Origin of the sequence: Occultella glacieicola, assembly GCF_004353825.1 — a bacterium.
GTDB lineage: Bacteria > Actinomycetota > Actinomycetes > Actinomycetales > Beutenbergiaceae > Occultella > Occultella glacieicola.
Window position 1 is genome coordinate 57,672 of the sequence record NZ_SMNA01000014.1, and the last position, 57,671, is coordinate 115,342.

A 57,671-nucleotide genomic window follows, 5' to 3' on the forward strand; every position below is an offset into this window, starting at 1 on the left:
GCGACCGGCGCGGTGAACCGGCTGCTCGCGGTGCTGGGTGTCGAGGGCCCGAACTGGTTCGCCGACCCCCGCGGGGTGGTGCACCTGGCCCTCGGGGCGTTCGGGATCCGGGCGCCGTACGAGAGCGGCCCGGTGCTGCTCGGGCTCTCCTGGTGGAACTGGATCTCGGGCCCGAGCGTGGCGATGTGCGTGTTGATCGTGCTCGCGGTGTTCACCACGTCCGGGACGTTCATGCTGCTCTTCCTGGCCGCCCTGCAGCACCTGCCCGGCGAGGTGGAGGAGGCCGCGGTCGTCGACGGCGCCACCCCCTGGCAGCGGCTGCACCGGATCACGGTCCCGATGCTGCGCCCGACGCTGTTCACGGTGATCACGCTGGGCCTGATCGGTACCTGGCAGTTGTTCGATCAGGTCTACACCGGCACCCAGGGCACACCCGGCAAGACCACGCTGACGCCGGCCTACCTGTCCTACCAGACCTCCTTCCAGCAGCAGGAGTGGGGCCAGGGTGCCGCGATCGCGTTCCTGCTCTTCGCGATCATCGTGGTGAGCACCCTGGTCGGCCGGTGGCTGCTGCGCGAACGGGACACAACGGCCCCACACCGGCTCCGGCCGGCGCGCCGTCCCGGAACGGGGTCCGGGTCATGACCGCCACCCACGCGCTGCGGCGGGACCGCGGCCCCGCGTGGCTGCGCCGCTCGCGGTTCGGTTCCGCGGTGGCGCTGGCCGTCCTGATCCTGCTCGCCCTCGCCTACCTGTACCCGTTCGCGATCAGCCTCGCGACGTCGTTCAAGACCGATGCCGGGGCCGCCGCGGACCCGCTCTCGCTGATCCCGGCGACGCCGTCCACGTCCGCGTACACCGAGCTCCTGCGCAACTCCGACTTTCCGCTCTGGGTCCGCAACTCGGTGATCGTCACCCTCACGGTGACCACCGGCCGGGTGCTGTTCGCCTCCCTGGCCGGCTACGCGCTCGCCCGGCTGCGGTTCCCTGGCCGCGGCGTCGTGTTCGCGGCCCTGGTGGCGGTCATGGCCGTGCCCGGGGTGGTGCTGCTGATCCCCCGGTTCCTGGTCATCAACACGTTCGGCATCTACAACAGCTTCGCCGGCCTGATCCTGCCGCTCCTGGTGGATGCGGCCGGCGTCTTCATCATGCGGAACTACTTCACCTCCGTGCCGCCCGGCGTTGAGGAGGCCGCCCGCATCGACGGCGCGGGCCCCCTGAGGATCTTCTGGTCCGTGGCACTGCCGATGGCCGGCCCGGCCCTGATCACGATCATCGTGCTGAGCTTCCAGGGCTCCTGGAACGAGCTGTCCCATTTCATCGTGGCCTCGGACCGCCCCGAGCTGCAGACGCTGACGAAGGGCGTCGCCCAGCTCACCGCAGGGGCCCTCAGCCAGGGCACCCAGTACCCGCTGAAGCTGGCGGCCGCGGTGATCATGTCGATCCCGGTGGCCCTGCTCTTCCTCGTGTTCCAGCGCCGCATCACGTCGACCCACGACGGTGCCATCAGGGGCTAGCCCCAGCGGGAGGCCAGCTCCTCACGCACCTTGCGCCGCTCCACCTTGCCGAGCATCGAGCGCGGCACCTCGTCCACGGCCACGATCCGCTTGGGCACCTTGTACGGCGTGAGGTGCTCCCGGCAGAAGGCGCGCAGCGCCTGCTCGTCCAACTGAGCCCCCTCCACGAGCACCACCGCCGCGACCACCTGCTCCCCGCCGTCGGCCCGCTCGTGACCGACCACCGCCGCCTCGGCGACGTCGGCGTGGGCCACCAGCACCTCCTCCACCTCGGACGGGGACACGTTGAAGCCACCGGTGATGATGATCTCCTTGCGGCGGTCCACCACCGTGGTGAAGTGGTCGGCGTCCACGGTGACGATGTCACCGGTCCGCAACCACCCGCCGTCGAGCAGGGTCTGCGCCGTGGCCTCGGGATCGCCGAAGTACCCGGAGAACACCTGGGGACCGCGCAGCAGCAGTTCGCCGGGCTCACCCTGGGGCACGTCCACGTCGGGGTGGTCGGGGTCCACCACGCGCATGTCCGTGCTCGGGAACGGGACGCCGATGGTGCCGTTGCGCCGGCTCGGCGCGAACGGGTTGCCGAGCGCGACCGGGGAGCTCTCGGTGAGTCCGTACCCCTCGACGAGGAGGCCACCGGCCACGGACTCCCACAACTCGACCACGTGGCCCGGCAGCACCATGGCGCCGGAGATCGCGAACCGGATGGTGGACAGGTCGACGCCACGCGCCTTGCCCTCGGTCGCGACCTTCTCGTAGATCGGCGGCACGGCGCAGAGCACGGTGGGCGGGGACTTGCGCACCGCACCCAGGAGGAGGTCCACGTCGAACTTCGGGAACAGCACCAGCTTGGAGCCGGTGAGCACCGAGAACGTCAGGTAGAGGGTGAGGCCGAACGCGTGGAACATCGGCAGCACGCCGTAGATGGTCTCCGCTCCGGGCACCGCACCGTGCATCCACGCCTGCCCCTGCAACGCGTTCGAGCGCAGGTTGTAGTGGCTGAGCATGGCGCCCTTCGGGCGGCCCGTGGTGCCGCTCGTGTACTGCAGCACGGCCAGGTCGCGCACGTCCGGGAACGGATGGTCGACGGCGAGTGCCGTTCCCGCGAGCAGGTCGCCCCAGGTGCCGGTCGACCCGGTCGAGGGGCCGCTCAGCGCGGCCCGGCCGGCCCTGGCCGCCGGGACCGGCAGCGCGAGCGCGAGCCGCTTGAGGCGCGGCATCGCGGCGATCAGGCTCACCGCGAGCAGGTCCCGCACGCCGGTGTCCGCCGCGAACGACGCGATCCGAGGCACCACCGAGTCCCAGGCGATCACCACCCGGGCCCGATGATCGGCGAACTGATGCGCAAGCTCCTCCGCCGTATACAGCGGGTTGTGGCTGACCACCACCGCGCCCAGCCGCAGCGCGGCATAGAACGCGACCAGGTACTGAGGGCAGTTCGGGAGCACGAGCGCGACCCGGTCGCCGGGCTCCACGCCCAGGCGCCTCAGCCCCTCGGCGGCCCGCGCGACCTGGTCCCCGAGCTCGGCGTAGGTGGTCCGGGCCCCGAAGAACTCGATCGCCACCTTCGGGCCGAACTGCCGGACCGAGTCCTCGAGCATCGACGGCAGCGACTCGGTGGGCGCCTCGATCGTGGCCGGGACCCCCTCCTGGTAGTTCCGGACCCAGGGCGGGGTGGGCTCAGTCATGCCGCCGAGCCTAGTCCGCGCCGCAACCGACCGCCCGGTTAGGCTTGCCGTCATGCGCCTGCTGCCCGGTCACGCGATCACCCACGACCTCACCTACGGGGACGTGTTCCTCGCCCCGTCCTACTCCGATGTCGCCTCCCGGTTCGATGTGGACCTGGCCTCCGCGGACGGGACCGGCACCACGATCCCGGTGGTGGTGGCGAACATGACCGCCATCAGCGGCCGCCGGATGGCCGAGACCGTCGCGCGCCGGGGCGGTCTGGCGATCCTGCCGCAGGACGTGCCGCTGGCCGAGGTGAGCCGCACGATCGCCTCGGTGAAGGCCCGGCACACGGTCCTCGAGACCCCGGTGACGGTCGGCCGCACGGACACGGTGCACACGATCCTCACGCTGATCGACAAGCGCTCCCACGGCGCGGCGGTCGTGGTCGAGGGCGGCCGGCCGATCGGGGTCGTGACCCGCCGCGACTGCCAGGGTGTGGACCAGTTCACCCAGGCCCACGAGGTGATGACGCCGGACCCGACCGTGCTGGACCTGAGGGTCCTCCAGGGCCCGGACGCCCTGCGGGCCGCGTTCGACGCGCAGTACGCGGCCCGGCGCCGGTTCTCACCCGTGGTCGATGCCGAGGGGATGCTGGTCGGAGTCCTCACCCGCACCGGCGCGCTGCGATCCTCGATCTACACCCCCGCCGTCGACGCCGCCGGCAGGCTGCGGGTCGGCGCCGCCATCGGCGTGAACGGGGACGTCGCCGCGCACGCCACCGGCCTGCTCGAGGCGGGCGCGGACGTGCTCGTGGTGGACACCGCGCACGGCCACCAGGCGAAGATGCTCGAGGCGCTTCGCGCGGTGCGGGCGCTCGACCCGCAGGTGCCGGTGGTGGCCGGTAACGTCGTCACGCCCGACGGCGTCGGCGACCTCGTCGAGGCCGGCGCGGACATCATCAAGGTCGGGGTCGGCCCGGGCGCCATGTGCACCACCCGGATGATGACGGCCGTGGGCCGCCCGCAGTTCTCCGCGGTGCTCGAGTGTGCCGCACGCGCCAAGGAGCTCGGCGCCCACGTCTGGGCCGACGGCGGGGTCCGCTACCCCCGTGACGTCGCCCTCGCCCTGGCCGCCGGGGCGTCCCAGGTGATGATCGGATCCTGGTTCGCGGGCACCCATGAGTCCACCGGGGACCTGCACCTCGACGCGGACGGGCGCACCTACAAGGAGAGCTTCGGAATGGCCTCGGCCCGCGCCGTGGCCGCCCGCACCTCCACGACCTCCACCCCGTTCGAACGCGCCCGCAAGGCGCTCTACGAGGAGGGCATCTCGTCCTCGCGGATGTACCTCGACCCGGACCGCCCCGGTGTGGAGGACCTGCTCGACCACATCACCTCGGGGCTGCGCAGTTCCTGCACCTACGCCGGCGCGCGCTCGCTCGCGGAGTTCGCGGACAAGGCGCTGGTGGGTCTGCAGTCCACGGTCGGCTACGACGAGGGCCGCCCGCTCCCCGCGGGCTGGTGATCACGGGGCATCGGCCGGGTCCACCACCTGCCCCATGAACACCGGCAGCCCGGTCGGCAGGTGCACGATCCGGTAGGCGAACGGCCGGTCCGCGCGGAACACCGGCGCCCCCTCGACCACCTCCGCGGACTCGGTGGCGGCGATCCCGGTGACCGCCCCGGCCACCGTGCCCGCGGCGTCCACCGTGATCGTGGCCTGGTGGGCGGCGGCCGAGATCCACAGACCCGGTGCGATCCCGCTCAGGTCGGGTGCCGCGCCGAGGGTCTCGGTCAGGCCGGCCTCCCGCAGGCTCGGGCTCAGGTCGAGGCTGCTGGTGTGCGACCACGTGGGCAGCGTGAGCTCCACGCTCACGGGCGCCGCGGCATCCAGCCCGGCCGCGGCCTCGGGCCAGCCGGCCGGGTCCCAGCGCAGCCCGGGTGCCGGCAGCACCACGTCCATGGCGAAGGCCGCCGTGTACGGGATCCGCACCGCAGCGGTGCCGTTCTGCGTGGTCAGGTACGCCAGCTCGCGGGTGTCCTCGAGGAACGCTGCCGTGGTCGTGGTGCCGTCGGGCCGGTGGAACTGCCCCAGTGCGGTCGCGTCGCTGAACGGCTCCTGCCAGGCCGCCGCGAGCCGGACCGCGTTCAGCAGCGCCAGCCGGGTGGTCCGGTCGAAGGGCATCGGCGCCTCGTCGACCTCTCCCCCGGTGTGCTCGGCGACCCAGTCGTCGACGACCGCGCGCCCCGAGGCGGGTCCCCTGGCGGCGAAGTCCACCCGGAGCACGTCCGCGCCGTAGTGCGTCGCGAGGGCGTCCAGGAACGGCTGCTGCACCTCGAAGCCCTCCTGGACGAAGAGCTGGTCCGCGACGTGCAGCACCGGCTCGGGTGGCACCTGCCCGACCGTGACCTCGCCAGGGTCGCCCTCGTGGAGCTGGAGCTGGCCGAGCAGGGCATTCATGGCCTCCCCGCGGTACTCGGCCGGGAAACCCAGCGCCCGGTCCAGCTCGGCGGCGGTGGTGGTGGCGGCGCCCTCCCGGAGCATGGCGAACGCCACCATCACCGAGATCGGTGACACCACCAGGTTCTGGTCCGGGTCCGCGTTCAGGAGCCGGGCACCCAGGCCCGAGGTCGCGGCGACCACAGTGGCGGCGGCGGCCGGCACGTCGGTGACGGCGACCGCGGCCCGCGGCGACCGCGACTCCAGGACCTCCGATCCGGTGGTCTCCCCGGTGGGGCTGGTGCACCCGGCCAGCAGCAGGAGGGCGGCCCCCAGCCCTGCCACCGCGGCCCGCACCGACCGTGTTGCGCCCGTCGACGCCGACCCGTGTCCCATGCCGACGCAGCCTACCGGGGGTGACCATTGCCCCGATGGTGAAGGATGGGCCCATGAGCGAGACCGACACCCGCACCGTGGCGCCGTTCGGCGCGTGGCCCTCCCCCCTCGGCGTCGCCGAGCTCACCGCGGGCACGGTCCGGCTCGGTGAGATCGCCCTCGACGGCGATGCGACCTATTGGCTCGAGGGCCGGCCGGCCGAGGGTGGCCGTCAGGCGCTGGTCCGGCGGGAGGCCGACGGCACCCTCACCGATGTCGTCGACGCAAGCTTCGACGTGCGCACCCGGGCCCACGAGTACGGCGGGGCGTCCTACGCGGTCACCCCCACCGGCGTGGTGCTCTCCCGGCGTGAGGACGACCTGCTCTACCGGGTGGACCGCCGGGCCGACGGCACCTTCTCCTCACCGGTCCCCCTCGTCCCGGCGGACGGCCGCCGGTACGCCGACCTCGAGGTGGACGCCGAGCGTGGACTGGTCTACGCCGTTGCCGAGGACCACGGCGCCGCCGGCGGCCAGCGCACCGACCCACGCACCACCCTGGTCTCGGTCCCGCTCGACGGCAGCGGCGCGAACACCGGCGGCGCGACCCCGTCCGCGATCGCGGTGCTCGTGGACGGTCCCGACTTCGTCACCTCGCCCCGGCTGAGCCCGGACGGCGCGGTCCTGGCCTGGATCACGTGGAACCACCCGGACATGCCCTGGGATGCGACCACGCTGCACGTCGCCTCCGTGGCCGACGGCGGGGGCCGGCTCCTGCATGAGCGTGCGCTCGCGGGTGGGCCGGGGGTGAGCGCGGCCGAGCCGCAGTGGACGCCGACGGGCGACCTCATCCACGTCGACGACCGCACCGGGTGGTGGAACCTGTACCGCACCGAGTTCGTCGAGGGTGAGGCCCGGACCCGGCACCTGCACCCCGCCGAGGCCGACTTCTCGATGCCCCAGTGGGGGTTCGGCCCGCGCACCCACGACGTCCTCGACGAGGCCCATCTGGTGGTGTCCTGGTCCAGCGGTGGCCACCGCTTCCTCGGTGCCATGCTGACCGCGAACGGACAGCTGGAGCGGTGGGACGGGGACTGGGAGCCGTGGGGCCCGGTCCGCGCGGACGGCGACCGGGTGGTCTTCCTCGGCGAGTCCGAGACCGAGCCGTCCGCCATCGTCGAGCTCGACCTGGCCCACGGGCACGTGAACGTCCTGCGGACCAGTGCGCGCCAGCACCTGGACCCGGCCGACATCTCCCGGCCCGAGGTCGTGCGCTGGCGCTCCGAGCTCGGGATCACGCACGGCTTCTTCTACCCGCCGACCTCGGCGCGCCTCGCCGCTCCGGACGGCGAACTGCCGCCGCTGCTGGTGTTCACCCACGGGGGCCCCACCGGCGCCACGTCCCCCGGATTCCGGCCGGGCGTCCAGTTCTGGACCACCCGTGGGTTCGCCGTCCTGGACGTGAACTACGGCGGCAGCACCGGCTACGGGCGCGCCTACCGGGACCGGCTCCGCGGCGCCTGGGGTCTGGCGGACGTGCGGGACTGCGCCGCCGGGGCACGCTGGCTCGCGGAGTCCGGCCGGGTCGACCCGGAGCGCCTTGCGATCCGCGGGGGCAGCGCCGGTGGCTTCACCACGCTCGCCGCCCTGACCTTCACGGACACGTTCACGGCCGGGGCCAGCCTCTACGGCATCGGGGACCTCGAGGCGCTGGCCCGGGACACCCACAAGTTCGAGAGCCGCTACCTCGACTCCCTGATCGGGCCGTACCCGGCGCAGCGGGACCGGTACCTGGCCCGCTCCCCGATCCACCACACCGACCGGCTCAGCGCTCCGATGATCCTGCTGCAGGGCACGGAGGACCGGGTGGTACCCCGCGACCAGGCCGAGTCGATGGCCCGGGCCGTCCGTGACAAGGGCCTGCACGTGGAACTGGTCATGTTCGACGGCGAGGGCCACGGGTTCCGCCGCGCCGAGAACATCCAGGCCGCCGCGACGGCGGAGCTGGCCTTCTACGGCCAGGCGTTCGGTTTCAGGCCCGCCTGAACGTGTCGAGGCCCGACCGGGCCCTAGCAGCGCGTGGATCCGCGCGCTGCCGGGGGCCCGGACGGGCCTACGGCCGGCTCAGGCAGCGACCAGGGACCGGAGCACGTACTGCAGGATGCCGCCGTTGCGGTAGTAGTCCGCCTCGCCGGGGGTGTCGATACGGACGACGGCGTCGAACTCGACGGCGGTGCCGTCCGCCCTCGTGGCGCTCACGTGCACGGTCGACGGCGTCTCGCCGTCGTTCAGGGCGGTCACCCCGGCGATGTCGAACGTCTCCGTGCCGTCCAGGCCGAGGGAGTCCGCGTTCTCGCCCTCGGGGTACTGCAGCGGCAGCACGCCCATCCCGATCAGGTTCGAGCGGTGGATCCGCTCGAAGCTCTCGGTGATGACGGCCTTGACGCCGAGCAGCACGGTGCCCTTGGCGGCCCAGTCGCGGGAGGACCCGGAGCCGTACTCCTTGCCGCCCAGGATCACCAGCGGCACACCGGCCTCGGCGTAGTCCTGGGCCGCGTCGTAGATGGTGGTCTGCTCACCGGTGAGCAGGTTCTTGGTGAACCCGCCCTCGACGTCGTCCAGCAGCTGGTTGCGCAGCCGGATGTTGGCGAACGTGCCCCGGATCATGACCTCGTGGTTCCCGCGGCGGGAGCCGTAGGAGTTGAAGTCGCGACGGGCGACGCCGTGCTCGGCCAGGTACTTCCCGGCCGGTGAATCCGGCTTGATGGAGCCGGCCGGGGAGATGTGGTCGGTGGTGACCGAGTCACCGAGCTTGGCCAGGACCCGGGCGCCGGTGATGTCGGCGACCGGTTCCGGGGTGGCGCCCATGCCCTCGAAGTACGGAGGCTTGCGCACGTAGGTGGAGTCCGCGTCCCACTCGAAGGTGTCCCCCTCGGGGGTCTGCAGGGCACGCCACTGCTCGTCGCCGCTGAACACGTCGGCGTAGTCCTTCGTGAACATGTCCCGGTTGATCGAGGCGTCGATCGTCTCCTGGACCTCGGCGGCGGACGGCCAGATGTCCCGCAGGAACACCGGTGAGCCGTCCTCGTGGCGGCCGAGCGGCTCGTGCTCGAAGTCGAACTCCATGGTCCCGGCGAGGGCGTAGGCGATCACCAGCGGCGGTGAGGCCAGATAGTTCATCTTCACGTCGGGGTTGATCCGGCCCTCGAAGTTCCGGTTACCGGAGAGCACCGAGACCACGGACAGGTCGTGGTCGTTGACCGCCGCGGAGACCTCGTCGGCGAGCGGGCCGGAGTTGCCGATGCAGGTGGTGCAGCCGTACCCGACCAGGTGGTAGCCGAGCTTCTCGAGGTAGGGCCACAGCCCGGCCTTCTCGTAGTAGTTCGTGACCACCTGCGACCCGGGCGCCATCGAGGTCTTCACCCACGGCTTGACGGTCAGCCCCTTCTCCACCGCCTTCTTCGCGAGCAGGCCGGCGGCCAGCATCACGGACGGGTTCGAGGTGTTCGTGCAGGACGTGATCGAGGCGATCGCGACGGCCCCGTGGAACAGGTCGTAGGACGCGCCCTCCGGCGTGGTCACCTGCACGGTGCGCCGGGCCTGCTGGGAGATCGCCGGGGAGTCGGAGGCCGGGAAGGACTCCTTCTCCGCCTCGTCGACGCCGTTGACGACATCGGACGCGTAGTTCGGCAGGTCCCGCTGGAACGCCGACTTGGCGTGGGTCAGCTCGATGCGGTCCTGGGGCCGCTTCGGTCCGGCGATGGAGGGCACCACGGTGCTCAGGTCGAGGGTCAGGTACTCGGAGAACTTCGGCTCCGCGTACCCCTGCGCCTCGGGGTCGAGCCACATGCCCTGTTCCTTGGCGTAGGCCTCGACGAGCGCGACCTGCTGGTCGGAGCGGCCGGTCAGGCGCAGGTAGTCCAGGGTGACGTCGTCGATCGGGAAGATCGCGGCGGTGGAACCGAACTCGGGGCTCATGTTGCCGATGGTGGCGCGGTTGGCGAGCGGGACCTGGGCCACACCCGCGCCGTAGAACTCCACGAACTTGCCCACCACACCGTGCTGGCGGAGCATCTCGGTGATCGTGAGCACCACGTCGGTCGCGGTCACGCCGGACGGGATCTGGCCGCTGAGCTCGAAGCCGACGACCCGCGGGATCAGCATCGAGACCGGCTGGCCGAGCATCGCGGCCTCGGCCTCGATGCCGCCGACTCCCCAACCGAGGACGCCGAGCCCGTTGACCATGGTGGTGTGCGAGTCGGTGCCGACGCAGGTGTCCGGGTAGGCACGCAGGACCTTCTCGCCGCCCGCCTCGACCTCACGGGTCATCACCACGCGAGCCAGATACTCGATGTTGACCTGGTGCACGATGCCGGTGCCCGGCGGCACCACCTTGAAGTCGTCGAACGCGGTCTGGCCCCAGCGCAGGAACTGGTAGCGCTCGTGGTTGCGCTGGTACTCGATGTCCACGTTCCGCTGGAAGGCGTCCGGGCGGCCGGCCACGTCGATCTGCACCGAGTGGTCGATGACCAGCTCGGCCGGGGATAGCGGGTTGATGCTGGCCGGGTCCCCACCGAGGTCGGCGACGGCCTCGCGCATGGTGGCCAGGTCAACGACGCACGGCACGCCGGTGAAGTCCTGCATCACCACGCGGGCGGGCGTGAACTGGATCTCGGTGTCCGGCTGGGCGTCCGGGTCCCAGTTCGCCAGAGCCCGCACATGGTCGGCGGTGATGTTCGCGCCGTCCTCGGTGCGGAGCAGGTTCTCGGCGAGCACCTTCAGGCTGTACGGGAGCCGCTCGAGGCCCTCGACGGCGCTCAGTCGGTAGATCTCGTAGCCGGTCCCACCGACGTCCAGGGTCCCCCTGGCGGAAAACGTGTTGACGCTGCTCACAACCACTCCTCGGCTGGGTCTCGCGGGTCGTCATCGCATCCTCGCACTTAACGCGACGACCGCATGAGGTAATTTATCTCGATGTCGAGATATCGTATCGCACTTCCGCCGCCGGGTGCACCTCGGCCGCCCCCGGGTGCAGCGCCCGACGGCGGTACGCCAGCTCGATCACGAGGCACCCCAGGCCGGCCGTGACGGCCACGAGCACGGCCGTGAACGGCTCCGGGAGCTCGAGGGCGAAGAACGTCCGGACCGGCGGCACGGCGAGCGCCAGGACGGCGCCGCCGGCCATGGCCGCGAACAGCAGGATCCTCCACCAGTTCCAGGGCCGGGCCAGGGCGCCGAGCAGCCAGAGCCCCATGATGACCAGGGTCAGGGTGGCGCCGGTGTTCGCCTGCAGGCCGGCGTCCCGGGCATGGAGGGTGCCGTAGACGACGAGCACCGCGACGGCGGAGGCGATGCCGCACGGGATGGACAGGGACAGCACCCGGGGCAGGAAGCCGGGCACGTAGCGCTGCCGGGTCGGGGCCAGGGCAAGGAAGAACGCCGGGGTGCCGATGGTCAGGGCCCCGACCAGGGTCAGGTGCCGGGGCAGGAACGGGTAGGGCCACGCGGTGATGGCCACCACGATCGCGAGCAGCACCGCGTAGGTGGTCTTGTTCAGGAACAGGGAGGCGACCCGTTCCATGTTCGCGATCACCCGGCGGCCCTCGTCGACCACGCCGGGCAGGGTGGCGAACCGGCCGTCCAGGAGCACCAGCCGGGCCACGGCCTTCGTGGCCGCCGCCCCCGAGCCCATCGCGATCCCGAGGTCCGCGTCCTTCAGGGCGAGGGCGTCGTTGACGCCGTCACCGGTCATCGCGACCGTGTGCCCGCGGGACTGGAGCGCGTGCACGAACGCCCGCTTCTGCTCCGGGGTGACTCGCCCGAACACCTGCTCCCGGGTGACCTGATCGGCCAGTTCCTCCCCGTCGGCGGGCAGGGTGCGGGCATCCACGCCGGTGACTGCGCCGTCGCTGCCATCGGTGCCACTGCGGCCGAGCCCGACGAGGCCCGCGATCGCCGCGACCGTGGCCGGGTTGTCCCCCGAGATCACCTTCACGGTGACCCCCTGCGCCGCGAAGTAGGCGAGGGTCTGGGCGGCGTCCGGACGCACGTGTTCGCGCAGCACCACCAGGTAGGCCGGCCGCAGGTCCCGCGGGGGCGCCTCACCGGCCACTGTGGGCGCGGTGGGTGCATCGGCCGGGGCGGCGGCCAGCACTAACACCCGGGCGCCGGTGTCGGCGAGCTCGTGCACCCGTGCCAGCACGCCGTCGTCCGGGTCGAGGAGCACCTCGGGTGCCCCGAACACCCAGGTGCCCTCGCCGGTGGACAGGGCGCTCCACTTCCGCGCCGACGAGAACGGCACCAGGACCTGCGCGGCCGGGGCCGGGACGTCCGCCACCCCGGGGGCGATCGCGGCGGCGGAGGCGTTCGCGTCCGGATCGGCGGCCAGCGCCGCCAGGGCGGCCCGGGCGCCGGGCGTCGGGGTCAGTTCGATCAGCTCGGACAGGCCGACCGTGCCGTCGGTGAGGGTGCCGGTCTTGTCCAGGCAGAGCACATCCACCCGGGCCAGGACCTCGACGGCCGGCAGCTCCTGGACGAGCACCTTGCGCCGGGCCAGCACGATCGCGGCCAGGGCGAAGTTGATCGAGGTGAGCAGGACCAGGCCCTCCGGCACCATGCCGACGACGCCGGCGACGGCGGACACCACCGCCCCGCGCCAGGTCCCGTCGGCGAGGGCGAGGTCGAGCCCCCCGTGGTGGCGGATCTGGCTCCAGACCAGCAGCGCCGCGATCGGCACGATCGCCCAGGACACGTACACCAGGATCCGGTTGATGCCCGAGCGGAGCTCGGAGTTCACCAGCGAGAACCGCCGCACCTGCGCCGTCAGGCGGTTCGCGTAACCCTCCGTGCCGACCCGGGTGGCCCGGACCACCGCCGAGCCGGCCACGACCGCGGACCCGGAGAGCACCTCGTCGCCCGGCCGCTTGCCCACCGGCTCGCTCTCGCCGGTGAGCATCGACTCGTCGATCTCGGCGCCGCGGCTGGACAGCACCTCGCCGTCGGCGGGCACCTGGTCGCCGAGCCGGAGCAGCAGCACGTCGTCGGTGACGATCTCGTGGAGGTCGACGACCTGCTCGGCGCCGTCACGCAGGACGGTCGCGTTCGGGGCGTCGAGGATCGCGAGGCGGTCCAGGGTGCGCTTGGCCCGGTACTCGGTGAGGCCGCCGATGAGTGCGTTCGACAGGAGCACGAACCCGAACACGGCGTCCTGCCAGCTCCCGACGAGCAGGACCACCACCAGCGCGGTGCCGAGGATGGCGTTGAACAACGTGAACAGGTTGCCGCGGATGATGGCGGCCAGGCTCCGCGAGGAGGACTCCGGGGCGACGTTCACCTCGCCCCGGGCGACCCGGGCCGCGACGTCCGCGGCGCTCAGCCCGCGTCCGGGATCGGTCGTGTTCGTCCGGGGTGGCGTGCTCATCACGTGGTCGTGCGCGTCAGGACCGCGACGCACTCCACGTGGTGGGTGTGCGGGAACAGGTCGAACGCCCGCAGGAAACTCAGCTCATGTCCTCGCTCACGCGCGTGCGCGACGTCCCGGGCCAGCGCCGCCGGGTCGCAGGCCACGTAGACGACCCGCTCCGGGGCGGCCGCGAGGACGGCGTCCATGACGTCCCCGCCGGCGCCGGCGCGGGGCGGGTCCAGGACCACCACATCGGGGCGGGCAGGGCGGCCGGGGCGGGCAGGGCTATGGGTGCCGGCTGGGCCGCTGTCCGCGTCGAGGACGGCCGCGACATCCCCGCCGTGCAGCACCACCTGGTCGAGTCCGTGCACGTTCCGGCGGGCGTCGGTCACCGCCCGCTCGTCACCCTCGACGGCGTCGACGCGGCCCTGCGACCCGACGGCCTCGGCGAGCGGCACGGTGAACAGCCCGGCGCCGGAGTACAGGTCCCAGACGGCTGCGCCGGGACCGACCGCGGCTGCGTCCAGCACGGCGTCGACGAGGATCGCCGGGGCATCGACGTGCGTCTGCCAGAACCCGCTCCCGGCGACCCGGTACCGGTACTCGGACCCGTCGGCGAGGCGGACCCGCTCGCGGACGTTGCGACGGTCGCCGCGCAGCGGCTCGCCGTCGACGAGAACGAGCACGTCGCCGTCGGCCGGGGCGACCGCCTCGATCGTGGCCCCCGGGCGCCAGGTGCGCCCGAACAGGTCGGCAGCGACGATCGGCGCGAGGGCGAGCGGCATGTCCGTCAGCGCGAGCACCTCGTGCGAGCGGTACCGGTGCATGCCCGCCCGGCCCTCGCCGTCGGCCACGAGTTCGATCCGGGTCCGGGTGTGCAGCCCGCGTCGCGCCGCGTCCCCTGGCGGGCGTTCGACGTGCAGGCGGGCGAGCGCCGGATGCTCGGGAGGCAGGTGCCCGATCCGGCGGAGCGCGTCGGCGATCACGTCGCGCTTCCAGGCCAGCTGGCCCGGCAGGCTCACGTGGCCGAGCTCGCCGCCACCGACCCCACCGGGTCCGGCCGCCCGCCACACCGACTCCACCCGGTCCGGCGAGGGGACCAGGACCTCGGTCGCATCGGCCCGCCAGTACCCCTTGCGGCGGGCCTCGGTCAGGACCGCGCGGACCCGTTCGCCCGGCAGGGCGTGACGCACGAAGACGATCCGGCCGTCGTGGCGGGCCAGGCAGTGACCGCCGTGCACCGGCGCGCCGACATCGAGGGTGAGCAGGTCGCCGACAGCACCCGGCCGGCCCGACCCGCCCGATCTGCCGGATCCGGGTGCCGTCCGGCCGAGCTCAGTCGCCACGTCGCACCATGCCCGGCGCGGGCAGGTCACCGAGTCGCTCACCCGGGTCCTCGGGGTTGACCAGGGTCCGTGCCGAGGACGCCAGCTGCCACGGCACGGACGCCATCACCACCCCCGGGGTGTAGAGCAGGCGGGACTTCAGCCGCAGCGCGCTCTGGTTGTGCAGGATCCGCTCCCACCAGTGCCCCACGACGTACTCGGGCACGTAGACGACCACGAGGTCGCGGGGGGACTCGCGACGGATCGACTTCACGTACTCCAGGACCGGACGGGTCAGGTCCCGGTACGGGGAGTCCAGGACGGTCAGTGGCAGCGGCACCCCGGTCGCGTCCCAGTCGCGGCGGACCTGCTCCGCGGCGGCCCGGTCCACGGCCACCGTGATCGCCTGCAGCGTGGACGGCCGGGTGGCCCGGGCGTACGCCAGGGCCCGCATCGTCGGCTTGTGCACCTTGGACACGAGCACGATCGCGTGCACCCGGCTGGGCAGGGTGCGGGCCTCGGTGACGTCGTCGATGGCGAGCTCGTCCGCGACCTGCTGGTAGTGCCGCCGGACGAAGACCATGACCGCGAACAGCAACCCCATCAGGCCGAGTGCGATCCACGCGCCGTGCGTGAACTTCGTGATCAGCACGACGCCGAGGACCACCGCCGTGAGCGCGAACCCGAACGCGTTGATCGCCCGGGACCGCTTCATGGTGGCCCGTTCCTTGGCCGCGACCACGCTCGGCAGGCGCTCGTTCCAGTGCCGGATCATGCCGAGCTGGCCGAGGGTGAAGGACACGAACACGCCCACGATGTACAGCTGGATCAGCCGGGTCACCTCGGCGTCGAAGATCCAGATGAGCGTGATCGCGGCCACGGCCAGGATGATGATCCCGTTGGAGAACGCCAGCCGGTCCCCGCGTGTGTACAGCTGCCGCGGCAGGTAGCCGTCCTTGCTCAGGATGGAGGCGAGCGTGGGGAACCCGTTGAACGCCGTGTTCGCCGCGAGCAGCAGGATCAGTCCGGTCGCCGCGGTCACCAGGTAGAACATCGGCGGAAAGCCCGCGAACACGGTCTGGGCGAGCTGGCCGATCACCGGATCCTGCTCGTAGCCCTCCGGCACCGGCTGCCCGTCCAGGGTCAGCTGCAGGTGCGGGTCCTGGACGAACCGGATCTGGGTGGCCTGTGCCAGCCCGATCACCGTCATCAGCATGATCGCGCCGATCAGCCCGAGCAGCACCAGCGTGGCCGCCGCGTTCTTCGACTTCGGCTTGCGGAAAGCTGGCACCCCGTTGCTGATCGCCTCGACCCCGGTCAGGGCGGCGGCGCCGGAGGAGAACGCGCGCAGCACCAGGAAGGCACCGGCCAGCCCCATCAGGCCGGCCTCGTAGCCCGGCTCGGCGAGCACGTCGAACTGGGCGCTCTCGGCGGTGCCCAGGGTCCCGGTGAGCCATTGGATGCCACCGACGAGGGCCATCACGCCCATGGCGGCCATGAACAGGTACACCGGGACGGCGAAGGACGTGCCGGACTCCCGCACGCCGCGCAGGTTGATCAGCGCGATCAGCGTGACCAGCCCGATCGCCACGATCGCCTCATGTCCGCGGGCGGCCGGGAACGCGGTGGCCAGGTAGTGGGATCCGGAGGAGACGGACACGGCGACGGTCAGCACGTAGTCGACCTCCAATGCGCTCGCGACGGTCAGCCCGGCACGCGGCCCCAGGTTCGTGGTGGCCACCTCGTAGTCGCCACCGCCGGAGGGATAGGCACGGACGGTCTGCCGGTAGGAGGCCACGACCGCGAGCATGACGACGACGACGACGAGCCCGACCCACGGCGAGATCGTGTAGGACGCCAGTCCCGCCAGGGACAACGTGAGCAGGATCTCGTCGGGCGCGTAGGCGACCGACGAGAGGGCGTCGGAGGCGAACACCGGCAGCGCGATCCGCTTCGGCAGCAGCGTGTGCCCGAGGCGCTCGCTGCGGACCGGGCGCCCGACGAGGATGCGCTTGGCGGCATCGGTGAGATCAGGCACGGTGGCTCACTGTACGCGCCGATCCGCGCTAACGCTCCCGCATCGTGAGCGTCTCGAGCGAGCGTGTCGCGCGCAGGATCCTCGCCACCACGAAGGGCGCCCAGGACGCCTTCTCGTCCCGGCCGAGCACCGGGTCGGTGAGTTCGACCGTGCGGCCGCGGGTACGGACGCGGGCGCCGCCCGCCGCGAGGACGTTGCGGACCCAGTCCGTCTCCGGCCCGTAGGTCAGGGCGAACACGTAGGCACCGTCCCTCACGAACACGTTGACCGGAATCGTGTACGCGGCACCGGACCTGCGCCCGGTATGGGTGAGCAGACCGAAACCCGGCAGCCTGGGCGCGACATGCCGCATGACCGGGTTCAGGTACTTCTTGTTGCGCTCGGCGGCCTTGCGGGACAGTGGGCTCATCGGTTGCTCGGTCCTCCGGTGGCTGGTGCCGACGCCGCCACCGTACTCCCGGTGTAGCGTCTGGGATCGTGCACTTCGTCATCATGGGCGCGGGTCGGGTCGGGGTCACCCTCGCCGAGACCCTGGAGGCCAAAGGTCACTCCGTGGCGATCATCGATCAGAACCCGGAGGCGTTCCGGCGACTCTCGGACGACTTCGAGGGCCGCCGGGTGACCGGCATGGGCTTCGACCGGGAGGCCCTGGCGCAGGCAGGCATCGAGGACGCGTACGCGTTCGCGGCCGTGTCCAGCGGGGACAACTCGAACATCATCGCCGCCCGGGTGGTCCGCGAGGTGTTCGGGATCGACAACGTCGTGGCCCGGATCTACGACCCGGGCCGGGCGCAGATCTACCAGCGGCTCGGGATCACCACGGTCGCCACGGTCCGGTGGACCGCGGACCAGGTACTGCGCCGGATGATGCCCACCGGCGCCGCGAGCGAGTACCGGGACGCCTCCGGTGGCGTCAGCCTGTGTGAGATGGACCTCCACGAGGGCTGGATCGGTCACACCGTCCGCCAGCTGCAGAACCTCGCGCAGGCGCGGATCGCGTACCTCACCCGGTTCGGGGAGGCTTACATCCCGGCGCCGCTGGACGTGCTCCAGGAGAACGACGTGCTGCACGTCATCGTGTACACCGACCGGATCAGCGACGTCCAACGGGTGCTGGCCACCGCGCCCAAGCCGGAGGAGGACTGATGCGGGTCGTGATCGCCGGCGCCGGGAGCGTCGGCCGCTCGATCGCGCGGGAGCTGATCGGGCACACCCACGAGGTGCTCCTGATCGACAAGGACCCGATGGCGATGAAGGTGTCCTCGGTGAGCGAGGCCGAGTGGCTGCTCGCGGACGCCTGCGAGATCAGTTCGCTGGGCCAGGCCGAGCTCGCCTCCGCGGACGTCGTGGTGGCGGCGACCGGCGACGACAAGGCCAACCTCGTCGTGTCGCTGCTGGCGAAGACGGAGTTCGCCGTGCCCCGGGTGGTGGCCCGGGTGAACAACCCGAAGAACGAGTGGATGTTCGACGAGGCCTGGGGGGTGGACGTGCTCGTCTCCACGCCCCGGATCATGACCTCCCTGGTCGAGGAGGCGGTCTCGGTCGGCGACCTCGTCCGGATCTTCACCTTCCACCAGTCGGGTGCGAGCATGTACGAAATCACCCTGGCCCCGACCGCGGCGGTCGTCGGCCAGCAGATCTCCCAGATCGCGTGGCCGAGCGCGGCCGTGCTGGCCGCGATCATCCGCGGGGATCAGCCGATCGCACCGAGCCCGGACGACACCCTGGAGGCCGGCGACGAACTGCTGCTCATCGTGTCGTCTGCGGAGCAGGCGGATCTGCTGGAGCTGCAGCACCTGCTCGGGGATTCACCATCAGCCACGTGATCCACAGCACCAGCGCCCACAGCGGCAGCCCCATCACCAGGCGCGCCGTGCCGAGCCAGCCGGCCTCGGCGTTCAGGTAGAGCGGCACCTGCACCGCCAGCCGGGCCGCGAACGCAGCGACCCACAGCCAGGACGCGAGCGTGTAGCGACGCAGGAGCGCCCGGTCCTCGCGCCAGTCGAAGCCTCGCCCGAACAGGCTGGAGACGATCACGCCGACCACCGGCCACCTGGCCAGGATGGATGCGGTCACGCCGATCACGAACCCGGCATTGACGTACAAGCCCCAGGCGAAGTAGTCCTGCGCCTCGCCGGTGCGCCACGCCCACACGGCACCGATCGCGACGCCGAGCAGGCCCCCGACCGCCTGCGTGACCGGCGTCCTGGCGACCAGCCGGGCGATCGTGGCGACGACGGCGACGGCCACCGAGGAGATCAGCGCCGGCATCAGGTCCCTGGTGGCCACGAACACCACCACGAAGACCAGCCCCGGCGCCGTCGACTCGATCAGGCCGCGTACACCGCCGATCGACTCGGCGAGGTTGAACTCCCCCGCCGCGAGCTGGCCCATGCCGCGCCCGCCGGCCTCGGCCCGCACGCCCGGCAGCGGGCGGCCCTCGCTGCCGTCAGGTGGGGTCTGGTCGGTCGCCTGCTGCGCCGGGTCGGGCTCGCGGTTCTCGGTCACGGGTTCGCCTCTGCGGAGTCGGGGGCGGGCAGGAGTCGGTACTCCGGGTTGAACATGGTGGCGTGGGTGCGGCCGAAGTCGGCCGCGGTGATCATGCCCTCGGCGACGAGCCGGCGGCCGGGTTCGATGCCCGGGATCTCGCGGCGCCCGAGCCAGACGAGGTCCAGGCTTCCGGACCCGTCGTACAGTTCGGCCACCAGGGCCGGGCCGGCGGCGGCGGGCGCGAACGTGACCGCGCGGATCACCCCGGAGACCTCGGCGCGACTGCGCAGCCGGCACTGGCCCACCGGCTGGGTGCCGCGGCGGCGCACCTCGAGCCGTTCGTCGTCCGCCTCGAGTTCGGCCTGGGAAGCCGTCAGCCGGTCCCACACGGTGCGTAGGCTCATCGCTGCGTCAACGGGTCTCGGTGATCTCGGGACCACGCTTGGGCAGGTCCAGGCTCGGGCGCCCGCCGGGTACCTCGGGCCCGGCCTCCGCCGGCCGCCCGGGCAGGTGCAGGGTCAGCAGGTCGCGCGGCGGGCGCGCATCGGTGCCGCGGACCACCACGACGTCCGCGAGGATGTCCTCCAGCGCCGCGGCAGCCTCCGCGTCGACGGTCGCCTTGCCGGAGACCACCGCCCGCAGGAACCAGCGCGGTCCGTCCACGCCGATGAACCGGGCCGGGCGGCTACCGGTGCGTCCGTCCGGGAGCCGGGCCGGCAGGCGGGCCAGGAGTTCGCGGCCGAACGGACCGGACCGCTCGTCGGCGGAGCCGCCCTGCTTGACCACCTGGTCGCGGATCTCCCCGCGCAGCTCCTCCCAGAGGCCTTCGCTGCGGGGAGCGGCGAACGCCTGCAACTGCAGACTGGAGGCGTCCAGCATCAGGCGCACGGCCACGACCCGCCGGGTCTTGGAGTCCAGTTCCATCTTGACCTGACTACCCGCCCGCTTGGGCAGGCGGATTGCGCCGAGGTCGATGCGCGAACCCAGTTCCGGCACCTCGTCCGCGTCCCAGGGCCCGCGGCCCTCGGGCTCCACGGGGCTCTCGGCCGTGTCCAACCTGTCGCCGGAGCCCTCGGGCTCCGGGGCCGCGGCGTCCTTCTTCCGGCGTCCGAACAATGCCATCAGTGTGCTCCCTCGGCGATCGCGTACCCTCCGGTCGAGCCGAGCCCGCCCGCGCCGCGGTCACTGCCGGGCAGCCGCTCGACCTCGGTGAACCGTGCCGAGGCGACCTGCTGGATCACGAGCTGCGCGATCCGGTCGCCGCGCTCGAGACGGGCCTCGGCCCGGGTGTCGGTGTTGACAAGGATGACCTTGATCTCGCCGCGGTACCCGGCGTCGATCGTCCCCGGTGCGTTCAGCGTGGTGATGCCGTGTTTGGCGGCCAGCCCCGAACGGGGGTGCACGAACGCCGCGAAGCCGCGCGGCAGGGCGATCGCGATCCCGGTCGGCACCGTCGCCCGGCCGCCCGGCGGCAGCACCACGGGAGCCGCCGCGAGCAGGTCGAGGCCGGCGTCGCCGGGGTGGGCGTAGGAGGGCACCGGCAGGTCCGGGTCGAGCCGGTGGAGCAGGATGTCCACGTCCGCACCCGGGTCGTCGTTCTCAGTCATCACCTCTCGAGCCTACTTCGCAACGGCCATGCTCGTGACGGTCCGGGTCGGGTTCGGATGGCAGACTGGCACTTGTGCCCGTGTACTCCGAGACCCTGCTGCCGTCGGTCTGGAAGTGGCTGCTCGCCCCCGCCGGTGGGGCAGCGGCCGGAATAATCACCGTGGTTCTGGGCGTGCCTGTCGCGGTGGTGGTCGGGGTGGTCGTGACCATCGCGCTGGTGGCCGTGCTCGTGAGGACCGCGCCGGTGACGGTGGTCACCGACGACGAGCTGCGTGCCGGCCGGGCCCATCTCCCACGGGAGTTCGTCGGATCCGTCGAGATCCTCGAGGGGTCGGCCCTGGAACAGGCGATGGGCCCGGGCCTGGATGCCCGTGCCCACCTCCAGTTCAGTTCATCGGCTCCGGCGGCCGTACGAGTGGACCTGCGGGACCCGCAGGACCCCACCCCGTACTGGTTGCTCTCCACCAGACACGCCCACGAACTCGCGCGCGCGCTGGTGGCGGATGCGGATCAGGCCGCGCACTCCGAGCAGACCGGCTGACCGTTCTCCTCGTAGGCGAGCTGGCTGCGGTGGTGGACCAGGAAGCAGCGTGAACAGGTGAATTCATCTGCCTGACGGGGCAGGACGCGGACGGAGAGTTCCTCTCCGCTGAGATCGGCGCCGGGAAGTTCGAATCCTTCGGCGGCTTCCGTCTCGTCCTCGTCGACCGCCCCGGAGTTCTTCTCCGCACGCCGGGCCTTCAGCTCCTCCAGGGAGTCCTCGCTGAGGTCCTCTTCGTTCTTGCGCGGTGCGTCGTAGTCGGTCGCCATGGTGGGCAAGCGCTCCGGTTTCTCTTGATGACGGTGGTCGCAGTTACAACGCGCGGGGCGTCGAAATGTTCCCGTAGCGAAGGGATTGTCCACCATGCGCGCGAGATGCGCGCATCGAATCGGAGAATCCGTTGGTAACTGTGGTGAAGGTGACCCTCTGCCGGCCGTGTCCGACGGCGTCGACGCACCCACACCGGGCGAACCATACAACGGACCGCGCCCCCTCGTGCACGGGCCGGGCCGGCCCGGGGCGGCACTGCTGGCCCGCGCCGCTCCGGAGCCGGCGGGTTAGGCTGCCCTGGTCGCTCCGGGCCGCGGTCGGCGGGCCGTGCGGCCACCCGCGTGGCGATCCTCGCCACACCGGACGTAATGCACCAGTCCCGACGAACGGGCTGGCAGGCTCGGGGTGTGCACGGTACGGAGGTGGCAAGGTGGAGTTAGAACTGGTCGGGATCCATGCCGATGGCGAGCATCTGATCCTCATCGGCCCCGACGGCGAACGGCACCGGCTGCCGATCGACGATGCCCTCCGCGCGGCCGTCCGTCGTGACCGCCCGCAGCTCGAGAAGCTGCGCAGCGACGCCGCGTTGCGCCCGCGCGACATCCAGGTCCTGATCCGTGCCGGCGCCAGCGCCGAGGAGATCGCGGGCGAGTCCGGCCTGCCCATCGAGCAGATCCGCCGGTACGAGGGCCCGGTCCTCGCCGAGCGCGAACACGTCGCACGGCGGGCCCGGATGCTGACCATCGGGCGTGAGACCGGCTCGCCCCAGCTCGGCGACCTGGTCGTCGACCGGCTCGCCGCCCGTGGTGTCGACGCCGGGTCGATCGCCTGGGATGCCCGTCGCCGCGGGAGCGAGCCGTGGGAGGTGCTCGCCCGCTTCGCCGCCGGTGACCGGGACCGGGAGGCCGTCTGGCAGGTCGACCTGGCCTCGTCGTCGGTGACGGCGCTCGACGACGAGAGCCGCTGGCTGTCCGAGACGGACCTCGGGTCGCCCGGGCCGCGGCGCCACCTCAGCGCAGTCCGCGGGGCGCGCCTCTACGACGTCGAGACGGACGCGGACATCGCGCCGTCGCTGCAGGCGGTCGACGCCGTCATCCGGGACTCCCGGCCGGCCGCCACCGGCGGCCACGGGCCCTCCTCCCCCGCCGAGCCGGAGCCGGAGGCCGAGCCCGAGGGCGACTCCGGCGACACCGGCGACACCGAGGCGCTCCTCGACCACCTGAACGCGAGCCGCGGGGTCCGACAGCCGGTCGAGGTCGAGGACGACGACGACGCACCCGGTGTCCATGAACCGATGCTCTGGGAGGACCCGCCGCCCGCGCACCCGCCGGCCTCCCACCCCGAGGAGGCCGAGGACGCGGGCGTCATCGACCTGCCTCCACACCTTGCCGACCCGAGTGCCGACCCGAGTGCCGACCGGGCCGGGGAGCCGGTCGAGGTTCCCGCCGACGGCGAGCAGCCCGGGTCGGACCAACCGGCGAAGAGCAAACGTCCTCGGCGGAACCGCCGCACCAGCGTGCCTTCCTGGGACGAGATCGTCTTCGGCGCGAAGAACGACTGAGCCGCCCGCGGGTCCTTCAGCCGCCCAGATCCAGTGGGTCCGGTGACGGACTCGGGGCGTGGGCGGTGGCCGCGGTCAGGCCGGCCCGGTGGTGGCGCCGGCAGAGCACCTCGTACCCGACCTCTCCGGTCCGGGCGCCCGTATCCCCGACCACCATCTGCTCGCCCTCGGTGACCATGACACCACCGACGGTGCGGGCGTTATGGGTGGCCCGCCGGCCGCACCAGCACAGGGCCCGCACCTGAAGCACCTCGACCCGATCAGCCAGCTCCAGCAGCCGCGCGGACCCGGGGAACAGCCGGGTTCGGAAGTCGGTGGTGATCCCGAACGCGAACACGTCGACCGTCAGTTCGTCGACCACCCGCGCGAGCTGCTCCACCTGGGTGGGCTCGTAGAACTGGGCCTCGTCACAGATCAGGTAGTCGACCACCCGTCCGCGGGTGCGGCGACGGATCACCTCGTCCCAGAAGTCGGTGCGGTCCGTCACCTCGACCGCCGGCACGGCCAGGCCGAGCCTGGACGAGAGCATCTCGGCCCCGGCCCGGTCGTTACGGCTGAACAGCACCCCACGCCGGCCTCGGGTGGCATGGGTGTAGTCCATCTGCAGCGCGAGCGTCGACTTCCCGCAGTCCATCGTTCCCGAGAAGAACACCAGGTCCGCCATCAGCCCTCCAGCACCAGCAGCGGCACGGTGCGCTCGGCCGGGGTCAGGGAGCCGTGCATCCCGATCAGGGTCAGCGAGGCCCGGGTCTGGGTGCGGGAGTCGTGGACGGCGAGGTCACCGAGCGCGGCCACCACCACGTCGCCGATGACCTCCGTGAACCGGGGGTCGACGGGCCCGAGCATCCCGGCGTCGATCACCTCGGCCCGGGTCAGGACCCGGGCCCGGTCGCCGAGCACGGCCGTCCAGGTCCCCCGAACGGTCTCGGCGGCGCCGGGCCGGCAGTACAGGTGCACGGCCCGCGGCTCACCGGCCACCAGATCCACGCCGGCGGCGAGGTCCGGCCGCTCGGCCATGTCGAGGCGCGCCGGGCCGGGCCCTTGCGTGCTCCGCCCCCGCGGGATGTCCACCATGCCGTGGTCGGCGGTGACCAGCAGTGTCGTACCGGGCGGGAGCAGCCGCGCGAGCCGGGCGATCTCGGTGTCGGTATGGGCCAGCGCCTGCGCCCACTCCGGCGAGCGCCACCCCTCGTGGTGGCCGGTGGAGTCGACGTCACCCCAGTACAGGTAGACGAGGTCCACGTCGGGCTCCCGCAGCGCCCCCAGCGCCGAGTCGATGCGCTCGGGCAGCGTCTCGGCAGGCAGGAACTCCGAGCCGCGCAGCGCCGCCGTGGTCAACGGCGAGGACGCGAACCGCCACGGACCCACGCTGACCGCGACCCGGCCGGCCTCCTCGAGGCGCTCGAACACGGTCGCGGACCGCTGCCAGTCCCGCGGGTCGGCCCCGGTGTTCCACGAGATCATGTTCATCAGCCGCCCGCGCAGGTCCCGCACGGTGTAGCCGAGCAGTCCGGTGGCCCCGCCGGGCCGTCCGGTGCCGAGGAAGCCGAGGTTGGTCGCGGTCGTGGACGGGAACGCACAGGTCAGCGTGTCCAAGCGTCCCGCCGAGGTCAGGAACGGCGCCGCCTCGGCGCGCTCGGTGAGGTTGTACCAGCCGAGACCGTCCACGAGCACCACGACCGCCTTGCGGGCCTGCGGCAACCCGAGCGCGGCCGCCACGTCCACGCTCGAGGTGGCTGCACCGTCGGGCACCGGGATATCGATCCCGCAGGCGCCGACGGCGCCCCAGAGCACCTGCCCGAGCGTGCCGGCCGGGTCACCGGCGGCGAGGTCGGCCGGCCCGCTCACGCGCCGGTGCGGGCGGTCGCCGCGGACAGCGCCGCGGCGAAGGACACGGCCGCGGACATGGCGTCCGCGCCCTCGGCCTCCGCGCTGACCCGGACCACGAGGTCGTCCGGCATCGACGTGCCGGTGTAGCCGTGATCCGCCTCGCAGTTCGGGTCGGGGCAGGTCGCCGGCTCGAGGTCGAGGCGCTGCACCGAGCCCCAGTTCAGGGCCAGGGTGAGTTCCGTGCCGCCGCTGCCCTGCCGGTAGACGGCCGGGTCGACCACCCCGTGGGTGAGGGCGACCGACCGGATGTTGCCGATCGGGACGGCCTCGGTGGTGGCCGCGGCCGTGGTGGCGCCGTCGGACTCCTCGGGGGGCACGTCGTCCACGTGGGCGACGATCAGCCGGGTCGGCGTGAGCGTCATCGCGGTGACGTGCCGGCGCACCTCGGTCCGGTCGAACACGGTCTCGGGGTGCACCAGGTGTGCGACCACGTCCTCACCGGCGAGGGCGATCTCCAGGACGTCGGCGACCAACGCCGGGTAGTAGCCGGCACGCTCGATGTCACTGCGCAGGTGGCGCATCTGTTGGGCTCGTGACTTCTGCACCGGCCCAGTCTCCCACCTCACGGCAACCTCCTCTCACGGAAGGACCCGACGGGCGGCGTCGCCGCGGGCGGGGTGGGCCACGTCGACCCGGGCGCCGAGGATGGCTGCCCCGGTCTCGGCGACGAGGACGGGGTTCAGGGTGATCGAGGCGACCTCGGCCAACTCGTCCTTGAGGACGCTGATCCGCCCGATCACGGCGGTGAGCGCATCGACGTCGAGGGCCGGCAGGCCACGGTGCCCGAACAGCCGCGCGGACGCCCGCAGCGAACGGACCATCTCGAGCGCGTCCACGTCCGTGAGCGGCGGCACCCGGTAGGACACGTCGCCGAGAAGTTCCACGGCGTCCCCACCCAGCCCGGCGCTGATGATCGGCCCGTACAGCTCGTCCTCGGTGGCGCGGACCACGCAGGCGGCACCGGTCGGGGCCATCGACTGCACGTCGAACGTGGTGCCCCGGCGCTTCATGGCCTGCACCCTGGCCTCGCCCTGCGCGAAGGCCTCCCGCAGCTCCGCCGGGGTGGACAGGTCCAGCCGGACCCCGCCGAGGTCCGCCCGGTGTCGCAGCACCTCGTCGGAGGTCTTCAACGCCACCGGCCAGCCCAGCTCCTCGGCGGCCGCGACCGCCGAGTCGGCGTCGGTGACCGTGATCTCCGGCCACTTGTGCAAGCCGTACGCGGCGAGCAGCTCGGAGGTGCGCTCCGGGCTCAACCGTCGCGTGGTCCCGCGCGGCAGGCCGGCCAGCTCGGCCTGGACCAGTTCCTTGGCGCGACGCCGGTCGACGTCGACAGGGTCGATGCGCCGGCCCCGGTCCGCACTGCGCCATTCGTGATAGCGGACCGCCTCGACGAGCCCGTGGGTGGCGGCCTCCACGGTCGCGAAGCCCGGGACCCGGACGCCGTCGGCGGCCAGTTCCGGCGCCAGCCCGGCGATCCCGAACACGCAGGCGACCGTGGTACGCCCGCCGGCGGCGGCGAGGCGGGCGATCTCCGGGGCGACGGCGGCGCCCTCGTCGTCCAGGATCGGCACGTACGCGACGATGGCCGCGTCCCAGTCGTCGCGGGCCAGGGCCGCGTCGACGACGTCCCGGTACGCACCCGGCCCGGCGGTCGGCGGGAGCGCGACCGGGGCGCCCGCGACCCGGAGCCCACCGCCGTCGAGCAGCTCGGCGATCACGGCGCCCTGGGTGCCCGAGTTCGTCAGCACGAGCACCCTGCCGCCGGCCGGCAGCGGCTGCTCGGAGAACAGCGTGGCCAGGTCGAGGAGCTCCGGGATCGTCTCCGCCCGGATCACACCGGCCTGCCGCATCAGTTCGTCCAGGGCGCGCGGTGGTTCCCTGGAGATCCGCACGGCGTGACCGGGCGGGTTCAGTTGGCCGGTGGTGCCGGCGATCATGGTGATCACCGGCCCCTTCTCGGACAGCCGGCGCGCCACCCGGGAGAATTTGCGCGGATTACCGATCGACTCGAACCGCAGCGCCGAGACCCGGGTCCGGGGGTCGGCGAGCCAGAACTGCATGGTGTCGTTGCCGGAGACGTCCACCCGGTGCCCGGCGGAGAGGAACGAGGCGACCCCGAGGTCGCGGTCGGCGGCACCGGTGACCAGGGCCAGCCCGGCCGCACCGGACTGGCAGAACAGGCCCACCGCTCCCTCGCGCAGCGGCCGCGGCGCAAGGGTCGCGTTCAGGTGCCCGTGGTCCCCGCCGGTGACGAGCCCGAACGAGTGGGGGCCGACGAGCCGCAGCCCGGCCTCCCGGGCGGCCCGGACCAGCACCCGCTGGGTCACCCGGCCCTCGTGCGTCGCGGTGGTGAACCCACCCGAGTACACGACCACCCCCTGCACGCCGAGGGCGGCCAGGTCGGCGAGGATCGCGGTCACCTCGACCGCCGGCGCGGCGACCAGGGCGAGGTCGAACGGGCCGGCGTCGGCGACATCGGGAAGCGTCGCCGGACTCCCCGGCAGACCGACACACCGGAGGGTGCCGGCGTACCCACCCCCGTCGATCGCGGCGCGCAGCCGCTCACCGAACGCGGCGCCGTCGGGCCCGGCCGCATAGACGAGCACCGCCGCCGGGTCGAGCAGCCCGGCCATCGAGAGCGCCTCGGCCCGCTGCTCCCGCTCGGCGAGCACGGCCAGCGACCGGTCGGTGGGCCTGATCGTGAAGGACACCGAGAGCACGCCGTCGTCGAAGCTCTGGTCCACGTCGTAGCCCGCGTCCGAGAACACCCGCATCATCCGGGTGTTCTGCGGCAGCACGTCCGCGACGAACCTGCGCACCCCCAGCTCCCGGGCGGCGGCGGCCAGGTGTTCCAGGAGGACCGAGCCGAGCCCCTTGCCCTGCACGACGTCGAGCACGTTGAACGCCACCTCGGCGTCCCCGCCGCCGCCGATCCGGTCGAACCTCCCGACGGCCACGATCTCCTCGCCGAGGAGCAGCACCAGGGCGACCCGCTGCACGTGGTCGACGTGGGTGAACCGGTGCAGGTCCCGGTCGCCGAGCCGCTCCATCGGGGCGAAGAACCGCAGGTACGTCGACTCCGGGGACTGTCGGGCGTGGAACCGCTGCAACGCGTCGGCGTCGTCGGGGCGGATCGGTCGGATCCGGGCCGTGGAGCCGTCGCGGAGCACGACGTCGGCCTCCCAGTGGGCCGGGTACTGCGGTTCCTCGGGAGCCGGGGTGGCGTCGTCGGCGACGGGCTCGCTCGCCGCCGGCGGCTCCTGGCTGTGCATTGTTCGATCCTAGTCGGGCGGTGCCCGGGTCCTCGGTGTGGGACGCCCGGGATCGGGCCCGGGATCGGTGAGAATGGAGCCATGGCACGACGCACGTCCGGCACCACTCCCGGCTCCGATCCCACGAACATCATCGATATCGACGTCTCCGAGGAGATGCAGGGCTCGTTCCTGGAGTACGCGTACTCGGTGATCTACTCGCGGGCCCTCCCGGACGCCCGGGACGGGCTCAAGCCGGTGCAGCGCCGGATCCTGTACCAGATGTCCGAGATGGGCCTGCGGCCCGACCGGGGGCATGTGAAGTCGGCCCGCGTGGTCGGCGAGGTGATGGGCAAGCTGCACCCGCACGGGGACACGGCCATCTACGACGCCCTGGTCCGGATGGCACAGCCCTTCTCGCTGCGGCTGCCGCTCGTGGACGGCCACGGCAACTTCGGCTCCCTCGACGACGGCCCCGCCGCACCCCGGTACACCGAGGCCCGGCTCGCGCCGGCGGCGATGGTGATGACCGCGGGCCTCGGCGAGGACGTCGTCGACTTCGTCCCGAACTACGACAATCAGCTCCGCCAGCCGGATGTGCTGCCCTCGGCGCTGCCGAACCTGCTCGTCAACGGGGCGAGCGGGATCGCCGTCGGCATGGCCACGAACATGCCCCCGCACAACCTGGTCGAGGTGATCGCCGCCGCTCGGCACCTGATCGCGCACCCGGAGGCCGACCTCGAGGCGCTGATGCGGTTCGTGCCCGGGCCGGACCTGCCCGGCGGCGGCAAGATCGTGGGCCTCGCCGGCATCCGGGACGCGTACGCGAGCGGGCGTGGCTCCTTCCGGACCAGGGCGAGCGCCCGGATCGAGAACCTCACCCCGCGGCGCAAGGGCATCGTGGTCACCGAGCTGCCGTACCTGGTCGGCCCCGAGCGGGTGATCGAGAAGATCAAGGACGCCGTCCAGTCGAAGAAGCTGCAGGGGATCTCGGCCGTCACCGACCTCACCGACCGCGCGAACGGGCTGCGGCTGGTGATCGAGGTCAAGAACGGGTTCAACCCGGAGGCGGTCCTCGCGCACCTGTACAAGCTGACCCCGCTGGAGGAGTCCTTCGGCATCAACAACGTGGCCCTGGTGCAGGGCCAGCCACGCACCCTCGGCCTGCGCGAGCTGCTCACCGTCTACGTCCGGCACCGCTTCGAGGTGGTCCGCCGCCGGACCGAGTTCCGGCTCGGTCGGCGCATCGACCGGCTGCATTTGGTCGAGGGCCTGCTGATCGCGATCGCGGACATCGACGAGGTGATCGCGGTCATCCGTTCCAGCGACGACGCCGACGCCGCCCGGACCCGCCTGATCGCGGTGTTCGACCTGTCCGAGCCGCAGGCCGAGTACATCCTCGAGCTGCGGCTGCGGCGGCTGACGAAGTTCTCCCGGATCGAGTTGGAGGCCGAGCGCGACGAGCTGGCCCGCGAGATCGAGGAGCTGCGAGCCATCCTCGCCGACGAGGGCTTGCTGCGGCAGGTGGTCTCCGACGAGCTGGCCGAGGTGGCCGCCGAGCACGGCACGCCCCGGCGCACGGTGCTGCTCGAGTCGAGCGGCACGGCCGCCACCGCCGCGGCCGACGGCGCCCCCCGGTCCGGGCGGTCGGCGGCGGCACTGCCGGAGCTCGAGGTGGCGGATGCCCCGTGCCGGGTGCTGCTCTCGGCGACCGGTCTGCTCGTACGGACGGCCGACGACACCCCGCCGCGCCGGGACGGTCACCGGACCGCCCACGACGCCCTGCGGGCCGACGCCGCGGCGACCAGCCGGGGCGAGATCGGGGCAGTCACGTCCACCGGCCGGATGCTCAAGCTCTCGGTGATCGAGGTACCCGCACTGCCACCGACGGACGGGTCGCCGAGCCTGTCCGGCGGGGTCCCCGCCAGCGAGGTGCTGCTCCTCGAGAAGGGCGAGCGGATCGTGGGCCTCGCACCCCTGGACGAGGCCGCCGCACCGCTGGCCCTCGGCACCCGGGGCGGGGTGGTCAAGCGGGTCACCGCGGACCGCCCGGGCAGCCGGGACGCATGGGAGGTCATCTCCCTCAAGGACGGCGACGAGGTGGTCGGGGCCGTCAACGCGGCGGAGGACCACGAACTCGTGTTCGTCACCGCGGACGCCCAGCTGTTGCACTTCGGGGCGGGCGCGGTGCGTCCGCAGGGGCGCAGCGGTCAGGGCATGGCCGGTATCAAGCTCGCGGCCGGGGACCGGGTGGTGTTCTTCGGGGCGCTCACGCCCGAGGTGGCCGCAGATGCCCAGGTGGTCACCCTGGCCGGCACCTCCGATGCGCTGCCGGGCACGGTGCCCGGGTCCGCCAAGGTCACCCCGTTCGCGCTCTACCCGGGCAAGGGCCGGGCCACCGGCGGGGTCCGGGCGCACCGGTTCCTGCGCGGTGAGGACAGCCTCTACCTGGCCGCGGTGGGCCCGGCCCCGGTCCGGGCGGTGGGGTCCGGCGGGCAGAGCATCGACCTGCCCGCGCCGGTGGACCGCCGGGACGGCTCCGGCACGGCGTTGCCCGCACCGGTCGCCGGCCTGGGCTGAGCGGCCCGGCTCAGTCGGCGACCGCGGCCGGTTCGGCCGCGAGGTCGGCGGCCCCTTCGGTGGTGGGCTCGGCGGCCGCTTCGGTGGCGGCGTCCGGCTCGGCCGCGCCGAGCGCGCCGACCACGCCGGCCGCGAGGAGGGCCTGGGCCACGAGGTAGGTGCTCATCACGACCAGGTGGTGCCCACCGAAGAAGTACCAGGGCGCGAACGTGTTCAGGGCGATCAGGGCGTCGGAGACGAAGAACAACGCACCGCCGACGGCGGTGGTCCGGTTCACGGTCGTGCTCGCCGTGGCCATCGCGGCCAGCAGCAGCCCGTAGCAGACGACCGGCCCGCCGAGGAAGCCCGCCTCCGGCAGGCACCATGCCGTGAGGGCGGCGAAGGAGGCCCCGAACACGGCGCCGGCCGCCAGCACCGGTGCGGGCCGCCGTCGCCAGGCCCCCGCGACGTAGGGAGCGAACGCGGCCAGGTAGCAGGCCTGGGCCACCAGGAAGCCCCCGACCATGCCCAGGAACCCGGCGTCCCCGGTCACGAACCGCGGCACGGTGTCGCCGACCCACGAGGCCACCAGGCCCGCCGTCATCAGGGCGGCCGTCCGCCTCCGGACGCCGCCGAGGTCGGCCACGGCGGAACCGAACGCCGCGGCGAGCGCGGGCATCAGCAGGATCTGGGAGACCGTCGGCAGCGCCCCGGACTCGACCACCCGTGAGGTCAGGTGCACACTGCCGACGGCGACGTACGCGCCGAAGAGCGCCTGTGTCCGCGGGCTCAGTCGCCGCAGAACCTGACGCACCGTCGCACTCACACCTCGATCGTATACATGGTCGACCCACGGGTGGGCTCGAACTGCAGGTTGCCGTAGAGCCCGAACGCCCCGGTCGGTTGCTCGGTGTCGATGCCGAGACCGGCGTACTCCATGCCGTCCTCACGGTAGGCGGCCATGGCCCGGGCGAGCAGCGCCGTCGCGATCCGCTGACCGCGCCACTCCCGCCGGACACCGAGGATGTCGATGTAGCCCTCGGTCCACCCGAGGGACTCCCAGTCCTGCTCGTACCGGCCGGACAGCAGGTAGCCGGCCACCTGGGCCCGGTCGGTGGTGCGGTCGAGCACCAGGAAGCTCCACGTCGGCGCGAAGTACGTGCGGCCCTCCTGCCAGGTCTCGACGGTGTGCGGCTCGGAGCCCCAGTGGTCCCGGAAGGAGTCGTTGTGCGCGAGCCGTACCTGGTCGTCGAGCTCGGCGGACCAGGGCACCAGGTCGAGGTTGCTGCGCAGCTTGACGGCGGGCAGTTCCAGACCGAGGTCGCGGCGCATCTCGGTGTACCAGCGCCGCGGGCTGAAGCCCTGCTCCTGAAGCATTCGCACCGAGTCGGTCATGCCGTCCTCGACGTGCACCACGATCCGGCCGGGCACGTCCTTCCCGGAGGCGGCGAGCACCTGCCGGGACCGGTCCACCTGCCACCGCAGCACCGCGGTCCCGATCGACCGGCGCCGCCACAGCGGGTCGACGCCGCCCTCGAGGAACGCCCGCACCGAACGGACGTCCCCGGGCTGCACCGTCACGGTGCCGTAGGCGCGCAGCACACCCTCGCCGTCGAACCCGCCGAGGGAATTGTTCGGCGCGTCCTTCCACTCGCCCTGGAAGGTCTCGGCGGCCTCCTCGAGGGTGGTCCGGTAGGGCGGGTTGTCGTGGGTCTCGATGCGCTCGAACAGTGCGTGCAACTCGGCCACGTCCCCGGTGCCGAGGGGGCGCCAGGTCAGCCCGGATCCCGCTGACGGCATCGTCAGCAGCCGTGGCGCCCTCGCCCGCTCGGCGAGGGTGGCGTTCTCGGGTGCGCTGTCCTGCGTCATGCCGCCGCCGAGGAGGCGGTCCGAGCCGGGAGAGCGCGCCGTGGGTCGTCCGGATGGTTCAGGTACAAGGGTTGGCTCACAGTTCGATCGAATACAGCACGCCGGCGCCGCGGAGCCGATACCCGAGCCCGGCGTAGAGGTCACGCGCCGGGTTCCGGGCGTCGACATCCAGCCGGGCCACGTCCATGTCATCGGCAGCGTAGGCGCGCAGGGCCGTGCTGAGCAAAGCACGCCCGATCCCGGCGCCGGCCCGGTCGGGCCGCACCGCCAGCAGATCTGTGTAGGCCACCCGCGCTCCGTCCTCGTCCGGGTCGTGGCTGGAGATGACGAATCCGACCGGCTCGGCGCCGTCCACGGCGAGGAAGGACCACGCCGGGCGCAGTCGCCGGACCAGCCCGGCCCAGGTGCCCGGATCCTGCGCTCCGGCACCGTCGAACGCGACATCGTGCACCGTCCTGGCCGCAGCACCGGCGGCGGGGGTCCAGGCGGCGATGCGCACCCCGGCGTTGCCCACCGCGTCCGGCTGCACGGGCGTCGGCCGGCCCGGCACCTGCGACAGGCTCAGTTCCAGGTTCTCGGTGGTGCGGACCGGGGCGTAGCCGGCGGCGACGCACATCCGGCGCCGGTCCGCGAGGTGGGCGTCCACATGCACCCCGATCCGGGAGGTGCGCCCGTCGGCCACCTCGAGGAGGATCTCCCGGGCCCGGTCCTCCTGCCAGGCGAACAGGGCGCGGCCGACCCCGCGGCCCCGCCACGCCGGGTCGAGGGTGGCCCAGAGCAGCGCCCGGGGATGCGACGGTTCGCTCTGGACCAGCCCGGCCGCGCGCAGCACGCCGGTGCCGTCGAACCCGGCCAGGGAGTCCCGGTCCGGGTCCAGGCCGGGAAGGCTCAGCAGGTGCGCGATCCGGGACCGGGTGAACGGGTGCAACGACCGGTCCGCGATCTCGGCCCGGTTCGCCAGGTCCGTGAGGTGGGAGTCGACGTCCGGCGGCGTCAGTGGGCGCCAGGTCAGGCCGAGGTGGGCCGCCGGAACCGGGGCGGTCCTCATCACGCGTCGATCCGGTCGCGGTCCAGGTCGTCCGCGCCGGCGATGATGAAGTCCTTGCGGGGGGCCACGTCGTTGCCCATCAGCAGCTCGAAAACATGCTCCGCGGCCTCCACGTCGGCCATGGTGACCCGTCGCAGGCTACGGTGCGCCGGGTCCATCGTCGTCTCGGCGAGCTGGTCCGCGTCCATCTCCCCCAGGCCCTTGTACCGCTGGATCGGCTCCTTGTAGCGGCGCCCGGTCCGCTCGAGCTTCGCCAGCACCTTGTGCAGTTCGGCCTCGGAGTAGGTGTAGGTGACGTCGCCCTTGCGCGAGCCCTGCGCCGTGGTCTCCACCCGGTGCAGCGGTGGCACCGCCGCGTACACCCGGCCGTCCTCGACGAGCGGGCGCATGTACCGGAAGAACAGGGTGAGCAGCAGGGTCCGGATGTGCGCGCCGTCGACGTCCGCGTCCGTCATCAGGACGACCTTGCCGTACCGCACCGTGGACAGGTCGAAGGTGCGCCCGGAGCCGCCGCCGATCACCTGGATGATCGAGGCGCACTCGGCGTTCTTGAGCATGTCCGCCAGGGACGCCTTCTGGACGTTGAGGATCTTGCCGCGGATCGGCAGCAGCGCCTGGAAATCCGAGCTGCGCGCCAGTTTCGCGGTGCCGAGGGCGCTGTCCCCCTCGACGATGAACAGCTCGGAGCGCTCCACGTCGTCGGAGCGGCAGTCCGCGAGCTTCGCGGGCAGGGTGGACGTCTCCAGGGCGTTCTTGCGCCGGGAGAGCTCCTTGTGGGTGCGGGCCGCGACCCGGGCCCGCATCTCGCCGACCACCTTCTCCAGTACCGCAGCGGCCTGGACCTTCTCGTGCCGCTTGCCGGAGGTCAGCAGCGCGTCGAGCTCCCGGTCGACGACCTTGGCGACGATCGCGCGCACCGGAGCGGTGCCGAGGATCTCCTTCGTCTGACCCTCGAACTGCGGCTCCGGCAGCCGCACGGTGACCACCGCCGTCAGACCGGCGAGCACGTCGTCCTTCTCGATGCGTTCCTTGGCGTCCTTGCCGGAGATCTTCAGCCGCCGGGCGTTCGCGTCGATCTGCTTGCGCACCGACTTCAGCAGCCCCTGCTCGAAGCCGGCCAGGTGGGTGCCTCCCTTGGGGGTGGCGATGATGTTGACGAAGGTGCGGACCTCGGCGTCGTAGCCGATGCCCCACCTCATCGCGACCTCGACCTCACAGTTGCGCTCCACCTCGGCGGGCCGCAGGTGGCCCTTGGCGTCGAGCTGCTGCACGGTCTCGGTGAACGTCTCGGTGCCCTGTAGCCGCCAGGTGTCGGTGACGGAGGCGTCCGCGGCGAGGAAGTCCACGAAGTCGACCGCCCCGCCGTCGTGCTTGAAGACCTCCTCGACGGGGCCGTCGGCACCCGGCGTACCGGGCAGCCCACGCTCGTCGCGCACGGTCAGGGACAGCCCGGGCACCAGGAACGAGGTCTGTCGGGCCCGGGTGACGAGCTCGTCGTAGGAGAACGTCGCCGAGTCCGGGAAGATCTGCCGGTCCGCCCAGTAGCGCACCCGGGTCCCGGTGACGCCGCGCTTGACCCGGCCGCTCACCTGCAGCTCGGAGTGGTCGGTGAACGGGGTGAACGGCGCGTCCGGTGAGGGGGTACCGCGGTCCGCGAAGGTGCCGGGCTCACCCCGGTGGAAGGACATCCGGTGGGTCTTGCCGCCCCGGTCGACCTCGACGTCGAGACGTGCGGAGAGGGCGTTCACCACCGAGGCACCGACGCCGTGCAGGCCGCCGGACGCGGCGTAGGAGCCTCCTCCGAACTTTCCACCGGCGTGCAGCTTCGTGTACACGACCTCCACGCCGCTCAGGCCGAGCCCGGCGACGTTGTCCACCGGGATGCCGCGGCCGGTGTCCCGGACCTCCACGGAGGCGTCCGGGTGCAGCACGATCTCGATCGAGTCGCCGTGACCCTCCAGTGCCTCGTCGACGGCGTTGTCGATGATCTCCCAGAGGCAGTGCATGAGGCCCCGGGAGTCCGTGGACCCGATATACATCCCGGGTCGTTTGCGGACCGCTTCCAGGCCCTCCAGGACGGAGAGATGGCGCGCGGTGTAGCTGGAGTCTGCTGACGTCGATGACACCCCCTCATCCTAGGCGTGGGCGGTCGCAAACCCCGGGAGCGCCATCCGGAATCGGTGGACGGCCGGATCCGGCAGGTGGCGTGCGCCACACCGGCGATACGCGGTGAGCGAACTCACCCCGGTGAACGGATGGAATGACGGTGGGCGGTGGTTACATGTGACTGTGAGCGTACTGACAGCAGACCAAGCGACCCCCGAGCTGACCGCGGCCGACCGCTGCGACGCGTGCGGAGCCCAGGCCTACGTGCGTGTCCTCCTTCCCTCCGGTGAGCTCCTCTTCTGCGCCCACCACGGGCGCAAGCACGCCGAGGCACTGGGCCAGGTGGCCACCCACATCCACGACGAGTCCGACCGGCTCTTCTCCGAGCCCCAGGCCGACCAGCGCTGACCAGCAGATGACCGGCAGATGACCGGGCCGGACCGGTCCTGACGATGCCCGGCTACGACGATCACGTCCGCTGGGCGCTGAGCACCGCCGTCGAGGGCTTCGACTTCACCCCGGTGGCCGGCCGGGTGATCGACGGCCCGCTGCCCTGGGACTACCGAGCGCTGGCCCGCCGGGCCGTCGCGGAGGCGACCGGCCCGGTCCTCGACCTCGGCACCGGCGGCGGTGAGTTCCTGGCCGGCCTCGGCCCGTTCCCACCGGGTTCCGCCGCGACCGAGGGCTGGCCCCCGAATGTGCACCTCGCCCGCGCCACGCTGGCTCCGCACGGCGTGCGGTTGCACGCCCTGCCGCCCGAGCACGCGACCCGGCTGCCCCTGCCCGACGCGACCTTCGCCGTCGTCCTCGACCGGCACGAGGACTACGACCCCGCCGAGGTGGCCCGGGTGCTCGCGCCGGGCGGGGTGTTCCTCACCCAACAGGTCGGCTCGACCGACGGCACCCGCCTGAACGGGGCCCTCGGTGGGCCCGGACCGGACGTGCCCGAGGGTGTCGCGCTCGCGCCGTTCGCCGCCGGCCTGACCCGCGCGGGTCTGAACGTCGAGCGTGCCGAGGAGCACGAGCAGGGTCGCACGTTCACCGACATCGGCGCCGTGATCTGGTACCTGCGGATGGTCGCCTGGCAGATCCCCGACTTCGACGTGGCCCGCTACGACGCCCCGCTGCGGGGCCTGCACGCCGCCTTCGAGCGCGGCGAGCAGTTCCGGGACGTCGCGCCCCGGTTCGTCCTGGCGGCCCGACGCCCCGCGCGCTGAACCCTCCCGGCGAACTAGCGTGGAGCCATGACACCCACCGACGAGTCCACCTACGTCCGCCTCCTCACCGAGCAGATCGGCCACGAGTTCGACGCGCACACGCAGTACGTCGCGATCGCGGTCTGGTTCGACAGCCACGACCTGCCCCAGCTCGCCGCGCACTACTACCGGCAGTCCCTCGAGGAACGCAACCACGCGATGATGATCGTGCAGTACATGCTCGACCGGGACCTGAGGGTCGTGATCCCACCCGGCTCGGCCGTGCAGAACGACTTCGGCGACGCCGTCGAGCCGATCCGGCTCGCCCTCGACCAGGAGCAGCAGGTCACCACCCAGATCGAGGCGATCTTCCAGGCCGCCCGCACCGAGGGGGATGCCCTCGGGGAGCAGTTCATGCTGTGGTTCCTCAAGGAGCAGGTCGAGGAGGTCGCCTCGGCCTCGACCCTGCTGACCGTGGCCCAGCGCGCCGGCGCGAACCTGTTCGACCTGGAGAACTTCGTGGCCCGGGAGTCCATCGGGGACGCCGGCGAGTCCGCCGACGCGCCCGGAGCCGCGGGCGGCGCCATCTGACCTGCGAGTCAGTCGCCGCACCATCGAATCAGTCGGGCGCCCCTCTGTCTCAGGCTGATTCGATGCGGCCGCGACTGCCGCGCTCTCCTCTCCAGGACCTCGGGCGGCGCCACATGCGGAAGGGGCCGTCCCCGGATCACCCGGGAACGGCCCCTTCTCGTTGACGAGAGGAATCAGTCGAGGTAGTCGCGCAGCACCTGCGAGCGGCTCGGGTGGCGCAGCTTGGACATCGTCTTGGACTCGATCTGGCGGATCCGCTCGCGGGTGACCCCGTAGACCTTGCCGATCTCGTCGAGGGTCTTCGGCTGGCCGTCGGTCAGCCCGAACCGCATCGAGACCACACCGGCCTCCCGCTCGGACAGCGTGTCCAGCACGGCGTGCAGTTGCTCCTGCAGGAGCGTGAAGCTGACCGCGTCGGCCGGCACCACGGCCTCGGAGTCCTCGATCAGGTCACCGAACTCGGAGTCGCCGTCCTCGCCGAGCGGCGTGTGCAGCGAGATCGGCTCGCGGCCGTACTTCTGCACCTCGACGACCTTCTCGGGGGTCATGTCGAGCTCCTTGGCGAGTTCCTCCGGGGTGGGCTCGCGGCCCAGGTCCTGGAGCATCTGGCGCTGCACGCGGGCGAGTTTGTTGATGACCTCGACCATGTGCACCGGGATCCGGATGGTGCGGGCCTGATCCGCCATGGCGCGGGTGATGGCCTGACGGATCCACCAGGTGGCGTATGTGGAGAACTTGTAGCCCTTGGTGTAGTCGAACTTCTCGACGGCGCGGATCAGTCCGAGGTTGCCCTCCTGGATCAGGTCCAGGAACAGCATCCCGCGGCCGGTGTACCGCTTCGCGAGGGAGACCACGAGCCGCAGGTTCGCCTCGAGCAGGTGGTTCTTGGCCCGGCGCCCGTCCATGGCGATCCACTCGAGCTCGCGCTTGAGCTTGCGGTCCGTGCCGTCACCGGACTCGGCGAGTTTCTCGTCCGCGAACAGGCCGGCCTCGATCCGCTTCGCGAGCTCGACCTCCTGCTCGGCGTTCAGCAGCGCGACCTTACCGATCTGCTTGAGGTAGTCCTTGACCGGGTCCGCGGTGGCGCCCGCGGTGACCACCTGCTGGGCGGGCGCGTCGTCGTCGTCGGAGTCGGAGTAGACGAAGCCCTTGTCCTCGCCCTCGGACTTGGTGGCCTCGGCCTCGGCGGTCGCCTCGACCTCGGTCTCCTCGGGCTCGGCCTCGTCGGCGGAGCCGACCGCGGCCAACTTGGCCTTGCTCGCACCGGCCCGGGTGGTCTTCGCCTTGGTGGCTGTCTTGGCGGTGGCCGGCTTCGCGCGGGTACTGGTCCGCTTCGCCGGCGCCTTCTCGGCCGGCGCCTCGGCGCCGGCCTCGGGGCCATCCGCCTTCGTGGCGGACGTCGCCTTCGTCACGGTCTTGCGGGTGGTCGTCGGCTTCTCGACCGTCGCCGTGGTGGCGCCGGTCCGCGACGCGGCGTTCGCGACCGCCCGGTCGGGAACCTCGGTCACGCTGATCTTGGCTTCGTGCATTGCGCCCAGTACCTCCTTGAGACGGCGGGGCTTGACGTTCGCGTCCTCGCAGGCCGCGCGGAACTCGGCGGCCGTGACGTACCCCCTGGTCAGGCCGGACCTGAAGGCGTTCTGCAGAGCGGTGTGCTCGAACTCGCGGGGCAGCACGACATCAGGACTGAGAGGCGACGACACAGAGAACCTTTCGGCGGGGGATGGTGGGCGACCGGTGATCTGTAAGTCGCAGCCCTACAATTATAACCGGAGTGGCCGCCGGGGCCCGTTCAATCACGAGCCGTTCAGCCACGCTCCTGACAACGCCTCCGCACCGGTGATTGTTCCCGACCACCTACGCGTACGCCTCGATCGGCGGGCACGCGCAGACCAGGTTCCGGTCGCCGTAGGCCCCGTCCACCCGGCGCACCGGCGGCCAGTACTTGTCCGGCGTCGGCCCGGCCGGGTACACCGCCTCCTCCCGTGAGTACGGGTGGGTCCACTCCCCCAGCGCCGAGATCGCGGTGTGGGGGGCATTGACGAGCGGGTTGTCGTCGGCCGGCCAGGTCCCGTCCCCGACGGCGTTCGCCTCGACGTGGATCGCGAGCATGGCGTCGATGAAGCGGTCCACCTCGGCCAGGTCCTCGGACTCGGTCGGCTCGACCATCAGGGTGCCGGCGACCGGGAAGCTCATCGTGGGCGCGTGGAACCCGTAGTCGATGAGCCGCTTGGCGACGTCCTCCACGGTGACCCCGGTGGCCGCGGTCAAGGGGCGCAGGTCGAGGATGCACTCGTGCGCCACCAGGCCGTTCTCGCCGCGGTAGAGCACCGGGTACTTCCCGTCCAGGCGGCTGGCCACGTAGTTCGCGGACAGCACCGCCGACCCGGTCGCGGCCCGCAGGCCGGCCGTGCCCATCAGGCGCAGGTACGCCCAGCTGATCGGCAGGATCGAAGGAGATCCGTACGGCGCCGCGCTGATCGTGCCGGTCTCCCGCAGTACCCGGCGGCCCGCCTGGGCGAGCGGGTGCCCGGGCAGGAACGGCACCAGGTGCTCGGCGACGGCGACTGGCCCGACCCCGGGTCCCCCGCCGCCGTGCGGGATACAGAACGTCTTGTGCAGGTTCAGGTGGGACACGTCACCCCCGAACGCCCCCGGACCGGCCACCCCGACGAGCGCGTTGAGGTTCGCCCCGTCGATGTAGACCTGGCCACCGGCTGCGTGCACGAGGTCGCAGAGCTCGGTGATGCCGTGTTCGTAGACACCGTGCGTGGACGGGTAGGTGACCATGATTGCGGCCACCCGGCCCTCGTGGGCGGCGAGCACCCGGCGCAGGTCGTCGAGGTCGACGTCCCCGTTCGCCGCCGTCCGCACGACGGCGACCTCCAGGCCGGCGAGTACAGCCGACGCCGCGTTCGTCCCGTGCGCGCTGGCCGGCACCACGCAGACCCGACGGTCGTCATCGCCGCGGTCCGCGTGGTAGTCGCGGATCGCGAGCAGCCCGGCGAGCTCGCCCTGGGACCCGGCGTTCGGCTGCACGCTCACCGCCGCATAGCCGGTCAACGCGGCGAGCGAGCTCTCCAGCCCGTCGATCAGCTCGAGGTAGCCGGACACGTCCGACGCCGGGGCGAACGGGTGGATCCGGGAGAACTCCGGCCAGGTGACGGCGGCCATCTCGGTGGCCGCGTTCAGCTTCATCGTGCAGGAGCCGAGGGGGATCATGCCGCGGTCGAGGGCGTAGTCACGGTCGGAGAGCCGGCGCAGGTAGCGCATCATCGACGTCTCGGACCGGTGGCTCGAGAAGATCGGGTGGGTCAGGAACTCGGTGCTGCGGGCCAGCCCGTGCGGGAGGCCGAAGGACCGGGCGACGGCGGAGGTCGCCGCGTCCGGGTCGGGTCCCGCCGCGGCGGTCGCACCGCCGGGCAGGACGGCGCGGGCCGCGTCGAGCAGGTCCGCGACCGTCTCGGCGGTGGTCGTCTCGTCGCAGGCGGCGCCGACGGTGTCCGCGTCGTGGCGCCAGAGGGTGATGTTGCGCTCGAGCGCGGCCGCGACGAGCGCGTCCGCCTGACCGGGCACCCGGACCGTGAGGGTGTCGAAGAACGAGGTGTCGGCGACCTGGGCGCCGAGGCCGGCGAGCCCGGTGGCCAGGGCGAGGGCGCGTTCGTGCACTCGGCGGGCGATCGCCGTCAGGCCCTCGGGTCCGTGGTAGACCGCGTACATGGAAGCCATCACGGCCAGCAGCACCTGAGCGGTGCAGATGTTGGAGGTGGCCTTCTCGCGGCGGATGTGCTGCTCCCGGGTCTGCAGCGCGAGCCGGAGTGCGGGCGCGCCGTCGACGTCCTTGGACAGGCCCACGAGGCGGCCCGGCAGTTGCCGCTGTGCCTTCTCCCGCACGGCCAGGTAGCCGGCGTGCGGGCCGCCGAAGCCCATCGGCACCCCGAACCGTTGGGTGGTGCCGGCCACCACGTCCGCGCCCAGCGTGCCGGGCGACTCGAGGATGGTGAGGGCGAGCAGGTCGGCGGAGAACACCACCTGCGCCCCGGCGTCGTGCGCGGCGGCGATCCAGCGTTCCAGCGTGGCCCGGTCCCGGACCGCGCCCGAGGAGCCCGGGTACGCCAGCAGCACCCCGAACGCCTCGGTGAGGTCCGGGGCGTCGGTCACCTCGAACTCGACCAGGTCGATCCCGACCGCCTCGGCCCGGGTGGCGAGCACCGCCTTCGTCTGGGCGAACGTGTCGGAGTCGACGTAGAACCGGCCTCCCTCGCCGCGCACCACCCGCCGGGCGAGCAGCATCGCCTCGGCCACCGCCGTCGACTCGTCGAGCATCGACGCCCCGGCGACATCCATCCCGGTCAGGTCGATGACCATGGTCTGGAAGTTCAGGAGTGCCTCGAGCCGACCCTGCGAGATCTCCGGCTGGTACGGCGTGTACGCCGTGTACCAGGCGGGGTTCTCGAGCACGTTCCGGGCGATCACCGACGGGGTGTGGGTGTCGTAGTAGCCCTGGCCGATCATCGAGGTGCGGACCGTGTTCCGGCTCGCGATGGCGCGAAGCTCGGCGAGCACCTGGGCCTCGGTGTCGGCGGCCGGCAGGTCACCGACCGGGGGCACGCCCTCGCCGAGGAGGGCCGGCGGCAGCGCCGCCTCGAGGAGCGCCTCGATGCTGGTCGCCCCGACCACGCCGAGCATGTGCTCGGCGGCCGGGGTGTCGAGACCGATGTGGCGGGTGGGGAACTCAGGGCGGTGGGCGGGAGCAGCAGGTGTGGCGGTCATTGCGGACGGATCAGGCCTTCGTGATAGCGAGGTAGGCGTCGGAGTCGAGGAGATCGCCCTCGGTCTCGAACCGGACGGTGAACAGCCAGCCACCCTCGTACGGATCGGAGTTCACCAGCTCGGGGCTCTCCACCACCTCCGCGTTGACGCTGAGCACCTCACCGCTGACCGGCGCGTAGAGCTCGCTGACCGACTTGGTCGACTCGATCTCACCGCAGGTCTGCCCGGCGGTGACCGAGTCGCCGACGCTGGGAAGGTCGACGTAGACGACGTCGCCGAGCGCGTCGGCGGCGTAGGCCGTGATGCCCACGGTGGCCACGCCGTCCTCGACGGTGATCCACTCGTGCTCGGCGGTGTACTGGCGGTCGGCGGGGACGCTCATGGCGGCATTCTCCTCGGTCTGTGGTGGGTCGGCGGCGGTGGTGTTGGATCTGGTGGATCGGGCTGGATCGGAGGCAGTCAGGTGGCGGCGGGGCGACGGTAGAACGGCAGCTCGACGACGGTCATCTCCTGGACCTTGCCCCGCACGTCCACGTCCAGGGTCGCGCCGACGGCGACGTCCTCCTCGGCGGCGGGGGTCACCAGGGCCATCGCGACCGGGTACCCCAGGGTCGGGGACAGCACCCCGGAGGTGACGGTGCCGATCGTGGCGCCGCCGGTACGCACCTCGCTGCCGGCGCGGGCAGCCCGACGGCCCTCGCCGCGCAGGCCGATCAGGCGGGCCCCGGTGGGATGCTCGGCGCGCTCGGCGAGCGCGTCCCGGCCCACGAAGTCGTGGTCGAGGTGGACGACCCGGCCGAGGCCCACCTCGTAGGGGGTGAGGGCCGCGGTGAGCTCCTGGCCGTACAGGGGCATCCCGGCCTCCAGGCGCAGGGAGTCACGGCTGGCGAGCCCGCAGGGCTGGATCCCGGCCTCGGCGCCGGCACCGAGCAGGCGGGCCCACACGTCGGTGGCGGCCGTCGCCGGGACGGCCAGTTCGAACCCGTCCTCGCCGGTGTATCCGGTGCGCGCCACCAGCGTCGGCACGGTCCGGTCGAACGACGCCGCCACACTCGCGTAGTACTTCAGTTCGCCGAGGTCGACGTCGACGAGCGGGGTCAGGATGCCCGCCGCGGCGGGGCCCTGGATCGCGATCAGAGCCCGGTGCGGGGTGCGGTCGACCACGGCCACCCGGCGCCCCTGGCTCCGGACCGCCAGCTCGTCGAGCACGGTGATCCGGTTCGCCGCGTTCGCGATCACGAGGAACTCCTCCTCGTCGAGCCGGTACACGATCAGGTCGTCGAGGATCCCACCGTCCGCGGCGGTGATCATCGTGTACCTGGCCCGACCCACCTTCAGCCGGGAGGCCGCACTGACCAGGGCGGAGTCGAGGGCGACGGCCGACTCCGGCCCGGACACCTCGAGCTGCGCCATGTGGGACAGGTCGAACAGGCCCGCCCGCTCCCGCACGGCCGCGTGCTCGGCCAGGTCGCCGGCGAACCGCAGCGGCATCTGCCACCCGGCGAAGTCGGTCATCGACGCACCGGCGGCGCGATGGGTGGCCTCGAGCGGACTGGACGGCGCCGACGACGTCGCCGCCGAGCGCCCCGACCCGGGCCCGGGGTTGGCTGACTGCACTGACTGGCTCCGTTCCGTGGTGGTGGCTGCGGGCGGGCTACGCCTGCTCGGGCTTGACCGCCAGCACCGGACAGGACGCGTCCAGCAGGATCCGTTGCGCGTTCGAGCCGAGGATCAGCTTGCCGAGCGGGGAGCGGCGCCGCAGGCCGATCACGATCAGGTCGGCCGACGCCTCCTCGGCCGCGCCCATGAGCGCCTCGGCGACGTCGCTGCCGCGCTGCAGGTGGCGGACGTCGTGGCCGACCCCGGATGCCTCGAGCAGGTCGCGGGCCTCGTCGACGGTCCGGTCGACCTCGGCCTCGTCACCGCCCCGGGTGCCGTGCACGATCACCAGCAGCCGGTCGGAGCGCCGCTGTGCTTCCACGATCCCCGCATCGAGCGCCGCACGTCCCTCGGCGGTGGCGATGAACCCGACCACTATGGCCACGACGTACTCCCTCGTCACAACGATGCCTGCTTCCGACGACACTAGCGCCTTCACGGGTCCCGCCACAGTCGGGTGGCCGGGCGACCCTGGCGCTAGTGTCTGGCGTGGGACCTGCGGGACGGGCCGCGGGATGGGCCGCAGGAAGGGAGGGGACCGATGGGTGCAGCCTCGAGCGAACGCTCCGACGACGATCGCCCCGACGCCGAGCAGGTCGACGGGGAGCGGGCCGCGGCCGAGGACGGCGAGCGCAAGAGCCCGGCCGACATCCTCACCGTGTTCCTGCTGTCGATCGTCGCCGTGCTGACCGCCTGGTGCGGTTTCGAGGCCTCGAAGTGGGGCGGCGAGATGTCGATCGCGTTCAGCCAGGCGTCCAGTTCCCGCATCCAGTCGACGGCGGCGCAGGCCCAGGCGAACTCAGCCCGCCAGTACGACCTGACCCTCTACACCGAGTGGGTCCTCGCGAACGAGGCGCAGGACACCGAGCTGGTCGCCTTCATCGAGGAGCGGTTCAGCCCCGAGTTCGCAGTGGCGTTCGAGGCCTGGGACGAGGGTGGCCGGCAGGCTCTCGGGCCGTTCGTGGTGGACGAGTACGTGCCACCGGGAACCATGGAGGCGGTGGCCCTTGCGGCGCAGGCCGACGCCAAGTTCGATCAGGCCCTCGACTTCAACCAGCGCGGCGACAACTACACGCTCCTGACCGTTCTGTACGCCCTGGTCCTGTTCCTGACCGCGATGTCCCAGCGCGTGAACGCGGCCTGGATGCAGCGGGCCATGCTCGGGCTCGCCATCGTCGTCGCCCTCGGGTGCGTGATCGCGATGCTGTCCTACCCGGTGAAGATCTAGCCGACCCTCACGCCGTCGCGGTTCGATCCCGGCGGGCCCAGCCGGGCGGCATCGCACGGTCGACGACCTGCCGCAGCAACCGGGCCAGCCGGTGCGACGGGTCCTGCTCGAGCGCAGCCGTGACCAGGACGTCGGCGCGGGCGCCGTCGCCGTTCCACCAGGCCAGCCAGGCCAGGGTCGCCAGCGCGGGCGCCGCCCGCCCGGCGCCCGCGTGCGCGGCGACCGCGACCAGGGCACGCTCCGCCGTTGCGAGCATCTCCTGGTCCGGCATCAGGTCCCCGGTGAAGACCGCGTCGAGGACCCGGGTGGAGTCCGCCCCCGCCGGGTCCTCGATCCGGGCCCCGGCCGCGACGGAGAGCAACACGGCGTCGCGCACCCGGACGTCCTCCAGGCCCGCGAGCAGGTGCCCGTACTCGGCGGCCGGGATGTCCGTGAGCTGCTCCCGGGTGCCGAGGCGCTCACCCGCCGGCGCGGCCGCGCCGAGCAGACGGCGCCACCGCGCCCGTAGGTCCGTGCGCCAGTGCACGAGGTCCCTGCCGCTCAGACGCTCCCGACGGCGGCGCTCGCGGGTGGCCGCACCGGCGGCGGTCCGCCGGTCGGTCGCCTCGCATCGCAGGTCCGGCAGCAGTTCTGCCCTGGTGGCCACGTAGGACTCGCCCTGGAACACGAGGTGTGCGCGGATCTGGGTGCACCCGAGATCCTCGACGGGGTGACCGCCGGGCGGGCAGCACGGCTGGTTGGCGCACTCGATACAGCGGTAGTGACGGTTCCCGACGAGCCAGGTCCTGCGCGGATCCGCAAGCGGAGCCTGGGCGAGCCACCAGGCGAGCACGGCGCCGGCCCCGCCGCGGCCGGAGAGCACCGCCGGCCAGGCCGACTCCGTGTACACGGCCGCGAACACCGCGGCCGCACCGTCGTTCTCCATCTGGCCGAGGAGGTGCTCACCGAGCCCTGGGGCGGGTCCGTCGAGGTCGGCAAGGTCGGCAAGGTCGGCAAGGTCGGCAAGGTCGGCAAGGTCGGCAAGGTCGACCCTGGCGACCAGACCGATCTCGGGCCCGCCGTCGGCGCCGGCCCGGATCGAGAGCAGGACGAGCGACTCCTGTGGCTCGAAGCCGAGCCGGAACGGCAGGTACGCGAGGAGCTCCGGTGGCTCGTCCAGGTGCAGGGTGGGTGGGTCGGACACCGGGTCATGTGGTCTGTCATGTGGACTGTCAGGTGGTCTCATGCACCCAGTGCAACGCCGCGGACCCGACCACGTTGAGGCACGCGTGACGATATGGGAGGACCCGGTCGCGGGCCCTCGCCTGGGGATGAGCGGACACCGCCGTCCAACGTGCGCGACGCCGCGCATCGGCGGGGCATCCCCGCCGTCACCGTGTCGATAGGCTGCGACGGTGTTCGACTCCTCCACAGCCCCGGCCGACCCACTTGCCCCGCTGCGGGAGGCGGTCTCCGCGAGGCTTCGGACCACGGTCGACGACCTCGGCACCTCGTTCGAGGAGGTCGGCCCCGAGGTCGCGGACCTCTTCGACGTCGCCGCCACCATGCTGCCGGGCGGGAAGCGGCTGCGGGCCTCGTTCGCCGCCACCGGCTGGCTCGCGCTCGGCGGCAGCCGGGCGGCCGGCGACCTCGCGGGTGCGCCGCAGATCGTGCTGGCCGGGACCGGCCTGGAACTGTTCCAGCTCGCCGCCCTCGTCCACGACGACCTGATCGACGGGTCGCTGACCCGCCGCGGGCAGCCGGCCGCGCACCGCCAGTTCGCGACGCTCCACCAGGACCGGGCCATGCTCGACCGGCCCGACCGTTTCGGCGCAGCCGGGGCCGTGCTGCTCGGGGACCTGCTGCTCGCCGCCGCCATGGGCGAACTGCAACGTGCCCTTGACCCGCTGCCGCCCGAAGCCCGAGAAGCGGGCCGGCGGATCGTCCAGCGCATGATGACCGAGGTCACCGTCGGGCAGTACCTCGACATCTACGCACAGTCCGCCCCGTGGAGCCCCGACCCGGCCCGGGACCTGGACCGGGCCCGCCGGGTGATCCGCTCCAAGTCGGCCCGCTACAGCGTCGAGCACCCGCTCATCCTTGGCGCCGCGATGGCCGGGGCCGACCGGTCCGCGCTCGCCGCGGCGAGCCGGATCGGGCTCCCGGTCGGCGAGGCGTTCCAGCTGCGCGACGACGTGCTCGGCGTGTTCGGGGACCCGGGCGTGACCGGCAAGCCGGCCGGGGACGACCTGCGTGAGGGCAAGCGCACCGTGCTCGTGACCCTGGCCATGACCCGCGCGGACGCCGCCGGCGTGGACCTGCTGCGAGGCGCCCTGGGCAACGCCGACCTCGATACCGACACCGTGACCCGGGTGCGCGAGCTGCTCACCGCGACCGGGGCCCTGGCCAGCGTCGAGGAACTCATCGGTGAACGCACCCGCGCGGCGCTCGCAGCGATCGATGCCGCAGGCTACGCCGACGCCGCGGCGGACCTGCTCCGTGACCTCGCCCGCGCCGCCATCAGCCGGAGCTCCTGACCCGCCTCTGAGGGCCGGCTCAGAACGCCAGCGTTTGGGCGACCCGGCGCACGGCGTGGGTCCGGGCCGCGCGCAGCGCGGCGATCGGTGTCTCGCCGAGCTCCTCGTCCTCGGCGTACAGCCAGCCGAGGGTCTCCTCGTCGTCGTACCCGGCATCGGCGAGCTGGATGATCGTGCCCCGCAGGCCCGGGATGACCACCGGGGGCTCCGGGATCGGGGAGTCGTCGCCGGGGAGCACCAGGAAGTCACGCGCAATGCTCAGCGCCTTGTTCTCGCCCCGGCGAACGGCCAGCAGCCGGCGCTCGGTCAGCATGCCCCGCACGGCGCGCAACTCGACCTCGAGGAGCTCGGCCGCCTCCGGAAGGCTCAGCCACTGGATGTTCTGGGGATCTGCGGTAGTCACCCGCCGAGCCTAGGGCGCGCCCGGGGTTGTCGTCACCACGCGGTCACGCTACTGTCACGTTTGGCACATATACCTCAATTGCCACATCAGTCACGGGCGACACGCCGTGACGTCCGCACGAAACTCACGGGGGAACCCACCATGGCTCGCACCGCACGGCCCAGACACGCCTCAGCCCGCTGGGGCTCGACCCTGACCACCGCCGGAGCACTCAGCGCCGTCGCCGCGATGGGACTCGCATCGTCGGTCGCGCCGGCCGCCGCACAGCCCCACAGCGAGGAGCAACCGCACCGCACCCCGGGCCACGTACCCGCGAGCCTGCTCGGCAAGGCCGACGACCGGGCCGTCCGGGTCTCTCCGCAGAGCGCGGGCGCCGGGCTGTCCCCGACGCTGCGCTCCGTCGCGCCGGCTCCCCGGGCCGGTGGTGACGCCCTGTACACCGTCCGCGCCGGCGACACCGTCAGCCACCTCGCCCTCCGGTTCGACGTGACCGTCGCCGCCATCGTGGCAGCCAACGGGCTCGACTCGCGCGCCGTCATCCGCATCGGGCAGACCCTTACCATCCCGGGCAGCGGCTCTGCGGCACCCGCGGCCACGCCCGCGCGCTCCGCGCCCGCGGCGCAGCCCGGCGGCTCCTCCTACACGGTGGTCACCGGGGACACCGTCTCCCGGATCGCGGCCCGGCACGGCACCACGGTCGCCGCCGTCGTCTCCGCGAACGGCCTCGACTCCCGCGCCCTGATCCGGATCGGGCAGACCCTCACGATCCCGGGCGCCTCGGGCGGCGGCGCCTCGAGCACCCCGAGCACTCCGGCGGCGGCTTCCACCCCGGCCGCGCCGGCGCCGTCGGGCGGCTCCTCCTACACGGTCCGCACCGGCGACACCGTCTCCTCGATCGCGGCCCGGCACGGCACCACGGTCGCCGCCGTCGTCTCCGCGAACGGCCTCGACTCCCGCGCCCTGATCCGGGTCGGGCAGAGCCTGACCATCCCGGGCGAACTCGTGCCGAACACGTTCCTGCACTACACCTACTCCGACGATGTCCACGCCGCCGCCAACGCGAACGCGGCCACCCTGCTCGGCACGTCGGTGCCCAGCCGCGCCGCCATGCAGGACATGATCCGCGCCACCGCACTCTCGATGGGCGTGGACCCGGCGCTCGCGTTGGCCGTCGCCCAGCAGGAGTCCGGCTTCAACATGCGGGCCGTCTCCCCCGCGAACGCGGTCGGGGTCATGCAGGTCATCCCGTCCTCGGGTGAGTGGGCCTCGGACCTGGTCGGCCGGCAGCTGAACCTGCTCGACCCCCAGGACAACGTGACCGCGGGCGTGGCCATCCTGCGCGTCCTGATCCGCACGGCGCCGGACCTGCAGTCCGCGATCGGCGGCTACTACCAGGGCCTCGGTTCCGTGAACCGCAACGGCCTCTACGACGACACCCGACGTTACGTCGCGAACGTGCAGACCCTGATGGCGCGCTTCTGACCGGGGTCCGGGCCGTGTGAGCCTGGTGACACGCACGGCCCAACCCCGGGGAACGGCGGCCTCGCACCGTAAACTCACGGCCATGGCCAGCACCCTCACCGACCCGATGATCGGCCGCCTGGTCGACGGTCGGTACGAGGTGTCCTCCCGGATCGCCCGGGGCGGGATGGCGACCGTCTACCTGGCCACCGACCGGCGCCTGGACCGGCAGGTGGCGCTGAAGATCATGCACCCGCACCTCGCGGAGGGTGCGGACGTCGCCGCGCGGTTCCGGCGGGAGGCCCGGGCGGCGGCCCGCCTGGCCCATCCCGGCATCGTCGGCGTCTACGACCAGGGCAGTGAGGGCGAGCTCAACTACCTCACCCTGGAGTACGTCGAGGGCCGCAACCTGCGCCGGGAGCTGCGGGCTCGCGGCGCCCTCAGCGTCGGGGACGCCCTCGACATCGTCGAGTCCGTCCTGGACGCTCTGGCGGCGGCGCACCGCGCCGGCCTGGTGCACCGGGACATGAAGCCCGAGAACGTGCTGATGGCCGCCGACGGGCGGGTGAAGGTGGCCGACTTCGGCCTCGCACGGGCGGTCACCGAGGCGACGGCGGCGAGCACCGGGAACCTGCTCGGCACGGTCGCCTACCTCTCCCCCGAGATCGTCACCTCGGGCGAGGCCGACGCCCGCGCCGACGTGTACGCCGTCGGGATCCTGCTGTACGAGATGCTCACCGGGCACCCGCCGTTCGAGGGCGAGACGCCGATCCAGGTCGCGTACAAGCACGTTCACGAGTCCATCCCACCGGCGTCCGACGGCGTCCCGTGGCTCCCGCTCGAGATCGACGACCTGATCGCCACGATGACCGCCCGGGACGTGGCCGACCGGCCCGTCGACGCCGGCGGGGCGCTCGCGCTGGTGCGGCGGGTCCACGCCTCGCTCGACCCGGCCGCGCTGGCCGTGCGCGCCGACGTGGACGCCGACGAGGTCGGCGAGATCGTCGCCGACGCCCGGGCCGAGTCCGACGGCGGGAGCACCGTCTCGGTCAGCCGGCACACCGGCACGATCGCGCTGCCGATCGGGGCGGTCGCCGCAGACGACGACGCCGAGGCGGAGCGGCGCTCGACCCGTCGGCGCAAGCGCCGCCGGCGCCTGCGGGTGATCTCGATCATCCTCGTCGTGCTGCTCGCACTCGGCGGAGGCACGTGGTGGTACCTGCGGGTCGGACCCGGTGCGTATACCGCGATGCCGGACGTGACCGGAACCCCGGAGGCCGCCGCACTTGCCGAGCTCGAGGCGCAGGGTCTGCGCCCGGCGACGAGTTCGGAGCACCATGACGAGGTGCCTGCCGGGATGGTGATCACCACCGATCCCGGTCCCGGCGATGACGTGCTCCGCGACGGCGGCCAGGTGAGCGTGGTGGTCTCGCTCGGCATCGAGATGCTCACCGTCCCGGACCTCGCCGGCACGGCCGAGGACGACGCCGTCGCCACTCTGACGGCCGACGGCTTCGAGCTCGACCCCGAGGTGAGCAGGCCCTGGGACGCGCAGATCCCCGCAGGGACCGTGATCGGCACCGATCCCGCGGCCGGTGAGTCCATCGCCCACAACAGTCCGGTCACCGTGGTCGTCTCGGCCGGGCGGGAGCCGATCACGGTGCCGAACGTGGTCGGGGCGGACGAGGCGACGGCGCTCGAGCAACTCGCGAACGCCGGCGCCGAACCTCAGTTGGGCCCGGCCGCGTACAGCGACAGTGTCGGCGCCGGGGACGTGATCAGTCAGTCCCTCGAGGGCCCGGCGCTGCGCGGCGACCTGGTCGAGGTGATCGTCTCGCTCGGGCCGGAACTGTTCGAGGTGCCGAACGTGTTCGGGTCCCAGTACGCCGACGCCGAGGCCGAGCTCACCGCGCTCGGGTTCGAGGTGCGGCGCGAGAACGTGCTCGGTGGCGTCTTCGGCACCGTGCACAGCCAGTCGGTGCCCGCCGGCGAGATGCACCCGGCGGGCACGGTCATCGTGCTGACCGTGGTGTGATCTCGTCGCTGGCGTCGTCGGCCTGGTAGGCGTACCGCTCCTGCCGCCAGGCGTCCCCGTGGGCGTGGTAGCCGCGCTCCTCCCAGAAGCCCAGGTCCGTGGCCCCCGGTAACAGGTAGTTCCACCCGCGGACCCACTTCGGGCCCTTCCAGGTGTACAGGTGCGGGACCACCAGACGCAGCGGGGCTCCGCGCTCGGCGGTCAGTGCCTCCCCGTCGAGATGGGTGGCCAGGAGCGTACGGGGCGAGGCGAGGTCGTCCAGGCGCAGGTTCGCCGCGTAGCCGTACTCGGCGAAGACCAGGACCTCCCGGACCTGCGGGTCCGGTGGGGCGAGCTCGATCATCTCCGCGGCCCGGTAGCCCGACCAGCGCAGGTCCAGGGCGGACCACCTGGTGGCGCAGTGCATGTCCGCGAGTTCCTCGGTGAACTCGAGGCCGTGGATCGCGTCCATGTCGAACGCCTGCTCGGACCCGCTCGCGGTGGCGCCACCCACCGTGAACGTCCACCGGTCCGGGCGCAGCTGGGGTACCCGGCCGTAGTGCATGATCTCCGGCTCGGCGCGCCAGTGCTGACCGGGCGGCAGGGACCGTTCCAGCGGCGGATCGGGATGGTGGGGGATGCTCACCGCTCAGTGGCCCCGCAACATCTCCGCGACCAGGAACGCCATCTCGAGCGACTGCTGGTGGTTCAGACGGGGGTCCACCAACGTCTCGTACCGACGGGCCAGGGCGAGGTCGTCGATCTCCTCGCTGCCGCCGAGCACCTCCGTCACGTCCGACCCGGTCAGTTCCACGTGCAGTCCACCCGGCACGGTGCCCAGGCCGGCGTGTACCTCGAAGAAGCCGCGGACCTCATCGATCACGTCCGAGAAGCGCCGCGTCTTGTAGCCGTTGGCCGACGTGAACCCGTTGCCGTGCATCGGATCGCACACCCAGACCACCGGGCGACCGTCCTCCCGCACCCGTTCGACCAGGCCAGGAAGAAGGTCGCGGACCTTCCCCGCACCCATCCGGGTGATGAACGTCAGGCGCCCGGCCTCGCCGTCGGGGTTCAGCTTGTCCATGAGCGCGAGGGCGTCGTCGCCCGTGCTCGTCGGGCCGAGCTTCACGCCGAGCGGGTTACGCACCCGGGAGAAGTAGTCCACGTGCGCGCCGTCGAGCTGGCGCGTACGCTCCCCGATCCAGAGGAAGTGCGCGGAGCAGTCGTACGGCAGCCCGGTGCGGGAGTCGATCCGGGTCAACGGGCGCTCGTAGTCCAGCAGCAGGCCCTCGTGGCTGGAGAAGAAGTCAACGGTGCGCAGTGCCTCGAAGTCCGCGCCGGCGGCGTGCATGAACCGGATCGCCCGATCGATCTCGGCGGCGAACGTGTCGTACTGGGCGTAGGCGCGGTTCGCCATGAAACCGCGGTTCCACTCGTGCACCCGGCGTAGGTCCGCGAACCCGCCCTGCGTGAACGCCCGGATCAGGTTCAGCGTGGTCGCGGAGTTGTGATAGGCGTCCAGCAGCCGCCTCGGGTCGGGGATCCGGGCGGACTCGGTGAACTCGAAGTCGTTGATGATGTCGCCGCGGTAGGCGGGCAGGGTGAGGCCGTCGCGGGTCTCGGTGTCGGAGCTGCGCGGCTTCGCGTACTGGCCCGCCATCCGGCCCATCTTGACGATCGGCAGCGAGGCGCCGTAGGTGAGGATCACCGCCATCTGCAGGATGGTCTTGATCTTGTCCCGGATGTTGTCCGCGGTGAGCTCGCTGAACGTCTCGGCGCAGTCGCCGCCCTGCAGCAGGAACGCCTCCCCCCGGGACGCGGCACCGAGCCGCTCGCGCAGGTTGTCCGCCTCCCCGGCGAAGACCAGCGGCGGCACCGCGGACAGCGTGGCTGTCACGTCGGCGAGGGCCTGCGCGTCCGGCCAGGTCGGCTGCTGCTTCGCGTCCAGGTCGCGGAAGGAGTCGAGGCCGGCGAGGACCGCGGGGTCAGGGAGAACGCTCACGGCACCAAGGATAGGGCCCGCGCCGAGGCGGACCGGACCGTCGTCCGGCCCTCGGCACGGGCCCTCGGGTGACGACGGGGACTCAGTGTGTGCCGGGCTCGGCGACGCCGGTGGGCTCGGCGGTCTGGCCGATCTCCCCGAGCAGCTCACCGAACCATGGCGTGGCGGTGTCGAACGCCTTGCCGCCGGCGATCCGCGGGAACGCGATCACGGTCAGTTCGTCGTCGTTCTCCTCGTCGTGGCCGATCACCCCGGACTCGCCGGCGATCGCCTTCTCGACGGCCAGGTCCGTCATCAGTCGGATCAGGGCGAGGTCCTCGTCGTTCGCCTTGGCCGAGCGGGAGAAGTAGCCGCTCTTCTGGACCATGGTCTTCTCGGCGCCGATCAGAGCGGCGAACTGCTTCGCGAACCAGGCACCCGGGTTGATCGTGTCCAGCTTGACGTGGCCGAACGGGTCGCGCTGGACCTCCTCGCCTGCCGCCTCCAGCTCGGCGATGATCTCGGGCACCCCGGCTCCCTCGGACAGGAAGATGTTGACGTTGCCGGTCTCGTCCATGATGCCGCGCAGCCGGGTGGCCTCGCCGGCCATGTCCAGCTTGAGCTCCGGCAGGAACACGGCGTGCACGTCCCAGCGCTCCTTGGCCAGGCCGAGCGCCGGGTTCCACTCCTGCTCCGACCACCAGGCCCGGTAGCGCTGCGCCGCGGCCGCGGTGAGCCACCCGCAGTGCCGGCCCATGACCTCGTGCACGATCAGCATCCGCGGGTTGGACCGGTGCTCGCCGATGATGTTCTGAGCGAAGATCGATGCCTGCTCGGCGGCGGTGTTCGCACCAAGGGACTGCCGGATCGGGATGATGTCGTTGTCGATGGTCTTGGGCAGCCCGACCACGGTCAGGTGGTAGCCGTTGTCCTCGAGGTAGGCGGCCAGGTCCGCGGCCGTGGTGTTCGTGTCGTCGCCCCCGATGGTGTGCAGGACGTCCACGCCGTCCTTGCGCAGCTGCTCGGCGGCGACCTGGAGCGGGTCCTGCCCCTCGCTGACCAGGCCGCGCTCGACGAGGTTCTTCGCATTCGTGAGCTTGACCCGGCTGTTCCCGATCGGCGACCCCCCGAAGTTGTCCAGGACGTCGATCCGCGCGCGGGCCTCGGCGCCGACGACCACCGAGGTGCCGGTGAGCAGACCGTGGTAGCCGTACTGGTAGGCGATGATCTCGGCGTCCGGCAGGACCTCGGTGTAGCGGCGCACCAGGCCGGCCACGGCCGCCGACAGGCACGGGGCGAAACCGCCCGCGGTGAGCAGTGCGATCCGGCGGATCGGCTGGGCTTGCGACATGGCTGTGCCTTTCAATCGGGCGGGGATGGTGGTGCTGTGGCTGAGCTGCCTGACCCGCCCATGCTAGCCAGGCCGTGGGTTGCCCCGGCCCACCGGGCGGGACGGCGCCGCGCGCGGAGGTCCGGTCACCGGGGCTGCGGACCGAGCACCGACCCGAACGGGCTCGAGGCACCCTAGAGTGAGGGCATGAACGGTCCCACCTCGGGCGGCGGTGAGCAGCGTCCCGGAGACGGCCCGAGCGAGCCCAGCGACGCGGACGTCGAGGCGAGCTGGGCCGAGATCACGGCACGTCTGGGACCGCTCGGCGAGGGCGTCACGGCCGAGGCCGACGAGTTCGAGCGGCTGAACCGCTCGGCTGATCCCGCCGACGGGCGCGACGACCTCGACGACGGTGACCGGGGCGATCCGCCCGGCGAGCCCGTCGATAACGATCCGGACACGATCGAGGCGACCTCCGCCGTCGGGCCGGGTCCCCGCGACTACGACGTCGACGACTCCGACGACGGCTTCGTCCCACCCGAGCCGGAACCGTTGGACGGTTCCGATCCCCTGGTCACCATGGCCTGGATCGGTGCGATCGGCGGACCGGTCGCCACGGTGCTCGCCCTCATCCTGTGGGCCGGTGCGCCGCAACTGTTCTACGTGGGTGCCCTGGTCTGCTCCCTGCTCGGCTGGGGAATCCTGCTGTGGCGGATGCCGAAGGATCCCTCGGACGACGATGGCGCCGTAGTCTGAGCGCACCGGGATCTCTCCCCCGCGATCACTGCCGATCGTCGCGTCGATGCGCCGACGGGCCGCCGGGCGCACGTACGCTTGCGTTAGTTTCAACAACTGCCGAAGGAGCCAGACACATGGACCAGAACGAGGCCCCTCTCCTCGTCAACACCCCGCCGGAGATGAGCACGCCGGACATCCTCGCCGACTGGGCCGCGAAGGAGCCGGACCGAGTCCTCATCGAAGAGCTGCGCGGCTCCACCTGGCACCCGATGACGGCGCAGCAGATGCACGAGAAGGTGTCGGCGATCGCGAAGGGGCTGATCGCCTCGGGCGTGGGGCCCGGGGACCGGGTCGCCGTGATGAGCCGGACCCGTGCCGAGTGGGTGCTGCTCGACTTCGGGATCTGGTACGCCGGCGCCGTGACCGTGCCGGTGTACGAGACCTCCTCGGCGGACCAGACCGCGTGGATCCTGTCCAACTCGGGCGTGAAGGCCATCATCGTCGAGAACGCCGGCCACCTGGCCGTGGTCGACGAGGCGCGCGCCGACGCACCGAGCGTGGGGCCGGCCTGGGTCCTCGACGACGGCGCCCTCGAGAAGCTGACGGCTGCGGGCGCCGACGTGTCCGACGATGACGTCCGGGCCCGCTACGACGCGCTCCGCACCGACGATCTCGCCACGATCATCTACACCTCAGGCACCACCGGCCGGCCCAAGGGTGCCGAGCTCACCCACGCGAACTTCGTCGAGCTGACCCGCAACGCCGTCGGGGCGCTCGGGCCGTCGATCCTGCACGAGGCCTCGCGGACGCTGCTGTTCATGCCGCTGGCGCACGTGTTCGCCCGGTTCGTCGAGGTGCTCTGCGTCACCGCCGGTGTGCCGCAGGGGCACACGCCGGACACGAAGACGCTGATGGCGGACATCGCCACGTTCCGGCCGACCTTCATCCTGTCCGTGCCGCGCGTGTTCGAGAAGGTCTACAACAGCTCCGAGCAGAAGGCGGCCGCAGGCGGCAAGGTGAAGATCTTCCGCTGGGCGGCGAAGGTCTCCGGTGACTACTCCCGCTCGCTGGACACCGGCGGCCCCGGCATCGGGCTGAAACTGCAGCACAAGCTCGCGGACAAGCTCGTGCTGCACAAGATCCGCAACGCGCTCGGTGGCCAGGCCGAGTTCGCGATCTCCGGCGGCGCGCCGCTCGGGGAGCGGCTCGGGCACTTCTTCCGCGGTGTCGGCCTGACCGTTCTCGAGGGGTACGGGCTGACCGAGACGACGGCGCCCGTGAGCGTGAACGTGCCGGCCAAGTCGGTCATCGGTACCGTCGGGCCGCCGCTGCCGGGCGTCGGCCTGAAGATCGACTCCGACGGCGAGATCCTCGCCCGCGGGATCGCGGTCTTCCGCGGCTATCACGACAACGCCGAGGCCACCGCCGAGTCGTTCACCGACGACTGGTTCCACACCGGGGACCTCGGCGAACTGACCGCGGACGGGTACCTGAAGATCACCGGCCGGAAGAAGGAGATCATCGTCACGGCCGGCGGCAAGAATGTGGTGCCGTCCCAGCTCGAGGACCGGATCCGGTCCCACCCCCTGGTGAGCCAGTGCGTGGTGGTCGGGGACCAGAAGCCCTTCATCGCGGCGCTGGTCACCCTGGACACCGAGATGTTGCCGACGTGGCTCGCCAACCACGAGGTCGGCGAGTTGTCGGTGGCGGAGGCGGCCAAGGACCCGACGGTCATCGCCGCGATCCAGAGCGCGGTGGACCGGGCCAACTCGAAGGTCTCGCGAGCGGAGTCGATCCGGACGTTCGAGATCCTGCTCGACGA

The 57,671-nt window shown here is 72.3% G+C and carries 48 protein-coding genes (2 of these 48 cut by a window edge); 18 read left to right on the forward strand and 30 right to left on the reverse strand.

Annotated features, from left to right (window positions below; all coding sequences use genetic code 11):
- Window positions 1-645: the 3' portion of a carbohydrate ABC transporter permease gene (locus EXU48_RS21615; RefSeq protein WP_133109842.1), read on the forward strand. 363 nt of this gene lie to the left of the window's left edge; the window shows 645 of its 1,008 coding nt (coding positions 364-1,008); its start codon lies off the left edge, out of view; it ends in the stop codon at window positions 643-645.
- Window positions 642-1,517, forward strand: a complete 876-nt coding sequence (locus EXU48_RS21620; RefSeq protein ID WP_133109775.1) for a carbohydrate ABC transporter permease — start codon at window positions 642-644, stop codon at window positions 1,515-1,517. The genes EXU48_RS21615 and EXU48_RS21620 overlap by 4 nt, the downstream gene beginning before the upstream one ends.
- Here the strand turns inward: EXU48_RS21620 and EXU48_RS21625 are convergent.
- A complete protein-coding gene (locus tag EXU48_RS21625; RefSeq protein ID WP_133109776.1) occupies window positions 1,514-3,205 on the reverse strand; it encodes a long-chain-fatty-acid--CoA ligase in 1,692 nt (563 codons plus the stop codon). The genes EXU48_RS21620 and EXU48_RS21625 overlap by 4 nt on opposite strands.
- Window positions 3,206-3,257: 52 nt before the next feature.
- Between EXU48_RS21625 and EXU48_RS21630 the strand changes: the two genes are divergently transcribed.
- Window positions 3,258-4,712, forward strand: coding sequence for a GuaB1 family IMP dehydrogenase-related protein (locus EXU48_RS21630; protein WP_133109777.1), 1,455 nt, complete (start codon window positions 3,258-3,260; stop codon window positions 4,710-4,712).
- Here the strand turns inward: EXU48_RS21630 and EXU48_RS21635 are convergent, their stop codons facing one another.
- Entirely contained in the window at window positions 4,713-6,023 is a 1,311-nt protein-coding gene (locus EXU48_RS21635) for a serpin family protein (protein ID WP_133109778.1), read from the reverse strand.
- 53 nt (window positions 6,024-6,076) lie between these two features.
- Between EXU48_RS21635 and EXU48_RS21640 the strand changes: the two genes are divergently transcribed.
- Window positions 6,077-8,047 (forward strand): alpha/beta hydrolase family protein, encoded by a 1,971-nt coding sequence (locus tag EXU48_RS21640; RefSeq protein WP_133109779.1) that lies wholly within the window; start codon window positions 6,077-6,079, stop codon window positions 8,045-8,047.
- A gap of 78 nt (window positions 8,048-8,125) precedes the next feature.
- Here EXU48_RS21640 and acnA read toward each other — a convergent pair whose 3' ends face one another.
- The 5 genes from acnA to EXU48_RS21665 all read right to left on the reverse strand — a co-directional run bounded on the left by acnA (window position 8,126) and on the right by EXU48_RS21665 (window position 17,175).
- On the reverse strand, window positions 8,126-10,894 hold the full coding sequence (gene acnA, locus EXU48_RS21645; protein ID WP_328591665.1) for an aconitate hydratase AcnA: 2,769 nt from the start codon (window positions 10,892-10,894) through the stop codon (window positions 8,126-8,128).
- 73 nt (window positions 10,895-10,967) lie between these two features.
- Window positions 10,968-13,421, reverse strand: coding sequence for an HAD-IC family P-type ATPase (locus EXU48_RS21650; protein WP_133109781.1), 2,454 nt, complete (start codon window positions 13,419-13,421; stop codon window positions 10,968-10,970).
- Window positions 13,421-14,749 (reverse strand): class I SAM-dependent RNA methyltransferase, encoded by a 1,329-nt coding sequence (locus tag EXU48_RS21655; protein ID WP_133109782.1) that lies wholly within the window; start codon window positions 14,747-14,749, stop codon window positions 13,421-13,423. The genes EXU48_RS21650 and EXU48_RS21655 overlap by 1 nt, the downstream gene beginning before the upstream one ends.
- The gene (locus EXU48_RS21660; RefSeq protein WP_133109783.1) at window positions 14,739-16,766 is read right to left on the reverse strand and encodes an APC family permease; all 2,028 of its coding nucleotides are present in this window, start codon (window positions 16,764-16,766) and stop codon (window positions 14,739-14,741) included. The genes EXU48_RS21655 and EXU48_RS21660 overlap by 11 nt, the downstream gene beginning before the upstream one ends.
- A 28-nt stretch (window positions 16,767-16,794) precedes the next feature.
- A complete protein-coding gene (locus EXU48_RS21665) occupies window positions 16,795-17,175 on the reverse strand; it encodes a nitroreductase family deazaflavin-dependent oxidoreductase (RefSeq protein WP_133109784.1) in 381 nt (126 codons plus the stop codon).
- Window positions 17,176-17,258: 83 nt separating this feature from the next.
- On the opposite strand from EXU48_RS21665, the gene EXU48_RS21670 reads away from it, so the two are divergent.
- Complete coding sequence (locus EXU48_RS21670; RefSeq protein WP_133109843.1) at window positions 17,259-17,912, forward strand: potassium channel family protein; 654 nt, start codon at window positions 17,259-17,261, stop codon at window positions 17,910-17,912.
- Window positions 17,912-18,592 carry a potassium channel family protein gene (locus EXU48_RS21675; protein WP_133109785.1) on the forward strand — a complete coding sequence of 227 codons (681 nt, stop codon included), beginning with the start codon at window positions 17,912-17,914 and terminating at the stop codon, window positions 18,590-18,592. Before EXU48_RS21670 ends, EXU48_RS21675 begins: the two co-directional genes overlap by 1 nt.
- Here EXU48_RS21675 and EXU48_RS21680 read toward each other — a convergent pair.
- The 4 genes from EXU48_RS21680 to dut are packed head-to-tail and all read right to left on the reverse strand — an operon-like array spanning window position 18,516 to window position 20,863.
- Window positions 18,516-19,274, reverse strand: coding sequence for a DUF3159 domain-containing protein (locus EXU48_RS21680; protein ID WP_235857190.1), 759 nt, complete (start codon window positions 19,272-19,274; stop codon window positions 18,516-18,518). The genes EXU48_RS21675 and EXU48_RS21680 overlap by 77 nt on opposite strands.
- Window positions 19,271-19,660, reverse strand: coding sequence for an OB-fold nucleic acid binding domain-containing protein (locus tag EXU48_RS21685; protein WP_133109786.1), 390 nt, complete (start codon window positions 19,658-19,660; stop codon window positions 19,271-19,273). Before EXU48_RS21685 ends, EXU48_RS21680 begins: the two co-directional genes overlap by 4 nt.
- A gap of 7 nt (window positions 19,661-19,667) precedes the next feature.
- Window positions 19,668-20,378, reverse strand: a complete 711-nt coding sequence (locus tag EXU48_RS21690) for a DUF3710 domain-containing protein (protein WP_133109787.1) — start codon at window positions 20,376-20,378, stop codon at window positions 19,668-19,670.
- Window positions 20,378-20,863, reverse strand: coding sequence for a dUTP diphosphatase (gene dut / locus EXU48_RS21695; RefSeq protein WP_133109788.1), 486 nt, complete (start codon window positions 20,861-20,863; stop codon window positions 20,378-20,380). Before dut ends, EXU48_RS21690 begins: the two co-directional genes overlap by 1 nt.
- A gap of 74 nt (window positions 20,864-20,937) precedes the next feature.
- Here dut and EXU48_RS21700 point away from each other — a divergent pair, with 74 nt between their 5' ends.
- A complete protein-coding gene (locus tag EXU48_RS21700) occupies window positions 20,938-21,405 on the forward strand; it encodes a DUF3093 domain-containing protein (protein WP_165962943.1) in 468 nt (155 codons plus the stop codon).
- On the opposite strand, the gene EXU48_RS21705 is transcribed toward EXU48_RS21700, so the two are convergent.
- A complete protein-coding gene (locus EXU48_RS21705; protein WP_133109845.1) occupies window positions 21,375-21,674 on the reverse strand; it encodes a DUF4193 domain-containing protein in 300 nt (99 codons plus the stop codon). The two genes, EXU48_RS21700 and EXU48_RS21705, sit on opposite strands and share 31 nt — an antisense overlap.
- Before the next feature lie 431 nt (window positions 21,675-22,105).
- On the opposite strand from EXU48_RS21705, the gene sepH reads away from it, so the two are divergent.
- On the forward strand, window positions 22,106-23,236 hold the full coding sequence (gene sepH / locus EXU48_RS21710; protein WP_133109790.1) for a septation protein SepH: 1,131 nt from the start codon (window positions 22,106-22,108) through the stop codon (window positions 23,234-23,236).
- A 16-nt stretch (window positions 23,237-23,252) separates the two neighbouring features.
- On the opposite strand, the gene EXU48_RS21715 is transcribed toward sepH, so the two are convergent.
- The 4 genes from EXU48_RS21715 to EXU48_RS21730 are packed head-to-tail and all read right to left on the reverse strand — an operon-like array spanning window position 23,253 to window position 28,398.
- Window positions 23,253-23,900 carry a thymidine kinase gene (locus EXU48_RS21715; RefSeq protein ID WP_133109791.1) on the reverse strand — a complete coding sequence of 216 codons (648 nt, stop codon included), beginning with the start codon at window positions 23,898-23,900 and terminating at the stop codon, window positions 23,253-23,255.
- The gene (locus EXU48_RS21720) at window positions 23,900-25,084 is read right to left on the reverse strand and encodes an alkaline phosphatase family protein (protein ID WP_133109792.1); all 1,185 of its coding nucleotides are present in this window, start codon (window positions 25,082-25,084) and stop codon (window positions 23,900-23,902) included. The genes EXU48_RS21715 and EXU48_RS21720 overlap by 1 nt, the downstream gene beginning before the upstream one ends.
- Complete coding sequence (locus EXU48_RS21725; RefSeq protein WP_133109846.1) at window positions 25,081-25,647, reverse strand: DUF5998 family protein; 567 nt, start codon at window positions 25,645-25,647, stop codon at window positions 25,081-25,083. Before EXU48_RS21725 ends, EXU48_RS21720 begins: the two co-directional genes overlap by 4 nt.
- Window positions 25,648-25,704: 57 nt before the next feature.
- Window positions 25,705-28,398, reverse strand: a complete 2,694-nt coding sequence (locus EXU48_RS21730; protein ID WP_133109793.1) for a bifunctional acetate--CoA ligase family protein/GNAT family N-acetyltransferase — start codon at window positions 28,396-28,398, stop codon at window positions 25,705-25,707.
- Window positions 28,399-28,479: 81 nt separating this feature from the next.
- Between EXU48_RS21730 and EXU48_RS21735 the strand changes: the two genes are divergently transcribed.
- A complete protein-coding gene (locus EXU48_RS21735; RefSeq protein ID WP_133109794.1) occupies window positions 28,480-30,957 on the forward strand; it encodes a DNA gyrase/topoisomerase IV subunit A in 2,478 nt (825 codons plus the stop codon).
- Between the two features lie 10 nt (window positions 30,958-30,967).
- Here EXU48_RS21735 and EXU48_RS21740 read toward each other — a convergent pair whose 3' ends face one another.
- The 4 genes from EXU48_RS21740 to EXU48_RS21755 form a co-directional block, all read right to left on the reverse strand.
- Window positions 30,968-31,762, reverse strand: coding sequence for a lysoplasmalogenase (locus EXU48_RS21740; protein ID WP_133109795.1), 795 nt, complete (start codon window positions 31,760-31,762; stop codon window positions 30,968-30,970).
- A complete protein-coding gene (locus EXU48_RS21745) occupies window positions 31,759-32,805 on the reverse strand; it encodes a GNAT family N-acetyltransferase (RefSeq protein WP_133109796.1) in 1,047 nt (348 codons plus the stop codon). The genes EXU48_RS21740 and EXU48_RS21745 overlap by 4 nt, the downstream gene beginning before the upstream one ends.
- A 76-nt stretch (window positions 32,806-32,881) precedes the next feature.
- Window positions 32,882-33,853, reverse strand: coding sequence for a GNAT family N-acetyltransferase (locus tag EXU48_RS21750; RefSeq protein ID WP_133109797.1), 972 nt, complete (start codon window positions 33,851-33,853; stop codon window positions 32,882-32,884).
- A complete protein-coding gene (locus EXU48_RS21755; protein WP_133109798.1) occupies window positions 33,853-35,979 on the reverse strand; it encodes a DNA gyrase/topoisomerase IV subunit B in 2,127 nt (708 codons plus the stop codon). Before EXU48_RS21755 ends, EXU48_RS21750 begins: the two co-directional genes overlap by 1 nt.
- A gap of 163 nt (window positions 35,980-36,142) precedes the next feature.
- Here EXU48_RS21755 and EXU48_RS21760 point away from each other — a divergent pair, with 163 nt between their 5' ends.
- The 3 genes from EXU48_RS21760 to EXU48_RS21770 are packed head-to-tail and all read left to right on the forward strand — an operon-like array spanning window position 36,143 to window position 37,746.
- Window positions 36,143-36,367 (forward strand): DUF7455 domain-containing protein, encoded by a 225-nt coding sequence (locus EXU48_RS21760; RefSeq protein ID WP_207947860.1) that lies wholly within the window; start codon window positions 36,143-36,145, stop codon window positions 36,365-36,367.
- A 44-nt stretch (window positions 36,368-36,411) separates the two neighbouring features.
- Entirely contained in the window at window positions 36,412-37,176 is a 765-nt protein-coding gene (locus tag EXU48_RS21765; RefSeq protein ID WP_133109800.1) for a class I SAM-dependent methyltransferase, read from the forward strand.
- A gap of 27 nt (window positions 37,177-37,203) precedes the next feature.
- Window positions 37,204-37,746: a ferritin gene (locus EXU48_RS21770; protein ID WP_133109801.1), complete on the forward strand. Its 543-nt coding sequence runs from the start codon at window positions 37,204-37,206 to the stop codon at window positions 37,744-37,746.
- A gap of 173 nt (window positions 37,747-37,919) precedes the next feature.
- On the opposite strand, the gene EXU48_RS21775 is transcribed toward EXU48_RS21770, so the two are convergent.
- The 5 genes from EXU48_RS21775 to EXU48_RS21795 form a co-directional block, all read right to left on the reverse strand.
- The gene (locus tag EXU48_RS21775) at window positions 37,920-39,449 is read right to left on the reverse strand and encodes an RNA polymerase sigma factor (RefSeq protein ID WP_133109802.1); all 1,530 of its coding nucleotides are present in this window, start codon (window positions 39,447-39,449) and stop codon (window positions 37,920-37,922) included.
- 154 nt (window positions 39,450-39,603) lie between these two features.
- The gene (gene gcvP / locus EXU48_RS21780) at window positions 39,604-42,519 is read right to left on the reverse strand and encodes an aminomethyl-transferring glycine dehydrogenase (RefSeq protein WP_133109803.1); all 2,916 of its coding nucleotides are present in this window, start codon (window positions 42,517-42,519) and stop codon (window positions 39,604-39,606) included.
- 10 nt (window positions 42,520-42,529) lie between these two features.
- Entirely contained in the window at window positions 42,530-42,901 is a 372-nt protein-coding gene (gene gcvH / locus EXU48_RS21785; RefSeq protein ID WP_133109804.1) for a glycine cleavage system protein GcvH, read from the reverse strand.
- Window positions 42,902-42,978: 77 nt separating this feature from the next.
- Window positions 42,979-44,136 carry a glycine cleavage system aminomethyltransferase GcvT gene (gene gcvT, locus EXU48_RS21790; protein WP_268958252.1) on the reverse strand — a complete coding sequence of 386 codons (1,158 nt, stop codon included), beginning with the start codon at window positions 44,134-44,136 and terminating at the stop codon, window positions 42,979-42,981.
- 37 nt (window positions 44,137-44,173) lie between these two features.
- Complete coding sequence (locus EXU48_RS21795) at window positions 44,174-44,563, reverse strand: universal stress protein (RefSeq protein WP_133109806.1); 390 nt, start codon at window positions 44,561-44,563, stop codon at window positions 44,174-44,176.
- A gap of 156 nt (window positions 44,564-44,719) precedes the next feature.
- Here EXU48_RS21795 and EXU48_RS21800 point away from each other — a divergent pair, with 156 nt between their 5' ends.
- Window positions 44,720-45,406: a hypothetical protein gene (locus EXU48_RS21800; RefSeq protein ID WP_235857191.1), complete on the forward strand. Its 687-nt coding sequence runs from the start codon at window positions 44,720-44,722 to the stop codon at window positions 45,404-45,406.
- 7 nt (window positions 45,407-45,413) lie between these two features.
- Here EXU48_RS21800 and EXU48_RS21805 read toward each other — a convergent pair whose 3' ends face one another.
- A complete protein-coding gene (locus tag EXU48_RS21805; protein ID WP_165962944.1) occupies window positions 45,414-46,589 on the reverse strand; it encodes a DUF4192 family protein in 1,176 nt (391 codons plus the stop codon).
- Between the two features lie 211 nt (window positions 46,590-46,800).
- Between EXU48_RS21805 and EXU48_RS21810 the strand changes: the two genes are divergently transcribed.
- On the forward strand, window positions 46,801-47,922 hold the full coding sequence (locus EXU48_RS21810) for a polyprenyl synthetase family protein (RefSeq protein WP_133109808.1): 1,122 nt from the start codon (window positions 46,801-46,803) through the stop codon (window positions 47,920-47,922).
- A gap of 19 nt (window positions 47,923-47,941) precedes the next feature.
- Here the strand turns inward: EXU48_RS21810 and EXU48_RS21815 are convergent, their stop codons facing one another.
- Window positions 47,942-48,325 (reverse strand): Rv2175c family DNA-binding protein, encoded by a 384-nt coding sequence (locus tag EXU48_RS21815; RefSeq protein ID WP_133109809.1) that lies wholly within the window; start codon window positions 48,323-48,325, stop codon window positions 47,942-47,944.
- Between the two features lie 141 nt (window positions 48,326-48,466).
- Between EXU48_RS21815 and EXU48_RS21820 the strand changes: the two genes are divergently transcribed.
- Window positions 48,467-49,807, forward strand: coding sequence for a lytic transglycosylase domain-containing protein (locus tag EXU48_RS21820; protein WP_235857192.1), 1,341 nt, complete (start codon window positions 48,467-48,469; stop codon window positions 49,805-49,807).
- 82 nt (window positions 49,808-49,889) lie between these two features.
- A complete protein-coding gene (gene pknB, locus EXU48_RS21825; RefSeq protein WP_133109810.1) occupies window positions 49,890-51,821 on the forward strand; it encodes a Stk1 family PASTA domain-containing Ser/Thr kinase in 1,932 nt (643 codons plus the stop codon).
- Here the strand turns inward: pknB and EXU48_RS21830 are convergent.
- The 3 genes from EXU48_RS21830 to EXU48_RS21840 all read right to left on the reverse strand — a co-directional run bounded on the left by EXU48_RS21830 (window position 51,799) and on the right by EXU48_RS21840 (window position 55,132).
- On the reverse strand, window positions 51,799-52,446 hold the full coding sequence (locus tag EXU48_RS21830; RefSeq protein ID WP_235857193.1) for a molybdopterin-dependent oxidoreductase: 648 nt from the start codon (window positions 52,444-52,446) through the stop codon (window positions 51,799-51,801). The genes pknB and EXU48_RS21830 overlap by 23 nt on opposite strands.
- A 3-nt stretch (window positions 52,447-52,449) precedes the next feature.
- On the reverse strand, window positions 52,450-53,802 hold the full coding sequence (locus EXU48_RS21835) for a class II 3-deoxy-7-phosphoheptulonate synthase (RefSeq protein WP_133109811.1): 1,353 nt from the start codon (window positions 53,800-53,802) through the stop codon (window positions 52,450-52,452).
- 82 nt (window positions 53,803-53,884) lie between these two features.
- Window positions 53,885-55,132, reverse strand: coding sequence for a pyrophosphate--fructose-6-phosphate 1-phosphotransferase (locus EXU48_RS21840; protein WP_133109812.1), 1,248 nt, complete (start codon window positions 55,130-55,132; stop codon window positions 53,885-53,887).
- Window positions 55,133-55,318: 186 nt separating this feature from the next.
- Between EXU48_RS21840 and EXU48_RS21845 the strand changes: the two genes are divergently transcribed.
- On the forward strand, window positions 55,319-55,867 hold the full coding sequence (locus EXU48_RS21845; RefSeq protein WP_133109813.1) for a hypothetical protein: 549 nt from the start codon (window positions 55,319-55,321) through the stop codon (window positions 55,865-55,867).
- 116 nt (window positions 55,868-55,983) lie between these two features.
- On the forward strand, window positions 55,984-57,671 hold the 5' portion of the coding sequence (locus EXU48_RS21850) for an AMP-dependent synthetase/ligase (RefSeq protein WP_133109814.1). It continues 142 nt past the right edge of the window; the window shows 1,688 of its 1,830 coding nt (coding positions 1-1,688); the start codon lies at window positions 55,984-55,986; the stop codon falls past the right edge of the window.

What these genes read in the sequence shown, in the direction of transcription:
- EXU48_RS21620 (WP_133109775.1), top strand. Translation starts at nt 642, where the DNA reads ATGACCGCCACCCACGCGCTGCGGCGGGACCGCGGCCCCGCGTGGCTG.
- EXU48_RS21625 (WP_133109776.1), bottom strand. Translation starts at nt 3,205, where the DNA reads ATGACTGAGCCCACCCCGCCCTGGGTCCGGAACTACCAGGAGGGGGTC.
- EXU48_RS21630 (WP_133109777.1), top strand. Translation starts at nt 3,258, where the DNA reads ATGCGCCTGCTGCCCGGTCACGCGATCACCCACGACCTCACCTACGGG.
- EXU48_RS21635 (WP_133109778.1), bottom strand. Translation starts at nt 6,023, where the DNA reads ATGGGACACGGGTCGGCGTCGACGGGCGCAACACGGTCGGTGCGGGCC.
- EXU48_RS21640 (WP_133109779.1), top strand. Translation starts at nt 6,077, where the DNA reads ATGAGCGAGACCGACACCCGCACCGTGGCGCCGTTCGGCGCGTGGCCC.
- EXU48_RS21650 (WP_133109781.1), bottom strand. Translation starts at nt 13,421, where the DNA reads ATGAGCACGCCACCCCGGACGAACACGACCGATCCCGGACGCGGGCTG.
- EXU48_RS21665 (WP_133109784.1), bottom strand. Translation starts at nt 17,175, where the DNA reads ATGAGCCCACTGTCCCGCAAGGCCGCCGAGCGCAACAAGAAGTACCTG.
- EXU48_RS21670 (WP_133109843.1), top strand. Translation starts at nt 17,259, where the DNA reads ATGGGCGCGGGTCGGGTCGGGGTCACCCTCGCCGAGACCCTGGAGGCC.
- EXU48_RS21675 (WP_133109785.1), top strand. Translation starts at nt 17,912, where the DNA reads ATGCGGGTCGTGATCGCCGGCGCCGGGAGCGTCGGCCGCTCGATCGCG.
- EXU48_RS21685 (WP_133109786.1), bottom strand. Translation starts at nt 19,660, where the DNA reads ATGAGCCTACGCACCGTGTGGGACCGGCTGACGGCTTCCCAGGCCGAA.
- EXU48_RS21690 (WP_133109787.1), bottom strand. Translation starts at nt 20,378, where the DNA reads ATGGCATTGTTCGGACGCCGGAAGAAGGACGCCGCGGCCCCGGAGCCC.
- dut (WP_133109788.1), bottom strand. Translation starts at nt 20,863, where the DNA reads ATGACTGAGAACGACGACCCGGGTGCGGACGTGGACATCCTGCTCCAC.
- EXU48_RS21705 (WP_133109845.1), bottom strand. Translation starts at nt 21,674, where the DNA reads ATGGCGACCGACTACGACGCACCGCGCAAGAACGAAGAGGACCTCAGC.
- EXU48_RS21715 (WP_133109791.1), bottom strand. Translation starts at nt 23,900, where the DNA reads ATGGCGGACCTGGTGTTCTTCTCGGGAACGATGGACTGCGGGAAGTCG.
- EXU48_RS21725 (WP_133109846.1), bottom strand. Translation starts at nt 25,647, where the DNA reads ATGCGCCACCTGCGCAGTGACATCGAGCGTGCCGGCTACTACCCGGCG.
- EXU48_RS21730 (WP_133109793.1), bottom strand. Translation starts at nt 28,398, where the DNA reads ATGCACAGCCAGGAGCCGCCGGCGGCGAGCGAGCCCGTCGCCGACGAC.
- EXU48_RS21735 (WP_133109794.1), top strand. Translation starts at nt 28,480, where the DNA reads ATGGCACGACGCACGTCCGGCACCACTCCCGGCTCCGATCCCACGAAC.
- EXU48_RS21745 (WP_133109796.1), bottom strand. Translation starts at nt 32,805, where the DNA reads ATGACGCAGGACAGCGCACCCGAGAACGCCACCCTCGCCGAGCGGGCG.
- EXU48_RS21750 (WP_133109797.1), bottom strand. Translation starts at nt 33,853, where the DNA reads ATGAGGACCGCCCCGGTTCCGGCGGCCCACCTCGGCCTGACCTGGCGC.
- EXU48_RS21765 (WP_133109800.1), top strand. Translation starts at nt 36,412, where the DNA reads ATGCCCGGCTACGACGATCACGTCCGCTGGGCGCTGAGCACCGCCGTC.
- EXU48_RS21770 (WP_133109801.1), top strand. Translation starts at nt 37,204, where the DNA reads ATGACACCCACCGACGAGTCCACCTACGTCCGCCTCCTCACCGAGCAG.
- gcvP (WP_133109803.1), bottom strand. Translation starts at nt 42,519, where the DNA reads ATGACCGCCACACCTGCTGCTCCCGCCCACCGCCCTGAGTTCCCCACC.
- gcvH (WP_133109804.1), bottom strand. Translation starts at nt 42,901, where the DNA reads ATGAGCGTCCCCGCCGACCGCCAGTACACCGCCGAGCACGAGTGGATC.
- EXU48_RS21800 (WP_235857191.1), top strand. Translation starts at nt 44,720, where the DNA reads ATGGGTGCAGCCTCGAGCGAACGCTCCGACGACGATCGCCCCGACGCC.
- EXU48_RS21820 (WP_235857192.1), top strand. Translation starts at nt 48,467, where the DNA reads ATGGCTCGCACCGCACGGCCCAGACACGCCTCAGCCCGCTGGGGCTCG.
- pknB (WP_133109810.1), top strand. Translation starts at nt 49,890, where the DNA reads ATGGCCAGCACCCTCACCGACCCGATGATCGGCCGCCTGGTCGACGGT.
- EXU48_RS21840 (WP_133109812.1), bottom strand. Translation starts at nt 55,132, where the DNA reads ATGTCGCAAGCCCAGCCGATCCGCCGGATCGCACTGCTCACCGCGGGC.
- EXU48_RS21845 (WP_133109813.1), top strand. Translation starts at nt 55,319, where the DNA reads ATGAACGGTCCCACCTCGGGCGGCGGTGAGCAGCGTCCCGGAGACGGC.